The following is a 56,563-nucleotide window of genomic DNA, read 5'->3' on the forward strand; positions in this document are numbered from 1 at the left end:
CCAGCGTGAGTTCAGCGCCCGGTTTGAGCGTGACGAAGAGGCAGAGTTTTTCGCCCAGCAGGGGATCAGGCATGCTGACAGCTGCGGCGAGCGTCACAGCGTCGAGCCTGTACACAAGGCTTTCAATTTCCTCGGCGGAGATCTTCTCCCCGCCGCGGTTGATCATGTCCTTGTCCCTGCCCTGGACAATAAGGTTGCCGTCCGGGCGGCGTTCCACAATGTCGCCGCTGCCGTACCAGCCGTCGGGGGTGAAGGCCCGGAGGTTGTGCTCTGCTGCCTTGTAGTAACCGCGGGGAGTGTAGGGACCGCGGGTGAGGATGGCCCCGGGGACGCCATCCGGCAGGTCATTTCCTGCCTCGTCAACAATTCGGATTTCGTCCGCCTCCGAGACCGGGCGGCCCTGCGTCATGCAGATCACGTCGTCGGGATCGTCCAGCCGCGTCATGTTGATCAGCCCTTCGGCCATGCCGAACACCTGCTGCAAGGTGGCGCCAAGCACCGGCTTGACCTTTCGGGCGATCTCGTCTGCCAGCCGTGAACCGCCAACCTGCAGGACTTCCAGCGTTTCCAGCTGGTCGCCGTCGTGCTCCTGCTGGTATTCAATCCACCGCTGAGCCACTGCAGGCACGGCGGCGGACAGTGTCACGCCTTCTTTTTTGATCGTGGCGAATGCCTTGCCCGGTTCGGGGCTCGGGAGCATCACCAGCCGGCCGCCTGCGAACAGGACGCCGAGGATGCCCGGGCAAGCCAGCGGGAAGTTGTGGCTGACCGGCAGGGTGCCCAGATAAACAGTTTCGGACGTCACGTTGGAGACAAGGGAGGTGGCTTTGATGTTGTAGGCGTAGTCATTGTGAGTGCGCGTAATCAGCTTGGGCAGGCCGGTGGTCCCGCCGGAGAGCAGGAAGCAGGCCGGGTCCTCGCCTGCCGGGGCAATGGAGTCCAGCTGGATCCGAGCTGCGGCTGGGTCCGTGGCAGGGGCGAGCAGCGCGTCAAGATCGACGTTCCCTGCGTTGACCTGTCCTGAGACCAGTACGTGCGTCAGGCTCGGTGTCACGTGGGCGATGTGGTTGGCAAGGTCCTGGTGGCTGAAGTCCTTGATGGAGTCGCGCACGGCGATGGCACGGGACTCGGACAGCTCAGCAAGGTAGCTGAGCTCAAACTGCCTGTGCGCCGGGAGCGCCATTACCGGCACAATTCCGCTCCTGAAGCAGGCCAGCGTCAGTACGGTGAACTGCCAGCAGTTGGGAAGCTGGACAAGGATCCGGTCGTCCTTGCGCAGGCCAAGGTCCAGCAGCCGCCCTGCAGCAGCGTCCATCCGGTCGACGAGTTCCCGGTAGGTCATGCGGACATCTCCATCGACCAAGGCAACTTGATCCGGGAAGCTGTCAGCGGTGTCCAGAACGTAAGCGCCGAGGGGCCTGTCTTCCCAGTAACCTCTCGCGCGATACATGGCTGCGTCTTCCGGGGGCCAGGGGACCGCTCCTTCACGGGTATGGCTGGTCATTTTGCTTTCTCCTCAGTAATGACGACGGCGTCAAGGGCAACGAGACCATCAGCGGTCAGGCGCAGGGGATTGATTTCAATTTCGGCGATGGCGTCGTTGGCCAGCAGCGCATTGCCGAGCCTGACCACAATGCCTGCCAGCTCTGACCGATCGAGCACCGGGCCGTTTCGGAAGCCATTCAGCAGTTCCCGGGCCTGGAGTTCATCAGCCATTGCAGCGGCGGTTCGTTCATTTAGCGGCACTGTCCGGATGGCGACGTCGGCCAGCACCTCTGCAGCAGTTCCCCCCAGACCCAGGACCATGATGGGACCGAACACAGGGTCGCGGCGGGCACCTAGTACAAGGTCTACGCCCGGGGAGGCCATGGTTTCAACAAGGAATTCCTTGGCGCCCACGAACTGGAGCGAGTCGAGTGCAGCGTCGAGGGAAGCCGGCGAAGTGATGCCCAGGTGGACACCGCCCATATCCGTTTTATGCAGGATCTCGGCGTCCACCAGCTTGACTGCCACCGGTGAGCCAAGGTCGGCCAGTGCCTCATGGGCGGCTGTCCTGTCAGGGCAGCGCTTTCTCGGCGGGGTGCTGATCCCCAGGGCGTCAAGAAGCTCCTTCGAGCGGATTTCATCCCAAGGACCGGTGATGTCCAGTCCCTGCACATCCAGCCCCTCGACGCCGGCGTTGCGGGTCCCAGTGTGAGCGGCAGGCTGGTCCCGCTCGAATTGGGCCGTCCTCTCGAACTGGGCCCGGGCGTCGTCCACCAGCGCTACAAGACCGCGAGCCAACGACGTCGGACCCGAAAGCAGCGGCAGCCCCAGATCCTGGGCGGACTTTCGTGACCGCTCCACATCGCTGTCCGGTCCGTCCACGCCGACGAGGATGGGCAGCGAACCGGCCGCCCCTGATTCCGCGATCGACGCCGGAAGGTCGGCGATAGGTTCGGTCAGTCCGTAGACGGCCAGCAGATCCACTGACGGATCCGAGGCCACGGCGGCAACAATCCTGTCATAGCTGGGGCCCGGCCTGCCCGTATCCACGGGGTTCGCCTGGAACGTCAGCGGAGGAAGCAACCCCGCAATGGTTTCCTGGCTTGAGGCCGACAGCCGTGGCACGGAAACGCCGGCACTGTGAAGGGCGTCGGCGATCAGGAGGCCGGGTCCTGCCTGTCCGGTGATCAGGCCAACGCCCGGATTGGCAGAGGGTTTGAGCCTCTGCCCGGTCAACGCTGCGACAGCCTCAACCAGTTGCACTTCATCATCTACCAGGACCGCGCCGGCCTGCTTCAGCGCGGATCTGGTGGTCCGCCAGGAGGTTGCCAGGGCACCGGTATGGGACTGTGCAAACTCCGAAACATCGTTGCGGCCCACCACCAAGGCGACCAATGGTTTGGACGCGGTCAGTTTTCGGACGGCGTCCAGCAGGGCAGGTCCATCCGCAACATTTTCGAGGTGCAGGGCCACTACCTTGGTTTGTTCGTGGGTCACCAGATAATCAAGGACTTCGGGGGCGCTGATGTCGATGCCGGCCCCGATCCCAATGCCAAGGCTCACGCCTACCCCCGCCTTTTCCAGCTGGAAGGCCAGGACGTGGTTCACTCCGCCGCTGGCGGCAACCACCGCCACGGAGCCCTGGCTGAGTTCGGCCACACCGGGGACAAAGCTGGCCCGGAGGGAACGGTGCGGTACGAAAAAACCGGACGTGTTGGGGCCCAGCAGCCGAATGCCTGTGTCCTTGACTGCCTCGACCACCTGACGCTCAAAGACGGCGCCGGATTCCCCTGCTTCGGAGAATCCGCCGGCACAGACCAGCGCTGCCTTCACTCCGCTGGCGGCACAGTCCCGGAGGGCCTGACCGGTCACCGAAGCGGGAACACACAGGACGGCCAGGTCCAAGGGGGCCAGTGATGCGGCAACGGCCGCTTCAACCGAGGAGTGCATGGCGCCATCGGGGTTGCGGCTGTTGACCAGCTCGACGGGCGAGGAAAAGGAGGCCAAGGACTCTGCCATTGCTGCCCCCAGTTTTCCGGGGCTTGCGGAGGCGCCGACGACGACGATTCCGTCGGGTTCGAAAAGCGCAGAAAGATTATGCATGGGAAGCCTTCTCTTCATTGATGGTGGAAGCTTCGTTGATCGCTACGGCGTCGGCGCGGCCTGAGAGAACCAGCGTGGTGGCGGCTGCGAGGTCGGCCTGATTGTTCAACACGATGCTTGGAATGCCCCGGGCGAGCCTTGCCTCCTCTGAAAGCAGGGCGCGCGTAAGGGGGCTGCCTCCGGCGATGACGACGTAGGAAGGCTTGGACGCCAATTTTTCGAACGCTTCGTTGAGCCCGTCTTCGGTGTCAGGAGCCGTAAGGAGCAGACCTGTTGATCCCGTTGCTTCTTCGGGCACCTCCGTCAGGGGGAGCTCCTGTGCGCCGGAGTGGAGGCGGACTTCGTCGCCGTTCTTCGTCAGGCGCAGCAGGCGGCCCTCGAACGCTACCGGGCCTGCCTGCAAGGGCGTGTCCAGCGGATCGGCGCCGTGAATGCCGCGCCATTCCTCCTCTGTGGCGTTTACCAGCTCCGGGTCACGCTGCCGGATCTTGTCGATGTCGATGCTTCGCGAGAAGAAGTGGAAGGTGAACTGCAGGGGTTCGAAGGCCTGGTGGTAGCGCCCAAAGTGTTCCCACCAGCTCAGGCTGGGCCGTGCGGAATTCTGGATCTTGGCGACGTCGGGCTGGCGTTCTGCCTCGTAGTTCGTCAGGGCAAGCTCGATGTTGTCGGCGTGGGCGGCCACTTCGCGGGCCAGAACCACCGCGTCCTCCATGGCCATCTTGGTTCCGGAACCGACAGAAAAGTGGGCCGTGTGGACCGCGTCGCCGAGGAGGACGACGTTGCCCTTATGCCAGGTCTTCGTTTTCCGGGTGCGGAAGTTGGCCCAGCGGGAGTTGTTGGACACCAGCGGCTGCCCTTCGATGTCTTCGGCGAAGAGCTTCTCCAGGTAGCGTTGTGTTTTTTCGTCGGATGGCCCGGGAGGCTGGCTGACGTCGAACTCGTCCAGGCCGGCCTTCCGCCACGTTTCCTGATCGGTTTCGACGATGAAGGTGCTCAGCTCGTCGCTGATCGGGTAGGCGTGGGCGGCAAAATTTCCGTGCTCGCTGCGCCGGTGGATGAACGTCAATCCGTTGAACAGATTGGTGGTTCCGAACCAGATGAACTTGGCGGTTGCGGTCTCGGCAGTGTGGCCCAGTGCTTCCCCCAGCTGTTCGCGGGTCTGGGAGTTTGCACCGTCTGCTCCAACGATCAGATCGAAGTCGCCAAGATCCTCAAGGCATGGTGCCACCTGCCCGAAACGCATATCCACGCCCACCAGGGCGGCGCGCTCCTGAAGGAGCCTCAGAATGGTCTTGCGGTGGATGGCCGCCATTCCATTGCCGCCAAAGGATGTCCGCTCGCCTTTGAGCCACACCTCGATGCTGTCCCAGTGCTTTCCGAAGTTCTTCAGCCCGTCCCTGAGCACAGAGTCGGCCTCATTGATCCGCCGAAGGGTGGCGTCCGAGAAAACCACGCCGAAGCCGAAGGCGTCCGAAGCCTGGTTGCGTTCGAAAAGCACAACCTCCGCCTTAGGCATTCTCTGTTTCAGGAGTGCCGTAAAGAACAGGCCGCCGGGACCACCGCCGATGCAAGCCACGCGAATCGCCATTGATTTCACCTCAAGATATTGAAAAGAGCTGTCCCGATCATTATGTAACGAAAATCAGGGCAACGTCAATGCGGTGTTACATCAGGATCTCCCGACCCTGCTCAACAGGCTGTCCTATAACGCCCGAGACAAAGTCCGTGGCTGCGGGTCCAAGCTGCCGATGGATGGCGCCGAAGAGGGCATAAGCTTCACTGCTCGGCCAGTCCTCCGGCTGCAGTTCGCGGGGCAGGACGGGGTCGCGGAAGGGGAATCTCCGGAAGTCGCCGATTACCTGCATGCGCTCAATCAGGGCCGTCTGCCCGTCCTTCTGCGCATTCAGTGGCTCGTTGTCGAGATGGTTGTATGTGCGGATGAACTCGCGGTAGTCGGAACCAAGGTGCTCCAGATCCCAGCAGCGCCCTGCAATATCCCGGTCCTGCTCCAGATCGCCGGTTCCACACCACAGCACGTCGATCTTTGCCAAGGGGTACTCAGCGGCGAGCCCGCGGACGTCGTCGAAAAGGTCGTGCGGTGCCAGCCAGGTGGACGGAGACAATTGCCCGAATCCGTGCCAGGCCAGCCGCTTTCGCAGTTGTTCGCGGACGGCGCGCTCGGACTCGGGAACCTGGTAAATCACCATGGTCCAACGGCCCTGCCAGCTCTCCTCCCGGTGGCGGAAAATTCTTTCCCGGCCTTCATTCAGGATTTCCAGCATGTGCGGGGTGAGGGAGTAGACGGTTTCCCGCCCTACCCGGCGGGTGGTGAACCAGCCTTCCTTGCGGAGCCGGGAGAGGTTGACGCGAACCGTTGCGGGCTCGACATCGAACACCGCCAGGAGCTCCGTTATGTCAGCAAGCCGCACCTCGCTCCCGGCGTAGCGGAGGTAGTCCCCGAAGAGATCCAGGATCAGGGCTCTGGGCTTCCACTGCATAAGACTCCTCAAATTGTGTGCCGTCCGGGTGAAGGATGTGTAACAACTCTGTTGACGAACAACATCTTTATGTTACATTCAGTTGTGGGTCAGGTCACAAGTAGACCGCCCCTATCTCTGGAACACCCACAACGTCGTGTATATCACCTGGAGTCCCCATGGCTTTCCCTTCGCCGGCATCCCCCTCGGTCCGTCCACGTAAATCGGCCGCCCTCGTCATCTTCCTCTGCTTCCTCGCCATCGTCTTCGACGGCTATGACCTCGTGGTCTACGGGGCAATCGTTCCCAAGCTCCTGGCCTACGAGCCGTGGGGCCTCACGCCCGTACAGACCGGCGCAATCGGCAGCTACGCCCTCGCCGGGATGTTCATCGGCGCGATCCTCATTGGATACCTGACGGATGTGATCGGCCGCCGAAAGATCATGATGGTGTCCATTGCATCCTTCTCACTGCTGATGCTTCTGACGGCATGGGCACCAACCCCCGAGCTGTTCGGCCTGTTCCGCTTCCTGGCAGGCCTCGGCCTGGGCGGTGTTATTCCCACGGCCATCGCGTTGACCGTCGAGTTCTCCAAGCTGAACCGCCGCAACTTCAACAACGCGCTGATGTTCTCCGGGTATGCAGTGGGCGGCATCCTCGCCGCGCTGCTCTCCCTCGCCTTCCTTCCCACGCTGGGATTCCAAGGCATGCTGGCGCTCGGCGGCATTCCGCTCATCACCGTCGTTCCCTTGCTCTTCAAATTCCTCCCGGAGTCTCCCGCGTACCTCGCGGCCAAGGGAGAGCGCGTGCGCGCTGAACAACTCGTGGCCGACTACGGGCTGGAGCCGCTTCCGCCAGTCCGGGTGAAATCTGATGCCCCTGAAACCGGTAGGTTCCGCACCCTTCTGTCCGGGCGCCTGCTCGGTGCCATGGTCCTCTTCTGCCTCGCCGGGATCTGCGGCCAAACGCTGGTCTACGGGCTGAATACCTGGCTGCCGCAGCTCATGGTTATTGCCAAGTATTCGCTTGCCTCGTCCCTTACCTTCCTTCTGACGGTCAACATCGGCGCCGTGGTTGGCGTGTTGGTGTCCTCCCGGCTCGCGGACCGCTTCGGCCCCCGGCCTGTCACGGCGACGTCGTTCGCCAGCTCCGGAATTGCCCTGGTGCTCATGGGAACCGGGATCATGCCGCTTCCTGCCATGTACCTTCTGGTTGCCGTGGTGGGCTTCGGTTCAGTGGGCGCCCAGATCCTGGTCAACGGCTTCGTGGCAACCTACTTCTCAGGAGCAACCCGCGCCACTGCCCTTGGAATCACGCTCGGCATTGGGCGGATCGGCGCCGTGCTGGCCATTTCGGGCGGCGGCATCCTGGTGGCGGCTTCCCTGGGCAACTTCATCAACTTCTCCGTCTGGGCTATCGCAGCAGCCATTGGCGTTGTCGCAGTTTTGTCCGTACCCCGGCTCGCGCCCGAAGCCACAAGTTCCACAGAGGGGACCGGCACGACGACGGCGGCCACTGCGACTTCCAACGACCTCTTCATCCACTGACCCCGGTCCGTCAAACTCATCAGCAGACAAGCTAAGGAGCCACCTTGCAAGCCCAGCTCATCTCCACCCACACCGTAGAGTCCGCAGACGGCACCTCAATCGGGTACCGGAAGCTCGGATCGGGAAGCCCCATCGTTCTGGTCCACGGCAGCATCTCCACCGGCGAGCAATGGCTGGGTGTGGCCGAGCATCTGGCCCAGGCGCACACGGTCTACATCATGGACCGCCGTGGCCGAGGGCTCAGCGCCGACGCCGAGGACTACTCACTGACCACTGAATCAGATGACATCAAAGCCATGCTCGGCGTCGCCGGTGAGGGTGCCGCACTGCTGGGGCATTCCTACGGGGCGATCTGCACCCTGGAGGCGGTTCGGACGGGAGCGGCAGTCTCCTCGCTGGTGCTCTACGAGCCGCCGCTGCCCATCGATGCCCCGACGGCCGGCGCTGCTTTGCCCGACTATGCAGCTGCGGTGGAATCCGGAGACGGGGACAAGGCGATGCGCATCGCTGCCGAGCACTTCCTGAGGATCTCATCCGAAGAAACCGAAGGCCTGGCGGCATCCCCACTATGGGCGGGCATGGTCGAGCTCAGCCCCACCTGGACACGCGAACTGAGCGAGATCGATCTGACTGCGGCTCTCATCGAGCAGTACGGCGCGCTCAGCGTCCAGACGCTGCTGCTCGTTGGCGAGGTGAGCCCGTCCCACCTGGTGGGCGCTTCACGGCACCTCGGGCAAAAGCTGCCGAACGTAACGGAGACCGTATTTCCCGGGCAGAACCACTTTGTCCACGTGATGGATCCGGCGGGAACTGCTGAAGCGATCGCAGTCTTCCTGCGTAGGTAATACTGCACGCGGACGACGGCGGGAGATCCCGCCGTCGTCCGCGTGCTCCTATTAATACCCTGTCGACTTAATACCCTGTCGACGGAACTGGCAAAGGCGGATAACGTTTTCCCTGGTGAAGACTTTGAGGCAGAGCTCAAGGGGAGAGTTTCAGGGAGGATAGAGAGTGCTGTCGTATCGCTTGACCTTGCCGGAGGCGGCGCCCACGGCCGTCGTCGTTGCCATCCATGGCTTAGTGGAGTCGGTGGCGTGCCTGGAGGCCTCCTTTCCGGACTGGGTTTCCTCTGGTTGGGCGGTCCTTGCCTTCGACCTCCGCGGACACGGAAGCTCCCCCCGCTGGTCAGATGACCATCTGCAGAGGCATCCGGGAGACGTCATGGTGCAGGACGTGCTCGAAACCTTCAGCACCCCGGAGCTTCAACTGCTGGAGAGCCTCCCCACACTGTATTATGGGCATTCCGCCGGAGGGGCTGTGGCAGCAGCTGTCGCAGCGGCCGCTCTACAGCAAGGCACATTTGTTCCGGCGAGCGTGCTGCTTGAGGATCCCTTCTGGCGGCTTCCCGTCACGCCCTTCCAGGAGCGCAGTGTGGCCGAAAGCGCTCACGCCCACCTCGTTGACGTCCAGTCAAGAACCGCTACCGAGCGCAGGGGCATCAGGAAGCGCGAATGGCCAAATTGGAGCGCGGCTGAGATTCTCCGGAGTTCCCAGGCGCAGGAGGATTGCGATCCCCGCCTCGTCCTTAACGGCAACGTCATTCCCACAACGCCATGGCCGGACCTGGTCGCTGCCCTGACCGACTCCGGCGTCCCGGTTCTGATCGTCACGGGAACAGTTCGAACCGGGATCACCGACGAACACCAGCGGATTGCGCAGGCAGCCGGCGCCAGCGTCAAGGTCTTCGAGGGCGCATCCCACTTCGTCCGCCGGGACATGGAGGACAGGTTCATGCGCACCGCAGGATCCTTCTTTACCGCGAGTCTGGCAGCGACTGTTCCGGTTGCTAAATCGCAGCTGCCCCTGCCGTCAGGAAGGTAAAAAGCTCGGCGGCGGGGCCACCCTCTGCTGATGCAGGGCCCAACGCGCTAGCGTCCATGGCGATGGAGAAATGGGTGTGGTGTTGAACCGGGTCCGGAAGCGGTCCGGCAATCCTGACTCCCGGAACGGCCTGAAGCTCGCTCAATTGCTGCACGGCCAGGTCCGATCGCCCGTCCAGCAGCGCCAAGGCGGTAAACCCCTGATCCACTACGGCCGCCGTTTGGTTCACCCGTTCCGAGATGCCCAGCTCCCTCAATAACCGGGCAAAGTAGACGCCGCTGGGCCCGTACCGTGAGTAGGCTACGGAACGCGCCGCCATCAGGGCAGCGGTGAGCGACTTCACGGTGGAAACGTCCGGAGGATCGGTCCCGGGAGGAACCGCGACTCCGATGCCCGACTTTGCGAACGGCGCCAGCGTCGTGGCATCCAGGAGCCCCATTGCTCCCAACCGCTCCACGGCTGAGGTGACGCCGATGATGACATCCGGGCGGGCGCCGTCGTCGATTTCCTGCATGAGGACGTTCGTCGGAGCATAGTGGGCTTCCACCGACTGCCCTGACACTTGCCTGAATTCAAGGAGGCGCTCTTCAACGGCTTTTCGCAAGGCGATGGCGCAGAACAGGGACAATCCGCGGCTTAGCTGCATGGCACTTGCTCAGACCTCAGCCGGGGCCAGGACGATGTCGAACCGTGTGCGGGCCCAGTCGCGGCCAGGCAGGTCCCTGCTGTCGGGAGTGGGGGTGCCCGGTGCCTGGAGCTCGAACCTCTTGATCAGGGATTCCTTGACGCCGAAGACGCTGTCGCCGATGTCGATCTGCGGATCTCCCTCCACAAAGATGTGCGTCACCAGGGTCCGCAGCCCCTTTGCTGTGACCATGAAATGCAGATGGGAGGCGCGGACAGGGGAACGGCCGGTTGCTTCAAGCATCTTGCCGACGGGTCCATCATGGGGAATCGGATAAGGAGTCGGAGTGAGGCCCCAGAAGGCGTACTTGCCCTCATCGTCCGAATACAGGTGGGCGCGTCCGGCAACCCGGTGGTCGGTGTACTGGACGTCGTAAAAACCGTCTTCGTCGGCTTCCCAGACCTCGATCCGTGCTCCACGTACGGCGCGCCCCTCGGTGTCGGTGACTGTTCCTTCAACCCAGCAGGGCTGCCCCGCCGCTTCTCCGGCGATGTCCCCGCCGATGGGGATCTCAGGGGCATCAGTGACGAAAAAGGGTCCGAAAACCGTGGCCTCGGTGGCGCTCTTGTGGGTCTGGTTGTTGATGGCGATGGTCTGCATGGAGGCGCCGAGGACATCCGAGAGCAGGATGAACTCCTGCCGCGTGTCGTCGGTGATGTGGCCTGCGGCTGTCAGGAAGGCGATCCCGGCATTCCATTCCTCCTCGGTCAGGCGCACGTCGCGGATGAAGGCATGCAGATGCCGGGTCAGGGACTGCATCAGCTGCTTGAGCCGCGGGTCTTCCGTTTTGTCGAAAGATGCGGCCACGGTGTCCACAAGGGACTGCTCGACGGCGGCCTGCTCCGCAGTGACTTCCTGCGGACGAAGATACTGGCTGCTTTGAGTTGTCTCAGACATGGCTGGCTTCCTTGTTTCTGATTGGACCAGAGGCCGGGGTGGTTCCGAAGTAGGCGGCGCGGAGGAGTTCCTCGAGATTAGCTGCGGTAACAGGGCGGGGGTTTCCGGCAGGGATCGCGGGCAGGATCAGCCCTACGGCTTGAGGGATGTTCGCCTCCAGGAGGCCATGTTCCTTCAGCGCAGTGGGCGCGTCCAGAGTGGAACGGAGAGCGTTGAGTCCGGTGACGGCGTCGTCAGCTCCCAACGCTGCGGCGATCCGGCGCTCCGCATCTGGCGCGAACGGTGCGTTGAACGCGAGGACATACGGCAGGACCGTGGCGTGGGTCTCCGCATGCGGCATGTTGTAGGCCCCTCCGAGGACGTGGCAGATCTTATGGTGCATTCCCGAACCGGCCGAGGCGAAGGCCACCGCTGACAGATAGGCGCCATAAAGAGCCTGCTCCCGGCCGGGAAGGTCCTGGGGATTGTCCTTGATCCGGGGCAGCCCGCTGGCAAGCGCACGAATGCCTTCAGCCCCCAGTGCCTGATTAATAGGATCGGCCCGGGGAGCCCACATGGAATCGATGCAGTGCGCCAAGGCGTTCAGGCCAGAGGCGATCGAGAGCCGGGGCGGCAGCGAAAAAGTCAGTTCGGCGTCGTAAATCACCGTTCCGGGAAGGACATTGTTGTCCACCCCCGTCGCCTTCCGGGACGCTTCCGTCAGACCCCAGACGTTGGTCGCTTCCGAGCCGGCGTACGTCGTCGGCACAGCGATGATCGGAAGCTTCGTGGTCATGGCGACCGCCTTGGCCAGCCCGGTGGTGGAACCGCCGCCAACACACACGAGCAGATCGATTCCGTGCTCGAGTGCGGCGGCGCGGGCCTTCTCTGCCTTATCGATGGGCACATGCGGTGCTACATCGCTGTAATAAAGGGCGACGTCGACGCCTGCGCTCACTCTCTCCGCGATGGGGGCTTCGAATTCGCTGGCAATCACCATGACACGGGTTGCCCCGAGTCGATCCACTTCGGCGCTGAGGTTTTGCGCAGCCTTCCCCGTGCCGAAGCGGACGCGCTGTCCCAGGGTCACATGCTCAAAAGTCAGTGTCATTACCTGGTTCCCAGAGTCACGGCTCCGGCTGAAACCAGGGCAGCTGCCGTATCAGCACTGCTGCCCAGCCGCAAAAGCTTCTCAGCATTCCGGAAACTGATCTTCTCGCGATCCGATTCACTGATGGGTGCGTTGTCCAGGAACTTCGCCGCGTCCTCGATGGTCTCGAAGGGGTAGTCGGTTCCGAAGAGAATGTGGTCCGCGCCCACAGCAAGCATCGCGCACAGCAGTGGAGCGGGAGAACACACGCCGCTGGTAGTGATGTAGAGGTTGTCCCGAAGATATTCGGAGGGCTTGCCCTTGGCGAGCTCAATGCCGTGGTGGTTGTGGAAGTCCCACCTGGAGTCCAGCCGCCACAGGACATACGGCAGGCCTTCGCCCATGTGTCCCAGCAGCAGCTTGGCGTTGGGGAAGTCGTCAAATACCCCGCCGAAAATGAGCCTGAGGGCGTGGGTTGAAGTGTCGATCCCCCAGCTCCACATGGGGCCAACCAGTTCCGGATGCCCGCTCAGCACGTCGGCGGTGTCCACGCCGTTGGCCGGGTGCAGATACAGCGGCACATCAAGTCCTTCGGCCATTTCCCACACGACGCGGAGCTTGGAGTCGTCGAGGTACATGCCGTTGGTGTGGGCGTTGACCAGCGCGCCTTTCATGCCAAGTTCAGTGACAGCACGCTCTAGTTCCCTGGCTGCTGCCTGGGGGTCCTGCAGGGGAAGAGCGGCGAAGCCCGAGAAGCGCGTGGGCCGCTCGGCCATCACCCCGGCGAGGAAGTCATTGACCGTTTTCGTCTTGGCAACAGCGGTTGCGGGGTCCTTCTCCGCCTGGATGCCGGGGGAGTTCAGGGAAAGGACTTCCATGTCGATTCCGTGGAGGTCCATTTCAGGAAGGCGCTCTTCCGTGAAGTCGAGAAGGCGCCTCGAGGCATCGGCCCACGCCTGGGGCTGGGCAATGGAACTGGTGCTGGTTCCGTACCCGACAAGGTCCGGAGTGACGAAGTGTTCTTCGAGGGCAATCTTCTTCATAACGAGCTCCTTTGGCCGCAAATCAATTCACTAATATGCATTGACTTCACTAATAATGAATCCTACTCTGGCACTGTGTCAAGGATCACAGGAGTGGTCCGCTCCAGGGAATTTGAGGATGACGATGGAAAAATTTGATGTTGCCGTCGTGGGGTACGGCCCGGTTGGAATGGCCACGGCAGCGCTGCTGGGCCAGGCCGGACACAAGGTGGTGGTGCTGGAAAGATACTCAGGGCTCTACAACCTGCCCCGTGCCGCAATATTCGATGACGAAACCATGCGGACCTTCGCCCGCTTGGGAATCGCGCAGGAACTGCTCCCCAAGGTCAACGCCCAGCGCAACTATGAGTGGCGCAATGCCTCCGGGGAACTGCTCATTGAACACGAGTTCGCAGTAAAGGGGGCCTCCGGGTGGGCGGAGTGGTACATGATGTACCAGCCTGAGCTCGAGGACGCCCTGGACCGTCTTTGCCGGTCACTGCCCAACGTCACGGTGCGGTTCAACTCACCGGTTGACGGCTACGTCGAAACCGCAGACGGTGTGGAGGTGAACTGCCCTGACGGCGTTGTTGCTGCCAGCTATGTGGTGGCGTGCGACGGCGGGAACGGCTTCACGCGCGGATGGCTCGGTTCAGAGCTGGAAGACTTCGGCTTTTCCGAACCGTGGCTGGTGTGCGATTTCCGGCTCACCGGTGAGGTGGAGCTGCCGCACGCACGCCAGGTCTGCGACCCGCGGCAGCCCCAGTCCGTCATTTCGCTGGGCCCCTCCCACCACCGCTTCAGCTTCATGCTCGATTCTGAAGAGGCCTTCCTGGTGGAGCGGGATCCGGAGAAGGTGTGGGACCGGGTGGCGAACTACCTGTCACCGGATCAGGCAGAACTCATCCGCGTGGCCACCTACACCTTCCGGTCCCTCATTGCCGGGTCGTGGCGGCAGGGGCGGATTCTCCTAGCAGGAGATGCTGCGCACCAGATGCCGCCGTTCCTCGGACAAGGGATGTGCTCCGGAATCCGGGACGCCCAGAACCTCGCGTTTAAACTCGATCTTGTACTTACGGGCAGGGCCGAGGACACTGTTCTTGACAGCTACCAGACCGAGCGCGAGCCCCATGTTGCGGCAGTTGTCCACAAGGGTATCGAGCTCGGCAAGGTCCAGACCATGCGTGATCCTGAAAAGGCCCGGCAGCGTGACAACCAGCTCCTGGAAAACCGCCGGAACAATATGAAGCCGGAGAAACTGAGATTTCCGGGGCTGGGGCCGGGGTTCATTGCAACCACCGACCATCCCGCCAACGGACGGCTTTTCATGCAGGACGAGGTCCGGACTGACAGCGCCTCCGCCCTGTTCGACGAAGTCTTCGGCTACGGATTCCGTCTCCTGTGCGACGCACGCTGGTATGCGGAGGCAGCCCTGTCCACGGCAACCCCGTCTGGGGACGTCGTCGTTATTGATCCGGCCAGCGGCGACGTCAGTGGTTCCTTTGCCGACGTCAACGGCACTTACCTGAGCTGGTTCCGGGACAACGATTGCGGCGCTGTCCTGGTCCGTCCTGATTTTTATGTGTTTGGCGCCGCACGCACAGCCAGCGAATACGAATCCCTCATCCATGAATACCAAAAAGCCTGCTCAACGGTGAGCAGCACGGCAGCATCAGTAGGAGTGTAAGCCATGTCCACAATCCATAAGAATGCCGGGCCCGGGGACGTCCGCACCATTACCGAGCGCGTCCTGCTGGCCGTCGCCTTTGTTATCGCCATGCTCGAGGGCTACGACCTTGCCGTTTATGGCGTCTCCGTTCCCGCCCTGCTCGCTGACAAGTCGCTGGCGATCGATAAGGGATCAGCCGGTGTCCTGGGCTCAGTCGTGGGAGCCGGAATGCTGATCGGCGCCGCCCTCGCGGGTGCCTTGATGCGCAGGATCGGAGCCCTTCGGCTGATCCTGACAAGCTGCGTTGTTTTCTCTGCAGGCATGGTGATCTCGGCCGCGGCTCAGAATGTGGCACTTTTCGGCATCGGCCGGGCGTTCGTTGGCCTCGGGCTTGGCATCGTCCTCCCCACGCTGTTGGCTTATGTGGCAGACCTTTCCGTCCCGGAACACCGTAACCGCAACACCGGAATCGTTATGGCCGGCTATGCAGCCGGCGGTCTGGCCGCTCCCCTGCTTGGCGCGGCACTGCTCCCTGCCACCTCATTCCGTTGGCTGTACATCATCGGTGTTATTCCGGCCCTGGTTATCCTGCCGTTCGCGTGGAAACTGCTGCCGGTTCCTCCTGTCCACTTGCTCCGGACCGGCAAGGTTGCCGAGGCACACCATCTCAGCGAGTCCATGGGCCTGCCAACACCGGTACTCACAGTGGCAGGAAGACGCCACCTTGCCGGAATCGGCCCGCTGTTTGCTCCGGGGATCGCTGGTGCCACGCTGCTCTTCTGGGTGATGACGTTCTGTGGCTTGCTGCTGGTCTTCGGCATCACGGCTTGGCTTCCGACCATGATGCAGGCCAACGGCTATTCCCTGGGTTCGGCACTGCTGCAAACCGCCGCCATGTGGATAGGCGTCGCTGTAGGAGTCATCATCGGCGGCCGGATTGCCGACCGCATTGGCGCCAAGCCGGTGGTGGTCGTCGCCTTCCTGACCGGAGCTGTCAGCCTGCTCGTCATGAGTCTGAACCCCAACGTCGTCGTGCTGTTTATCTTTATGTTCCTCAGTGGTGTGGGCTTTATCGGCTCGCAGATTCTGGCGAACGGATTCATCCTGACCCGCTACCCGGACGACATCCGGGGCAGCGGATTGGCCTGGGCACTGTCCTTCGGCCGCGTTGGTGCCATCGTGGGACCATCATTGGGCGCCTGGGTCATGACTTCCGGACTCTCCGTGGAATGGAACTTCTACGCCTTCGCCATCCCGGCAGTGGTCGGAGCCTTTGCATCGATCCTGGTGCCGAAGGTCAAAGTGAAGGCGATTTCCGTTCCTGAGCCCGCACCGGTGTCACTCAAAATACCAGCCGCCGAGGTTTAGGCAGGGAACAGAGCCCGCAGAGACCAAGTACACTGGCCGCACCCCGAACCTGCCGCAAGCAGGCCGGGGTGCGGCAGGTGTTTTTGGCTGTTCCGGGAACCAACAGTTTTTGGGAACAAACAGTTTTGGGAAAGACAGGGGAGTGAGCTGATTTGAGCGAGTCGGAGCAGGAATCGGCCGCGGAGCGCCAAGGCATCCAATCCGTTGAATTGGCGATGCGCATACTGCTCGCCCTCGAGGACGGCGGGGGACCGATGCCGCTCTCCGAAATTGCCGAGCGCAGCGGCTTCCAGCCCAACAAGGCCCACCGCTACCTGGTCAGCCTGGTCCGCTCCGGACTTGCCTCCCAATCACCGAAGACAGGCAGGTATGACTTCGGCCCTGCCATGCGGCGGTTAGGCGCAGAGTCGCTGCGCCGGACCAATGAAGTCTCCGTGGCCTCGGACTACGCCATGAGGCTTCGCGACGCCTGCGGGCACTCCGTCAACCTTTCAGTCTGGGGCGAAGACGGACCGGTCGTGGTCCGCTGGGACTACGGATCGCACGCACTGCCCTTCAACGTTCGGGTGGGCGCCAAGCTTCCGATGTTGACCTCCTCGGGCGGACTGATCTTCCTCGCCTACTTGCCGGAATCCATGTCCGCCGCTGTGTTGGCCGCCGACCGGGCTCGTCTGAGCGCCGAGGCGTACTCGGAAGCAGACATCAACCGGAAGCGCCAGGATGTTCTCCAGGCAGGCTACGCGGTGACCTCGGGCGGGATTATCCCGGGTGTTTCCTCGGTAGCCGCTCCCGTCTTTTCTTCAGTCGACTCCTTGCCTTTGGCCATCACAGTGGTCTTCCCGGCCGAAGACGTGGACAAAGCTGAATTGGAAAAGGTGACGGCAGCGCTGCTGGAAACCACGCGGACCGTCTCCAACGAGCTGGGCGTCTCCTCCGACAAGGCCTCCTAACGCGTGCGCCCGCTGACGGTCTAGCTGACGCCCCCGCCGCCTGCGCCCGCCGTCTGCCCCCGCCGTCGGAGTCGCCGGAGACGTGCCGGAGTAGCCGGAAGCTTCCGGCGACTACGTAGGTTTCCCGCGATTTGGCCGTATTCGGTGGCAGGAGACCGGATTCCCAGTAGGGCTTCAAACGGCATCAGCACGCCCCGGATTACCAGCGCCCATTGACTTCCGGCGGCGGAGGTCTACCTTTGAAATACGTCAGCAAGGATCTGTTGAGCGCAGGTGCGCTGCGGGGGACAGCGCCACACATTACCCGGCCGTTTTGACCCTCGAAAATGGGGGCGTCGGCCGGTATCCCATCAGCTTGGTGCCGCCCCTAAGCGCCCATAACCTTCGTCTCCAGGTGGTCTCCAATGTCCGTGACTGTTGTTACAGCCCTCGCAGTTAAATCCTTCGATGCCCCTGACAAGAAACGGTGTCCCGATAAGGCCGAGTTTGATCTGGTCACGGTGGATGACTTCTCGGTGGTTCGGCTGATTCTCGAGCCAGGCTGGCGCTGGTCTGAGAGCATGAAACCCTTGGAAGAAACCGACTTCTGCCAGCACAATCATCTGGGCTTCTGCGTGTCCGGAGTATTGGAGGTTGAAACGGCGGACGGCGTTCGGTCCACGATACGTGCTAACGACACCTACACTTTGCCGCCGGGACATGATGAGTGGGTGGTGGGCTCAGAGCCGTTTGTCGCCGTCGAATTCCTGGGGGCAGCATCGTTCGGCCGGCCGACCAGCCATGGAGTTCACGCCAGGATCTGATACGGCAAAGCACGGAACGCACCAGGCGCTCGACCGGAAACCCGGCCGAGCGCCCTGCATACTGCCTGAAATACACTTCTCTGCTAACTGCCTAAGCCCGGCATGATTTTTCTTATCACCCCCTGGAAACCGTCGTCGCTGCGCCGACAACGACCGGCGCGATGGTCACCGAGTCCGCCCCGCCTTGGTGATCCGGGAAAGTGCTGCAGCACCGAGTGCGGAGCGCGGCAGAAGCGACCTGACGGCATAGGGCTGAAGAGACCGGCTTCAGCTCAGCTGAACTCCTTTAAAGCCGCTGTAAGAAGTTGTCCAGGATCGCCCAGGTGTTGGTGGATTCCCCCAGAGGCCACCAGTTCCCCGTTAATAACGACGTCCGTCACGTCACTTGCAGTGGCGCTGAACGCCAATTGCAGCGGCATGGATCCGGCGGTGCGTACGGAATCCGGATCAACGGCCATCAAATCGCAAACGGCTCCGACGGTCAGTGCAGCCGGAGCTATCGGCGTAGCCATCGAAGCTGCTGCCCCTTGCGTGGCGGCGTACCGGAGTTCGTTGGGCGAGAAACGTCCGCGCTCGCCGGAGTCCAGGCGTTCCCCGCTTTCCAGCAGGCGCATCTCGACCCAAGGGTCGATGACGGCGTGCTGGTCGGTACCCAGCGCTACGACGGCCCCGGCGTCGGACAAGGCGCGGGCCGGGCCGATTCCGTCGGCCAGGTCGGCTTCAGTACTCGGACACATTACGACCGTCGCATGGGCCGCACCGAGCAGTCCAACGTCTTCCTGTGTCAGATGGGTGGCATGGACAACCGAGAGCCGCCGGGAGAGTAACCCATGGCGTGCCAGCAGCCCGGTAGGGGTCACACCGTACTCCTGCAGGCAGGCCCGGTTTTCAGCCTCCTGTTCACTCAAGTGAATATGCAGCGGGAGATCGGCGGGCAGTTGTTCGGCCACGGTCTTGAGGGCGTCCTGGGGAACTCCACGGACCGAATGCAGCGCAGCTCCTACCGCCGCCATTACCGGGTCAAACTCCTGCGCAATTGCTGTCCTCAGTGAGGCGAGTCTGTCCAGCCAGGCTTGGGCATTGGCATCCCCGAACCTGGCCTGGTCTGAGCTAAGGGGTGTGTTGATTCCTCCCGCCAAGTACAGAGTGTCCAACAACGTCAGCCGGATCCCCGCTGCGCCGGCTGCCCTGGCTAATGCCAGTTCCATGGCGTGGGCCTGCTGATAGGGCCTTCCGTCGGGCTGGTGGTGCACGTAGTGGAATTCAGCAACACTGCTAAAACCGGCCACCACCATTTCCGTAAAAACTGCGGTGGCCAGTTGTCCGTAGGACTGAGGCGTGAGCTCACCGGCGCTCTTGTACATGTGCTCGCGCCAAACCCAAAAATCCCCGCGCCCATCATGGGTGCGGCCACGAAGGATCCTGTGAAACGCGTGGGAGTGGGCATTGGCGGCGGCAGGGAAAACTACTCCACTGAGAACTCGGTCGCCCTCCTCGGGACTGGTGCCGGCCGCCATCCTTGAAATGACACCGCCCTGTATCTCCAACCGCACGCTTTCTCTGATTGTCGGGGAACCGTCCCTGCCAGCCACGAGGGCTGACTCGCACCAGTAGCCGCTCACAGCAGCCCCTCCAGAACGTCAGCAAGGGCTGTCGCGCCATCATTGGCGTCCTCGTCCGAAACGTGCTCCTCAGGCGAATGCGATATTCCGCTCGGGTTGCGCACGAACAACATTGCTGAGGGCACATGGCCTGCCAACACTCCGGCGTCGTGCCCTGCTCCCGTCGCCAATACTGGAGCCGCCGGAAGGATGCGGCTTATCCGTTCCGTCAGGCCGGCGTCGAAATGCACGGTGTTGCTGTATGACTCCTCGGTTAGAGTCACTGAACAGCCCTCGCCTGCGGCCATCTCCCGAGCCGAGCCGTAGATGGCTTCGATCAGTCCTGCGGTTACGGCGTCGTCGGGATGCCTGGCGTCCAGCCACATGTCGACCCTGGAGGCGATCACATTTGTGCCGCCTGGAACGGGTATGAGACGGCCCACTGTGGCACGCGCATCGGGTCGCGATGCGGCAATCTTCCGGACGGAGAGGATGATCTGCGCTGCAGCAATCATCGGATCAGCCCGGTCGGCCATCAGAGTGGTCCCGGCGTGGTTCCCCTGGCCGCTGACGGTCAGCCTCCAGCGGCCGTGGCCAAGCACTGAACTGCCGATTGCCATCGCCGGACCCGTTGATCCCAGCCCGATGCCCTGTTCCACGTGGAGTTCGACGAAATCTCCTATCTGTTCCAAGGCTTTCGGATCAGAGCCCAGGTGGCGGGGATCCAGGCCGTTTGCCCGCGTAATGTCGGCAAACGTATTGCCGTCGCCGTCGCGCAGGTTCAGGGCTTTATTCACATCGATGGCCCCGGTGAGGAGCCGCGATCCAAGGCATGCCACGCCGAATCGGGATCCTTCCTCTTCGGGAAAGACCGTAACGGCAAGCGAACGTCGGAGGAGTGTTCCCCGCGACTTGAGAATATCGACGGCAGCCAGGGCGGAGGCGACTCCGAGCGGACCGTCGAACGCTCCGCCGCCAGGGACGGAATCAAGATGGCTTCCTGTCACCAGCGCACCCTTTTGCGGTTCTCCCCACCAGGCCCAGATGATTCCGTTGCGATCCGTTTCAACGTCCAGGCCCCGCTCTTGTGCCTGTTCGATAAACCAGGACCGTAAGTCGAGCTCAGCGGTCGAGTAAACAGGACGGGAGTAGCCTCCCCTGACGGGGTCTCGGCCCACGTCCCCTATGGACTCAAGAAGCTGACTGACTGTTTTCACATTGAACCTCCGGCTTGAAAGCGATCAGGAGAGGAGTCCCGAGCACAGTACTTGCCACCAAGTAAAAACCAGATTCCATTAGGTAGCAAGGGCTGGTGGGAGTTTCCGGAAGTTTTTACAGCTCGGAAACATGCTGTTTTCCTTGAGCGGGGCTTTCGTTCCGGATTGAAGGAAAACGTCGTAACTTTAGAACTTCCTATTGCCATTGAGTGAAAGTTGGTTTTTACTAAATGGCATACAAGGTGATTCAGGCCACTTGAGAGCAGGCATGCAGTGGGAGCAGATTCCTCCACCCGGACGGTTGAAAGGGCACTTGCCCTGCTAAGCGCAGTATGCACAGACGGTGCCCTCAGCCTCAGTGACGCAGCGCGCGTCGCAGACCTGTCAGCCAGCACGGCACTTCGCCTTCTGCGCACCCTCGAAGCCAGTGGGTTCGTATCCAGGGACGAAAGCGGAAACTTCCGCCCCGGCGCCAGCGTGATCCAGCTCGGGGCTTTGGCCCTGGGCCACGAATCCCTGGTGTCACTGTGTACCCCCGCGATGAAAGGGCTTGTAGCCAAGACCGGCGAATCCTGTTACCTCAGCATTCCCGGACCTGGCGATACCGGCATCTACATAGCCATCGTTGAAGGCACGCACTCCGTCCGACACGCCAGCTGGGTCGGAAGAAGCATCCCGCTTGAAGGCTCGGCTGCGGGGCAGATCCTCACGGGTCGCCAGCCTGACCGGGGCTTCGCAGTTGTTCGAAGCGGCGTTGAAGACGATGTAACGGCCGTGGCCGCACCCGTCGTAATGGGTGGCCGGACGGTGGCCGCGATGAGCATCGTGGTGCCCAGTTACCGGCTGAACGAAAAGAAGGCTTTGCACATCGGAGAGGAACTGGTGGAGGTCGCGAGCAACATCCTCACACCGCCCTCCGGAGACCATGAAATGCCCCAGGAAAGCATGGAAGCAAAATGATCAAATTTGAAAATGTCACCAAGGCGTATCCGGACGGTACGCTCGCCGTCGACGGGTTGAATCTCGAAGCCCCTACAGGCAAGCTGACCATTCTGGTTGGTCCCTCAGGCTGTGGCAAGACCACTTCCCTGCGGATGATTAATCGCCTTATTGAGCCGACCAGCGGCACCATCTATCTCGATGACCAGCCCACCTCCGGCATGGACCCGGCCCTGCTCCGCCGAAGGATCGGCTACGTTATCCAGCACGCGGGCTTGTTCCCGCACCGCACCATTGTGGATAACGTCGCCACCATGCCGCTGCTGCTTGGGGAGAGCCCGAAGAAGGCCAAGGTCCGTGCGCTTGAGCTTATGGAGCGGGTCGGCTTGCCAGCCAGTTTTGCAAAGCGTTATCCTTGGCAGCTGTCCGGCGGGCAGCAGCAGAGGGTCGGCGTTGCCCGTGCCCTGGCTGCGGATCCTGCGTTCATGTTGATGGATGAACCGTTCAGCGCCGTGGACCCCGTAGTCAGGGCGCAGCTGCAGGACGAATTCCTGAGGCTGCAACGGGAGATCGGCAAGACGATCATTATGGTCACCCACGACATCGACGAAGCCCTCAAGCTCGGCGACCAGGTGGCGGTGATGCGTGTCGGTGGGCACCTGGCCCAGATGGCCGCCCCCGCTGAACTGCTGACGGCGCCAGCGGATGACTTTGTTGCCGACTTTGTTGGCCGCGACCGGGGTTATCGCTCCCTGGGATTCACCGATTCTGCGGGCGCCGTGGACATTCGCGATGAGCCTGTCGTCCAGCTCGGTGCCCCCGTCGAGGAGGCACGAATCAAAGCCTCCGGGGCCTGGGTCCTGGTCGTCGACGACGGCCGGAAACCACTTGGGTGGGCACAGGTCGAACGGATCACCGCTGAAGTACGGCACGAGCACCTCAACCTGAGCGGGACGTCAGCCTCTTCGTCAGGGAATATGCGTCAGTTGCTGGATGCGGCGCTGTCCTCGCCCAGCCGTCGCGGCGTCGTCGTCGGCCCTGCCGGCGAACTGCTGGGAACCGTGACGGCCACTGACGTCATCAAGGCGATCGAGGCGGAACCGCATCTGGAGACGGCGCGATGAACTTTGAATGGCTTGGCCGCCAATCGGACAACATTGTGTTCCTTTTCGGCTGGCACGTCCTGCTGGCAGTAACGCCGCTGATTCTGGGACTGCTCATAGCGCTCCCGCTTGGATGGTGGGCACGCCGCCAGCGTTCGGTCTATCCGTTCCTGGTGGGACTGGCCGGGCTCCTGTATACCGTGCCGTCGCTGGCATTGTTCGTCCTGCTGCCGCTCGTCCTGGGAAGCAAGATCCTGGATCCCATCAACATCATTGCTGCGCTGACCATCTACACCGTGGCACTCCTGGTCCGTGTAGTGGCCGATGCCCTCGACTCCGTCCCGGAAGACACGGTCCAAGCGGCGAAAGCCATGGGCTATCGCGGTTACCAGAGCTTCCTGAAAGTGGAGCTTCCGGTCAGCGTTCCTGTCATCTGCGCGGGCCTTCGAGTGGCGGCTGTCTCCAACGTCAGCCTCGTGTCCGTTGCTGCGCTGCTGGGGATTCCGCAGCTCGGATCCCTCTTCACCCAGGGATTCCAGCTGCGGTTTTTCACTCCTATCGTTGCCGGCATCGTTCTGTGCGTCGTCCTCGCAATGATTCTTGACGGGCTCATTATCCTGCTCAACCGGTGGCTGACACCGTGGACTCCCAAGGTGGCGGCATCATGATGAACTACCTGTTTGACCCTGCACACTGGACCGGCGCCGACGGAATTCCAACCCTGATCGGCGAACACCTCCTTTACTCCCTCATCGCGCTGGCCATTGCCGCCGCGCTGGCCATTCCCCTCGGCATCTACATCGGAGTCACTGGCAAAGGCGTCTTCATGATCGCCGGCCTCGCGAATGCACTGCGTGCGCTTCCCAGCGTGGGCCTGCTGATTCTGTTGGTTCTGCTGATCTCGCCGGCCTTTCCGTCCAAGATGGGCTACGTTGTGCCCAGCCTGATCGTGCTGGTCCTGCTGGCTGTCCCTCCCATCCTGACCAACACTTACGCCGGTGTGCGGGCTGTTGACTCCGCCGCCGTTGACGCTGCCAGGGGCATGGGGTTCCGCAGGATGAAGATCCTGACCGATGTCCAGCTTCCCTGTTCCCTTCCGCTGATGTTGTCCGGGGTGCGCAGCGCGCTGCTCCAGATCATTTCCACCGCCACCATCGCCGCCTACATTTCGCTCGGAGGACTTGGACGGCTGCTGATCGACGGCAAAGCCCAGAACGACTTCAGCCAAATGGTGGCCGGTGCCGTTCTGGTGGCCTTGCTTGCCCTGTTCTTCGACCAACTGCTTGCTTTCATCACGCGGCGCGTTGTCTCACCCGGACTGACCCGCCGCACTCTCAAGACTGTAACCAGCGTGTCCGACGCCCCGGTGATCCCGGCCGCCGCCTGACAAGTCCGGCCTTCAAGGGGCCTCTCTCTTCCTCTTCCTCGTTTCGCTGACGTATTTTCCTGGCCACAGCCTGCCCTAAATTAGGAGATTTCCATGAAAAAGTACCTGACCGGATTGACATTGGCTGCCGCAGCAGCCCTCACTCTGAGCGCCTGCGGCGGCGGCGAACCACTCAGCAGCTCCACCAACCAGGCTCCGGCAGATGCCGGATCCAGCATCATCGTCGGGTCCGCTGACTTCCCCGAGAGCCAGCTGATCGCCAAGATCTATGCCGAAGCACTGAAGGCGCAGAACGTCCAGGTCCAGGAAAAGTCCAGCATCGGCAGCCGTGAAGTCACCATCCCGGCTCTGAAGGACGGTTCGATCGACCTGATGCCGGAATACGGTGGGGCACTGCTGCAGTACCTCGATGCAGAAACCAAGGCATCCTCCTCTGAGGACGTCGCCAAGGAACTCGTCACCAAGGTCCCCGCCGGATTGATAATGCTTGAGGCCTCCGAGGCGGAGGACAAGGACGTCTTGTCGGTGAAGAAGGAAACTGCGGACAAGTACTCGCTCAAGACCATTGGGGATCTCCAGCCGGTTGCCAAGGAGCTCGTGCTCGGCGGTCCGCCGGAATGGAAGACGCGTATTAACGGTGTTGCCGGCCTGAAGTCCGTCTATGGCCTGGAATTCAAGGAATTTTCAGCGCTCGACGCCGGTGGTCCACTGACGCTCAACGCCCTGATTTCAGGCCAGATCCAGGTTGCCGACCTCTTCAGCACCGATCCCGCCCTGACAGCCAACAACCTCGTAGCCCTGGAAGACGATAAGAACCTCTTCCTTTCGGAGAACATCGTTCCGATTGTCAATGAAAAGAAGGCCACGGACACCGTTAAGGACGTGCTGAACAAGGTCTCCGCCGCCCTCACCACCGAAGACCTCATTGAGATGAACGGGCGGGTGGCAAAGTTCGAGGACATGGGTGAGATCGCCAAAGAGTGGCTGAAATCGAAGAACCTGGTCTAGGCAAGAAGTTACTGAAGGAGACATCTATGACCGCCGATTTCACTACCGGTGCCCGCCCGGTCAAAGCTGCCCGCGGCACTGAGCTCACTGCTAAGTCCTGGCAGACGGAAGCTCCGTTGCGGATGCTGATGAACAATCTGGATCCTGAGGTCGCTGAGCGTCCTGATGATCTGGTGGTTTATGGCGGTACGGGCCGGGCCGTCCGGTCCTGGGCAGCGTTTGATGCGATCACCCGGACGTTGGAGACGATGGAGGCGGATGAGACGCTGCTGGTCCAGTCGGGTAAGCCTGTTGGTGTGTTCCGTACGAATGAGTGGGCGCCGCGGGTGCTGCTGGCGAATTCGAACCTGGTGGGGGATTGGGCGAACTGGCCCGAGTTCCGCCGGCTGGAGGCCGAGGGTCTGATGATGTACGGGCAGATGACGGCGGGTTCGTGGATTTATATTGGCACGCAGGGCATTCTGCAGGGCACGTTTGAGACGTTCGCTGCGATCGCCCGGAAGCTGACCGGGGACGAGGACGGCACGCTCGCGGGCACGTTGACGTTGACCGGGGGGTGCGGCGGAATGGGCGGGGCCCAGCCTCTGGCGGTGACGCTGAATGAGGGCGCGTGCCTGATAGTGGACGTCGACGAGACCCGCCTCCGCCGCCGTGCCGGCAAACGGTACCTGGACGAGGTGGAAACGGACCTGGACGCCGCGATCGCCAAAGTCCTGGCGGCCAAGGAGGAGCGGCGGGGCTGGTCGGTGGGGTATGTGGGGAACGCCGCGGAGGTGTTCCCGGAGATCCTGCGCCGGCACAAGGCGGGCGAACTGACGGTGGACATTGTCACGGACCAGACTTCCGCGCATGATCCGCTGTCCTACCTCCCGGAGGGCATCTCCGTGGCGGAGTGGCACCGTGAGGCCGGGGCGGACCCGGAGGGGTTCACGAAGAAGGCCCAGGCCTCGATGGCCAGGCATGTGCAGGCGATGGTGGAGTTCCAGGACGCCGGGGCGGAGGTCTTTGATTACGGCAACTCGATCCGCGATGAGGCCCGCAAGGGCGGCTACGCCAGGGCGTTCGAGTTCCCCGGCTTCGTTCCGGCGTATATCCGGCCGCTGTTCTGCGAGGGCCTGGGCCCGTTCCGCTGGGTGGCGCTCTCCGGCGATCCCGAGGACATCCAGGTCACCGATGAGGCCATCAAGGAACTCTTTCCGGAGAACAAGCACCTGCACCGCTGGATCGACGCCGCGCAGGAACGGGTCGAGTTCGAAGGCCTCCCGGCGCGGATCTGCTGGCTCGGTTACGGGGACCGGGCCAAGGCAGGCCTGCTGTTCAACCAGCTCGTCAGGGACGGCAAGGTCAAGGCCCCCATCGTGATCGGCCGTGACCACCTGGATTCGGGTTCGGTGGCTTCCCCGTACCGGGAGACCGAGGCGATGGCTGACGGTTCGGACGCGATTGCTGACTGGCCCATGCTCAACGCGCTGCTCAACACCGCCTCCGGGGCGACCTGGGTCTCGCTGCACCATGGTGGGGGTGTGGGGATCGGCCGCTCCATCCACGCCGGGCAGGTCTCCGTGGCGGACGGCACCGACCTCGCAGCCCAAAAGCTCGAACGGCTCCTCACCAACGACCCCGGCATGGGCGTCATCCGCCACGCCGACGCCGGCTACGACCGCGCCCTCGACGTCGCCAAAGAACGCGGCGTCCGCCTCCCAATGGCAGAGGCCCCAGAAACCCGCTAACCAGGGCCCACACCCCACATCGATTGCTCGGTAACCGCCGTTTAGACCCACCAAAAGGCTCCTACGCAGCAATCGATCCCAAAAAGAAGGAATCATGTCCCTCCTGGAAATCGACGGTGCCACTCTTGCCCTGGCTGATATAGCCTCAGTCGCTGCGGGGGGAGTGGAAGTCCATCTGACCCCAGATGCAATACAGCGGATGGAATTTTCTCGGCGGGCGGCCAGGGAAACTGCGGCCAGACGGCCAGTGTATGGGAGGTCGACGGGCGTAGGTGCGAACCGTTCAATAGCTTTGGAACCGGAGAACCTGGCGGGAGGGCAGCAGACTCGGCACGGGCTCAACCTACTGCGAAGCCACGCCGCGGACGCAGGTGAAGCCTTGGGTCCGGAGATTGTCCGGGCCATGCTGGTGGTCAGGTTGTCACAGCTGGCCGCGGGGGCCTCGGGAATCGATCCGGCGATAGCCCAGGCTCTCGTGCGACTCCTGAATGACGACACGCTCCCAGAGGTTCGCGAGTTCGGCGGCATCGGCACGGCGGACCTGCCCGCCCTGGCCGGAACGGCCTTGACCTTGTTGGGGGAGCGACCCCCAATGGGAGACGGCCGGCTCCGCACCAGGCTGGACGTTTGGGATTCGGGTGACGCGCTTCCCTTCATCAGTTCCAACGCACTCACTATTGCGCGCGCTGCCTTGTCGCATCAGAGGCTGGAGCGTCTGCTGCACAACGCTGTCACCATCAGCGCGTTGTCCTTTATTGCGCTATCCGGAAACGCCGAGGCTTTCAGCCCAGCCGTCGCGGCAGCGGCAGACACCAAATCAGTCGCAGTCGCCGCCAACACCCTGCGATTACTCGTTGAGGGGCGCGGTGCTCCTGCACGGATTCAGGATCCTTACTGTCTTAGAACCCTGCCCCAGGTGTTCGGGTCGCAATTGGAAGAGCTCTCGTCGCTCAGAGAGCTTCTCGCCCGTCTGGTCGTGGCCGGACATGAAAATCCCATGGTCCACGGATGGCAGACCGATGGAGCCAGTAACGTGTCCCACCATGGCCTGTTTCAAATGACCAATTTGGCCCGGCGGATCGATACTCTTCAGATCGCGGTGGGATCCGCCTGCGCCACGAACCTGCGCCGGATCAACCTTCTCTGCGATCCCGCCCACACTGGCCTGAACCGGTTTTTGGCTGCCGACGACGCAGGACAATCCGGCGTCATGGCCCTCGAGTATGTTGCCGCGGCAGCGGTTGGCCGCATCCGAGCCAATTCGCATCCGGCAAGTCTGCAGACAGTGGTTCTTTCCCTTGGCTCCGAGGAGGATGCCAGCTTCGCCAGCGTCGCCGCTGAACAACTTGAATCTACCGTGCAGGCCCTTCCGACAGTGCTCGGGACTGAACTGCTCTGCGCCATTCGAGCCATCCGGCTCCAAGGGCATCGGATAGACAATTTCAGTAGCCCGCGACTCAAAGAGATGATGGCCGCAGGTCTGGATTTGGATAGCAACATTGTCGATCGGGATCTCCGGAAAGACCTCGATGCGGCCACCAATATCGTCCTCCGTGATCTCGGCGCGTAAGGACAGCGTGGTGCCGCCAGGCTATTCCCCGGTCAGCCCGTCTATTGATTCGCGGAGTAAATCGGCGTGGCCGTTGTGCCGGGAGTACTCCTCGATCATGTGAACCAGGATCCACCGCAGGCTCGGTCTTGTGCCGTCCCGCCTGGCGCGGCTGGCCAACCGGTTCAGCCCGCCGTCGGCCAGCGCCTCGGTAGTCAGGGAGCGGGAGCAGTCGACGGCGTCCTGCCACAGAATGCGGAGATGCTCGGGAGAGTCCGCGCCGGCCGAATGCCATTCCCAGTCCCGGTCCGCCTTCCAGTCCACAGTGTCCCAGGGCGGCTGCGGGTCCCGCCCGAACAGCGATTCGGAGAACCAGCTGTCCTCGACATAGGCCAGGTGCTTCAAAAGACCGCCGAGTGTCAGTGAGGATGGCGCCACAGTAGCGCTAAGGCCGGCGGAGTCCAGCCCGGAGCACTTCCAAGCCAGGGTGGCGCGCTGGAAGTCGAGGAACCCCAGGAGGGTACCGGCCTCGTCGCCTGCAAGAGGAGGTTCGGGGCGGCCTTGTTCGTCAATGTCAGTCATGGTTGGTGAGCCTATCGGCAATGAGGGTGGAAGCCGACCCGCCGTCGTGACCTTGTTTGCCTCAAAACATGGCCACGACACAGCGAGTCTCCGCTCCAGGGGCCAGTTCAGCTTGAAAGAAGGTCACGACCGCGCCCGTGCTGACTTTCTCATCCCAACTGCTCCAGGGGATCAACTGCACGGAATCCAGCGCGGCGAGATCTCCCGGGACAGAATCCCGTCGTCGTTCTGCTTCCCGGGGCAGCCCCACCCTGGCCGCCTTCGAGAGCGGAAGGATTTGGAGGGTGACGTCGGACGCGGGCGTGATCCCGGCGTCGTGAATTTCCAGGACCCAGGGCGAGCCATCCCAGTACCTGTCCGCGACCGGGACGCCGTCAACGCGCAACTGCGCGATGTCTCCGGCCCAGGCGATCTCCAGCTCGGCATGCTCCCCACCCGAAAAGATCTCAGCAGGCACTCCAACCTTGTAGGACATAGAGAGGGCATCGATGGTTTCCTGGGACGGGGCAGAGGCACGCCCGGCCGAAGAGCCGAACGTGTCCGGTACCGGTTGGGAAGGACGGAGGAGTTCGACGGCGGGACGCAGTACCGGGGGAGCGGACAAAGCACCTTCCACCGGGACGGCTTCAAAGGAGGCCGACGCCGGGTTGTAGCGCCGGACGTCAGGAACACCGGCGGACCGGCCGGCAAGCTGTCCGCTGGCCGCGACCCACACAGGTTCTTCCGAGAGGAGCAGTTCCCTTCCAGCAGCGGTATCCACAATCCAAGCCTGATTGGCGGATTCAGGGGACAGGACCAGGATGTTGAGCGCAGCGTCCGCCGAGCTGGCCTCGAGCACAACCGATCCGCTGGCAAGGACGTTGCCGTCGATAACAGACGTATTGCTGGCCGAGCCATCGACAGGGCCGCCGAGCGACGTACCCTCCGGCAGACGAAGTTCCACTGGAATTCCTGCTTCGGCAGCGAGTACCAGGGTCGGCGAGGTGTCCGGGCCGAGGATTGTAAGCGGCGAGGCCGTGGCCCATTCGAGGGTCACCCCGCCGACTTCCAGGTTCAGGGGCCAGTGCGCAATCGTGCCGGGAGGAACGGTGACAGGCCGGCTCGGGAAAGTCACTGAGCCGGCCTCCAAGGCGACCTCGAAGCGCGCGCCGGCACGGGGACTCAGCGGGATGTGGGGCTGATGCCAGGTAATGAACACGAAACCGGAGTGGCCGTCGCTGCGCAGGGCCCAGCGCAATGTGGAAGTATCCTCGATCCCCTCCGGCAGCGTATCCGGCAAGGTGGAAGGCATCCGGGCAAGGCGGTCCCCGAAGGCTGAGAGAAAGGCGTGCTGCTTCCTGAGTTCGGCAAAGCTTGCGCTGAGCCTGCCGGAGGCGCCGATCGGGGCGTGGAAATCGTAGTCGAAGCGCGGCAGATCGTTGGGATAGCCGGTGGCATGGGACTCCTGGAGGTTGTCGGCCGGGTTGGCCCCGCCGGCAAACATGTAGTAGCCCTGCCAGGCCGAGCCGTTGCCGATCTTGTTGTGGGCAACGGCGGCAACGTCCAGTGCCTGTGGCCATGGTCTGCGTTGGTAGGCCGTGGCCATCCCCCCGGCAAGCTCGCAGGTGGCGGCCGGGTACAAGGGAGAGGGGATCCGGGGCTTGGCAGGGTCCGCACCTGTATCACTTGAGCCAAGGTGTACACGCAGGTCGGCCCCGATCCCGGGATCGTCCCAGACATGGCTGAAGAAGAAGTGTTCCCGGAACGTGGGGTCCCAGGGGGAGTCCGCCTCCACCCAGAAGCCGTCGCCGTATCCGCCGAACAGCGGCAGGACCTCGTCATGGGGGAGGTCGGCCCCGCCCCACGCTGTCGCTGTCCAGATCGGCGCGTTCAGGCCTGCCATCCGGGCCAGCTTCTTGAGCTCGGTGATGTGTTGCGGTTCGGTATACAGTTCGTTCTCAATCTGGATGCCGATGACGTTGCCCGACGGTCCCATGACGCCATTGAGGTGGGTGCCGAGCTGGCTGAACCAGCGTGCCACGAGCTGAAGGTAGGCAGGATCATTGGTGCGATGCCTGACCTTGGCGGCCTGCAGCCAATCCGGGAACCCGCCGTTCCGGACTTCGCCGTGGCACCAGGGGCCGATGCGCAGGACGACGTCCAGCCCGATCAATTTACACAGTCGCACGAAGGCGGCGACATCCAGGTTTCCCTCGAAACCCACCTCGCCCTCGTGCTGTTCGTGGTGGATCCAAAAGACGTAACAGGCGACGACGGTGACGCCGCCGGCCTTCACTAGCCTGAGACGCTCCTCCCAGCGCGACCGGGGGAGCCGGCTGAAGTGGGTTTCCCCCGAGACGGGGATGCAGGGCCGTTGCAGGACTTCAATGAAGCGGTTGGTCAGCCGGTACCGTTCATGCTGGTCCACCGTGTTGCTCATTGCCGGTGACATGAGCGGCGAATCCCAAGGTTTGTGCGAGACGTGAAGGGACCTGTCTGCACTTGGCGACATCAAAGCGGCCATAGATCAATCTCCTTTGAGGTTCGTCCCCGGCTTGCCAACTCGGGGTGTTCGGCGATCAGGCGGAGACGCCCCCGCGTCACCGAGAGGTCCGGGAGGACAGCCGCCGCAGCAATGATCGCGTTCCGCAGCCCGGCGAGAACAGCTGCAGGGCAATCCATGCGACGGCGTCGGGATCGATGGTCACTGGCCGTCCGGTAGTGCGGGGAGCAGCGGTCAGGAGGTCGTCGTCGTTCATCCCACCAGTATTCACGCTTGCCGGAATCATGGATAACTTCGCCCCCATCCACGAGGTGGACGACGCGATGCGGGAAAGAGTCTTCAACATCAACGTAACGTCCGTCCTGCGCCTGACCCGCGCCGTCGTGCCGCTGATGCTTGAAGCGGGAACAGGTTCAGTGGTTAACGTTGCCTCCGAGGCCGGACTCAGGGGCTCCGCGGCCGGGGCGACCTACACGGCCTCAAAGCACGCCGTGGTGGGGCTCACCAAGAACTCCGCCGTGATGTACGGGCGCAAGGGCCTGCGCTTCAATGCTGTTGCGCCCGGACCGACCATCACCAACATCCAGGCGTCCTTCGGGTCCCAGCTGGCTTTGCCGGGAAGGGAACCGGACTCAGCCGTGCAGCCGCCGGTAGCTCGCAGCGGCAGCAGGATGAAGCGGCACCCCTGCAGTATTGATCAGTGTTTCCGTGCTGAGGAACTGCACACCAAGACTGGATCTGGGAATCAGTTCCTGAGCATGACCAACCAGCAGCTCCACAGTCTTCGTCACCGTCTGGTCATCCAGATCACGATTGCAGAGGAGCAGGTTCGCCACGCCGAGGGTCCCTACCGCAGGAGTCCCTTCATAACTGCCTTCCGGGATGAGGACCCGGTCGTAAAAGGCACCGAATTCGGCGCGCATGGCCGGGATGAGGTCTGAGAGGTCAAGGAACCGGAGGCCGAGTTCTCCGTTTGCCGCGGTAATGGCTGCAGTGGGTACTCCACCTGACCACAGCATGGCGTCGACCGAACCGTCCCGGAGGGCGGCCAGCCCTGCGTTGAGGCCCAAGGTCAGCTCCTTCACGGGCTCGTGGGGTCGAAGGTTGTTTGAGGAAGAGCCACCGGACGGTCCGCCCAGCCCCGCTGCCTGGATAATCCGGTGGGCGGTGAAGGACGTTCCGGATCCCCTCGCACCGATGGCTGCCGTCTTGCCTGCGAGATCCATCAGGCTGAGGATGCCGCTGTCCCGCCGCACCACGCAGTGGACGTAGTTCTCGTAGACCTTTCCGAGGGCCACTATCAGCCCTGGATTCCCGTTACCTGTGTTCGTGTTCCCTGCTTCTGAGGACGCTTGCTCTACTGCCGCATCGGCTAGCGCGACGGCAAAGTGCGCCTCTCCGGCAATCAGCCGGGCGATGTTTTCGAGACTGCCTCCAGTGGTCATAGGGACGGCATTATGGGCAACACCGTGGCGCTGCAGCGATTCCGCAAGCAAGGTGGAAAATTCGAGGTAGAAGCCGCCGGGCTCACCGCCGGCCACCGTCAGATTTTCCGGTATCTCCTCAGGGCTGCAGGCGCCCAGAGGCGGAAGGATCAGCCCCGCAAGCCCGAAGGCCACCGCGGTCCGGAGCACTTTACGCCGCGGTAGTTGCACATTGGCCTGCCGGAGGTGGCTGCCCGCGAGGTTACGCATGGGCTGACCCGTCCGTTGGAGTCGTGTGGGGAAATTCCAGGCGGGCGACCAAACCACGTGGATCCCCTTGCGTCAGTCTCAGGCTCCCGCCGTTGGCGCCGGCAAGCCGGGACACGATAGCCATGCCCAGTCCGTTACCGCGCAAATGCCGGTGTTGGGGGGAGCGCCAGAACCGGCCGAGCGAAGCGGTCCTTTCATCTTGCGAAAGGCCTGGGCCGTCGTCGGCGATCTCGATGACCAGCTTCCGGGGGAGCAGGCGGATGCCTGCCATGATCTTTGCGCCGGGGGCATACTTGATCGCGTTGTTCAGAAGCTCGCCCACCATTTCCGCCAATTCCGTGGCGTTGCACGTAAGCTCAACCGATCTCTCCGGAGTCTCGAGAATTAACGGGCATCCGGCCCGCCGAGCCGCAGGGCCTGCCCGTTCGACTTCCTCCTGCAGCACCACCCACGGATCAATGACAGTTTCGGGCTGGGGGACGGCCTGCCCGATGGTGCTCCTGGCTACCCCCACGGAAGCCCGGTGTTCGGCTGCTGCGAGCTTCAGGACGCCGTCGAGGATTTCTTCCACGCGTTCCAGCTCGTCGACGACTCCCGTCACCGCTGACTTTTCGGTGCTGTTCCGCAATTCGAGCTCGAGCAGATCGATCCGCAGCCTCAGGGCTCCCACCGGGTTGCGCAACTGATGCGAGGTGTCGGCAATGAGCTTGCGCTGGGACTCGATGCTTTCCGTGACCGTCTCCGCCATAGTGGTGAAGGAGTGGCTCAGTTCCCGCAGCTCCGGGGGGCCGTCTTCCGGGAGCTGGCTGGTCCTCCCCGTGGCCGCAAGTTCTCCCACCGCGGTGTTCAGGCGATGAATCGGGCGCAGTACCCAGCCGGTTACCCTGCTGGCCAGGAGGAGAAGGATAGCCTCCAAGCCTGCTGCTCCGAGTCCGATGCCAAGCCAGCGCTCGCGCAGCTTCTGCCTTGCGGCGTCCTGATTCACTTCGAGGACAGCTTCACCGAGGACCTGGTTCGCGCTGCCGAACGATCTTGAGATCACCTCGGAGCCGCTTTCAAGGGGAAGCAGGGGTGGCAGGGTTGTGTCGGTCAGGTTCAGGCTTGCGCGGGATATCGCGTTGCGGACATCCAGGCGGTCCTCATCCAAGTCTCCGGACCGCAGCGTCCTGTCCTGGAGCCGGATGATGATGCCCTCATCGTAGAGCTCGGAATACCGGTCCATCTCCCTCTGGAGCTTAGTGAAGTCGCCGTCCAGGGCTGTATCGGAGGCAAGCTGGGCGAAGCGGTTGAGCGACGATACCCTGTTGATCTGGAGTTCTTGCGTCAGCTCCCTGCTGGCAGACGTCACCAGGGCGTAGGACACGACGATCACCATAACCAAGGACAGTAGGCTCAGGACACTGAGCACCCGCAACCTCATGCCCGTTCCGCTTCGATCCGGTACCCCACACCGCGAACATTGATGATGAAACCGGGCAGGTCCAGCTTCGCCCGCAAGCCCGTCAGATGGACGTCAAGGCTACGGGAGGACGCCATAAAAGCATCGCCCCAAAGGACGTCAAGGATCTGCTCCCGGGTGACTACCGATCCCGCATGCTGGACCAGCAGTGCCAGGAGGTCGAACTCGGTTGCGGTCAAGGCCAGTACACGAGGTCCGACGGCGGCGACGCGGCGGTCGAGGTCGACGTCGAGCTCTCCTACCACAAGAGTGCGGCTCGGCGTGTCTTTCGTCCACGCCGCCCGTCTGGTGACAGCTTCGATTCTGGCCAGCAGCTCCACGAGCTTCACCGGTTTGACCAGGTAGTCATCGGCGCCGAGCCGAAGGCCCAAAACCACGCTCCGCTCATCGTCCCGGGCGGTAAGGATCAGAATGGGGCACCGGGTCACCTGGCGGAGCTTCCGAAGGACGTCGAGTCCGTCAAGGTCCGGCAGTCCCAGGTCCAAGAGGATGACGTCGAAGTTCCGGTGGGCCAGCAGAGCATCTGTTCCACGGGAAACCCTGGTTGCCTTGTGCCCGGCTGAGACCACGGCTGCTTCGAGCGCAGACGCCATGGCGTCGTCGTCCTCGACGATGAGCAGTTCCATTGCCTGGGTCTCTTTCAGCTGGGTGAGCACCTGCAGACCACATCGTAGGTGGAACCTGCCCCCATTACCTAAGTCCGGAGCCGGCATTACCTAAGGAAGTGTTAGGAAAGTGGAATTTACCTTGGAAGTGCTCCCCGTCACGCATAGCTTGGCTGGTGTCCTCATCTTTCCGGGGACATTCAACGTCGAGGAGGAACCATGAGCAACGATGCCATGGACAGCACCAACCCATCGGGAAAGCCGCTGATTACTGCTGACTACCAGCGCCCATCCGGCCTTGTCAGCCACGCGGACCGCATTGATGACGACGGCGGACGCCCTGCCAAATGGCGCATCATCGGCCCTGGGCTGGTTGTGGCCGCCACCGGCGTGGGTGCGGCTGACATGGTGGCCACTCTCGTGGCCGGTTCCCGCTTCGGATACGGGCTGTTCTGGGCAGTCATCGTTGGCGTGGTCCTGAAAATCATCCTTGTAGAAGGAGCAGGCCGCTACACTCTGGCAACCGGAAAAACGATTTTCGAGGGATGGCGCTCCCTCGGCAAATGGACTACATGGTACTTCGGTCCCTACATCATGATCTGGGGCTTCGTATACGGAGCAACAGCCATGTCCTCCGCTGCCCTGCCTCTGGCAGCAGTGTTCCCCATCCTGCCGCTATGGGCGTGGGCCATCCTGATGGGCCTGGCCGGTTTTGCCATGGTGTGGTGGGGTAAGTACGCCACCTTCGAGAAGATCACCGCCGCTTTGGTGGGCCTCATGTTCATCAGTGTCGTGGGCCTGGCCATCATTGCGGCGCCGAACATTCCCGAGATGCTCACCGGCCTGATTCCCATGATCCCGGAGGCAAAGGATGCCGTTTTCTACACGCTGGCGTTGGCCGGTGGCGTCGGCGGCACTATCACCCTTGCCGCGTACGGATACTGGCTGCGGGAGAAGGGCTGGTACACCCCCAAGTGGATGAAAGTCATGCGAATCGACAACTCGATGGCCTACGTCATGACCGGTATCTTCGTGATTGCGATGCTCATTGTGGGTGCCGAGGTTGTCCGCTCTGCTGGTGTTTCGCTCAGCGCGAGCGACGAAGGCCTGCTGGACCTCTACGATGTTCTGAAGGCAGAATACGGCGATACCGTGGGGGCAGGGTTCCTGATCGGTTTCTGGGCAGCTTCCTTCTCCTCAATCATTGGCGTCTGGAACGGTGTCTCCCTGATGTTTGCTGACTTCTGGGGCAACATGCGGGGTAAGGAATCAGGCCATCCGGATACCCGGGTGGGTGGAAAGTACTTCAAGTTCTATATCCTGTGGCTGACGTTCCCACCCATGATTCTCTTCGCGCTGGGCCAGCCCATCGGCCTGATCCTTGCGTACGGCGCACTGGGTGCACTGTTCATGCCGTTCCTCGCGCTGACCCTGCTGGGCCTACTCAACGGCAAGAGGATCCCAAAGGTTTGGGCCAACAAGCTGCACACGAATATCGCGCTGGGGATCTGTGCCCTGCTGTTCGTCATCCTGGGGATCCGCCAGCTTTGGACCTCCCTTTCGCCGATCTTCGGCGGTTAGCGGGGTAGCTGCCCATATTAAACGCAGAGTACGACGGCAGAAGCGCCCGCCGTCGTACTCTTGCGTTTCAAAGGCTAGTGATGGCCCACTTTCGTGGTGCCAAACATGAGGGTCTGGCGGCTGACGTCGTAGAAAACAGTATGGGCAGTGGACAGGAGATCCTGAAGGTTGTCGGCGTCGTCGGCTTCGATCGCCAGGAATTCCTCCCAGGCCCCGGCGTCCAGCACCAGCTGGAGCGTCCACGTGCCACGTTTTCCGGCGTCTCCGGCGATCCACGTGAACTGGTAATGGCTGACCTGGCGCACCTTGATGCTGTCATCGGTCACAGGCTGTTTTGGAGTGGGGCTCATGGTTGTTCCTTACCGGCTGCACCCCAGCCGCACAGCCTAGTAGCTGGTTTCTTGCAGGTCCCGATCACCGCAGGGCAGACTCGACTCTGGCCTGCGGCCGGAGCATTAATGTAGCTCCGCTCCCGTTGTCCTGTAAATGCCTCGCGGATGCCAACAGCCATCAAGGCCTCGGCGGGTAGGAGTGAGTCCGTCTCCTGTCCGCTCGAAGTCCTTGTCAGCCGGCAGATGTTCCGGGGCGGTGTAAGCGCCCGCTGGCACTGATGACCTCAGCCCAGAGGGCGTGCATAGGGGATGAACCTGAGGGCCAGATCGTCACCCCCACTGCCCCGCCAGAAGCGCAGACCCGCGTGAGATCAGCGACAGCTGAGCGTGGATCCTCTACATGGTTCACCACGAAACCCGGGTCAGGGTTCGATGGCAGTGACTCGTGCGCCCAGGACGGAAGCGCGGGCCGCAAGGGTTCCCGTAGCGCAGCCCACATCCAGCAAGCCCCTGCCGCCGAGACCGCCGATGGCTTCCCCTACCGCATCGAGCAGTGGCGTGACGGTTCCGGCGCACAGACGTGCGAAGCTCCTCGAATACGGAGCGGCTGTTCCTTGCCCAGTTTTTTACGCGCTCCCCTTCTGGACGATCAGCCATGAGTCCTCCCTGTTCGATCCGTCCAGCGTTATCCGGCCCGGTCTGATTGCGTCCTGTCTCATCAATGGCACTCGGGATAAGGATTTCACACCGCCTAAGCTGCCTCCGGCTCTTTTTGGCGGGCACGCTTCCGCGTCTTGGCGCGGTGGAGGAGATCGCGTCGTTGCCGGTGGGCCGCGCGTTGGGGAGCAGCGCGTTGGGGAGCACCGGGTAACGCTGTGCCCGGGAGTGGTGTGCCGGGGAGGGGTGGGGCGGTGGAGTGGTAGGTGTGGCCGGTGGGGGTGTGGAGTTCGGTGGTGTGTCGTGGGCTGGGGTGGGTGTGGGTGGTCCAGCCGGGGGTTTCTTTGGTGTGGTTGCAGGCTTCGCAGAGGCCTTGGCCGTTGGTTGTGGTGGTGGTGCCGTTTTGGTGCCAGGGGATGATGTGGTCCACGTGGCGGATGGGTGCGTCGCAGTAGGGGGTGCGGCAGGTGTGGTCGCGGGTCTGGATGAAGCGGCGGAGCCTGGGTGGGAAGAGCCGGGCGCGGGAGTCCATGGCGATGAGGTCGCCGGTGTCGGGGGCGGTGTAGAGCCGGCGGAGCCAGACGTTCAGGGGCTTGTTTGTGTTGGGGCCGGTGTCGGGAGTGGCCTCCGGAGCTTGCCCGGGGTCCGTGGGGTTGAGCGCGTTGTTCGTGGAGTTGAGAGCGTTTTGGCTGGGCCCCGTGTGCCCGGGGTCCGTGGGCTGTAGGTGTGTGGGGTGGATGGTGGTGCGGGCCCAGTGGGCGGGGACGATGCCGTAGCCGGGCAGGCGTGCGGGTTCGCTGTGGCCTTGGAGGAGGGTGCGGTCGGTCATGACGAGTTGGATTTCGATGCCGGTGATCCCGCCGGGGGTTCCGGTGATCCGTTCGACGAGGGTGTCGGCCATGATCTGCCCGCGGGACCGGGTATCCGGGCCGGTCTCCCCGCCGGTGCAGGTGTTGGTGGTGGTGAGGGTGTCGGCGTGGCGGGTGAGGGCGGCGTGGACGGCGACGCCTGCGGTGACGGGGAGCAGGGCGGTGAGGTAGGTCATGGTGTCCGGGGCCGGGCGGAGGCTGACGTGCCGGTCGGTGTGGGCGTTCGCGGCGCGGGTGACCAGGGAGCGGGGATCGATCCGGTAGGCGGCGGTGCGGGCCGCGGCGATGAGGGCCCGGTCCCCGAGCCCGGAGAGCGCTCCGGTGTCTGCGGCGAGTTCTTCATCGACCGCGCACCTGTCCTGGGCGGTGAGGCAGGCTGTTTCCCTGGCCAGGAGGGTGGCGCGCCATTCGTTGAGCTGTCCGGTCTGCAGGGCGGTGAGGGTGTGGGGCATTTCGGTGGCGAGGGCTTTGGCCAGGCCGAGGAGCCGGCCGCCGCGGGCGGGGGACTCGCGCCGGGCCAGGGCGATCTGCGCGGCCACGCCGTTGCCCAGTTCGGCAGCAGGCACCCCGGCCGCCCGCTGGGTGCGGCGCTGGTCGGCGTCGAACGCCACGGCGATGCGGGCCTGCAGCGCTGCCGCGGCGGACTTCAGGTCCTCCAGGTCCCGCAACTGTTCAATGAGCCCGGCACCGTCACCGCAGGGACGAAGCCCCGCCAAGGCCGACAGCACATCGCCCAGAGAGACAGCGCCCACAGACATGTCGCCCGCTGGCACAGCGCCCACAGACGTGCCGCGGCCGCCCGCCAAAGCGAGTACCGCCGTCGACCCCTGCATCTCCCCCATGGAAAGAGTCTTTCAGCGACCACCGACAATTTAGCCGGGGCGTCAACACCTACGTTCCAGGCACCTCGACGCCGGGCACTTCAACCCCCGGGGCAAGCTCGGACGACGGCGTAAGCCTCCAACGACCGCTGGCAGGTTCGTGGCTGATGACCGTGGAGTAGCCGCCGTTGCCTGCTGCGTCCATGGCCTTGAGTAAGGCGTCGAGCATCTGGCGTGCGTGCTCCATTCTCTCGGCCATGGTTCCCTCAAGGTCGCTGTCATCGATGAGGGGGTGGGCCTTGCCACCCGCGACTACTTTCACTGAATATCCAATTTCCTCGTGGAGGGACCCACGGGAACAACCAATTTCAGTGACCTTATCTGCCCGAACCAAGCCATTGCTGATGGTGCGGAGCCACACATCACCCATTGCTCATCCTTTGGTCTAGCTACCAAACGGAATTCATCCCCAAGCACACCGTAGCCCCGAAAGTCGTGCCACCGCATCCCCGCCCGAGAAGCGCTTTTGCCTCCGGGCGCATGGGCTCCTGTCCAACAAACCCAAGCGGACGACGTCGGAACTTTCCGAGGTCAATATCTTGCGTATAAATTGCGTAAATTTAGCTCAATTAGTTTGGTAGAAGATGATCTCATTTTGCCAATTTGCTTCATAAGATTTGAGTTTTCGCTGTAAGAATCAGGCGAAATGTGTGGCCAAAAAGACCTATAGGGATGGATTCATGCGTGCTGGGGCAAATTGTCATGTTGAATTATGCGTGAAGGCCGCGATCCCTGCATTTGATGCTTAGGGGCGGGCGCTATCGGCCAGCCGGTAATTCGATTATTACCGTGCTGGTTCCGGCGCACAACGAGGCCGCGGGAATCGGGGAGACCATTAAATCCCTAACAGGCCAGACCTGCGTCCCTCACCGGGTAATTGTTATAGCAGACAACTGCACTGACGACACAGAGGCGATTGCCTTGGCTCATGGAGCAGAAGTGATCAGGACTGTGGGCAACACAGACAAGAAAGCCGGTGCCCTCAACTTCGCGCTTGCAGGCGTCCTTCCTGGCTTGGCATCGGATGATCTTATCCTGGTGCAGGACGCGGACTCACAGCTCTCCCCTGACTTCATTGAAAGGGCCGTCGGCCACCTGTTCGCCGACCCGTTTCTCGGCGCTGTGGGTGGGGTGTTCAGCGGAGCAACCGGCGGTGGGTTTGTAGGTCACCTGCAGCGCAACGAGTACGCCAGGTATGCGAGGGATGTTAAGCGGCTCAATGGGAAATGCCTCGTTGTCACCGGCACAGCGGCGCTGTTCCGGGTGCTGACCCTTGAACACGTTGTGGAGGCGCGGCTGGAAGGAACCCTCCCTCCGGGGAATGGCTGGGGTGGGGTGTACGACACCACCGTGCTGACCGAGGACAATGAGCTCTCCTTCGCGTTGCTGACACTTGGTTACAGGATCAAGTCACCGGCGGACTGCACCCTGGTCACGGAGATCATGCCTTCCTGGCGGCAACTGTGGGGACAACGGCTTCGGTGGAAGCGTGGAGCTGTGGAGAACTGTGTCCAGTACGGCTGGACCAGAGTCACGCGGCCGTATTGGGGACGGCAGCTCTTAGCAATGACCGGTGTCCTGGTGACCCTTATTTACTTTGGCACGATCGCGTTTGCACTGGGCACGGGATCCGGGTTGCACCTGCACCCCTTCTGGCTCGCCGTGACCGGTGTCTTCGTGATCGAACGTGTAGTAACAGTGCGGCTCAGGGGATGGAAATACATGCTTGCGGCCGCAACGATGTACGAACTGGTGATCGACCTGTTTTTGCAGGTGGTCCACTCGAAGGCCTATTTAGATGCAGCCCTGAACAACAAGAAAGCTTGGTAGAGAGATCTATGTATAACAACGTAGCGGCCCCCGCGGCAGCAGGAGTAGGGGCCGGAACACTGGCATTGACTGGCGCCGGGGATATCCTCTGGCTTGGTCTGGCAGCCTTTGCCTTGGTCGCCCTGGGTGCGGCAATCAAGCGGATTGTTCCTGTGAAAGCCAAGTCTGAGGTCTAATCAGCAAAGTACCTCAGGAACTGCCCGGGGTGGCCCCAAAGCGCTTAGCCCCGGGCAGTTGCTTGTATACCAATTCCTCATGCGTTCGGATGCTCACGGTATTTGAGCATCCGGCCGAATCGCAAAGCTGATAACTGATAGTGGCGCTTCCCTTGAACTTGTTGACGTAGCTGCCGGTGTTGGGCACGCTATTCCGGACTCCGTTCACGAGCAGCGTGACGGTGGTTCCTGCGGCCCCTGTCCAACGGACGGTGGTGTTGTTGACGCCTTTGACCTTTGCGTTGACTGCACTCAGCTTGATGGCCGAGACCGGAGCAGGTGCCACCGCTGCAGGTGTGAACGAGAAGTCCCGAATGACCACCGACTCCGGTTTGATGCGGGCAGGATCGCCTCCACCGCCGCCAGTTACCCACAGGTTGAAGTGGATTTGTTCCTTGGCGGGCTTGGGAACCGTGGTTCCCTGCAGAATGGTCCGTTTCAACAACGGCCCTGTATACCCTTGACCGGCATAGGTCTCGAAGGTCAGCTTGCCAGGCTCCCAAACCATTTTGTGGGTGAGGATGGGATCGCTGGTGGTATTAAAAACTACGGTGTTGTTCCCCTGACCGGGGGGCTTGCTCGCGTCGAACCAGTAGCCATGGGCTTGGGTTACGGGCCAGGATTCGCCATAGCTTGCTCCGCCTCCCCAGGCAGAAGCCTCACAAAGGTCAATCTCGTTGTAGCCCGGCGCAGCAAGAGGATCGTAAGTAAACAGGCACCCCCACACGACTTCCTTTTGGAGAAGGCTCACGTTCTTTTCCACGGTGGTGCTGTACGTTCCGTAGCCGAAGCCCTGGCGTGTGGATTGGAATTCTGCGCCCACGGGGCCCCCACCAGTGGGATTCGTCAGGCTCATGGTGATGTGGCCGTTAGCGTCGGGATTGCTGACATTATTTGCACTGAACAGCTTGTTGTACTGCGGGGCGCCACCCCAGAATCTCTTCTCCCAGTTGAAGCCCTTCCAGGCGAAGCTTCCTGCCGGCCCAGGATCTGATGACATCGGAGTTGTATCTGCCGCTTGGGAAGAACTCACAACGGTAAGCATAGTGAGGCCGGAAACCAGAACCACTGCCAAGGGTCTGACCACCCGCGAAGACCTGAGACCGGACAAACGGGACCTAAAAAAAGACGACATGCACGCCCCCTATTGCGTTGGCGCTCCCCTCGAGCAGCCTCGTGCCCCCAGCGAGCACAAGATGATCATCAATCAACGCAGTCGCTAAACGCAATAGCAGATGGATAAATTGAGACCGGTAATTTCGCTCAAGAGTTTGCACAAGATTCAGCCTTAACTCAAGAACTACTCAAGATTAAACTAGAACGGACAAGAAACCAATTATCGTGTGTAGGCTCATTTCTGCACCCCAGCGATCCCGATAATGGAATGCCAATCCCGTAGCGATCTTTGCAGCGACAAAGGATGAAGCGCCCGACGGCGCAGCACGGTGCAGCACACAGGCTTATTTATCTGGGTCACATTCTCGTGCGTTCATTCATGCGCCCTGGACTCTGAGACCAGACATTATTCGGGATTGTTGGATCAAAGGCTGGGAGCAAAGTGGTGAATCGCGGCGTTGCTGTGGTTGTAGAGGACGACGACGACATTCGGGAGTCGCTGAGGGACATCCTCCGGCAATCCGGATTTACCGTCCATACAACTTCATCGGGAACGGAAGGCGTGGAAGCGGTCCGGAAGCACAACCCGGTTCTGGTCACCATGGACCTGAGCCTTCCCGACTTCGACGGGATCGAGGCGTCACGGCGCATCCGGACATTCAGCTACGCCTACCTCATTATGGTGACGGGAAGAGTGGACGAAGCCGATGCACTGATGGGGTTTGGCGCCGGCGCTGACGACTACCTCACCAAGCCATTCCGTCCCCGCGAGCTTCGGGCACGGATTGCGGCGATGCTCCGGCGGCCACGGTGGTCAATCATGGAACCGGCCGTCATGGAACCCGCTTCGATGGAGCGCCAATCAACGGAACCTGCGATGCCCGAACCTGCCCTGTTGCAACCGGTGTTGCAACACGCAGGGGCACTGCCCGCCGTCATGCAGTCCGAAGTGAGGCTCCCCGCCGTCGGACATTCCTTTGGGACGGGGGAGGCGGATGAGTTCCGCGACCTAGAGCACCGCGGGCTGACTGTTAACGAGGGCACGCGGACGGCAACGATTGATGGCAACAAGGTGGACCTGACTCGCACTCAGTTCAATCTGCTCCTGGTGCTTATGGAAAACGGGCGCCGTGTCCAGAGCAAAGAGGAACTGGTCCGGAGGCTCCGCAACGATCCCTACGGCTCGGGTTCCTACGTCAGCACGGCCGAGGAGCGCGTCGTCGAGGTGCACATGGGGAATCTGCGGAATCGCCTCGGTGATGACCCCAAGGCGCCCAAATGGGTGGAAACAGTCCGCGGAGTGGGTTACCGGCTGGCTCCCTAGGTGAGTACACCTAGGGCTGGGCGTGCAGGGCCGGTGAAAGGAAAGTGCTGATCCGGTCCAGCACGGCGTCATCCCGCAGCGGCCTGTTGTGCCCCAGCCCATGTGTGACCACCAGGGTTGTGGATGCGTGGGCAGCGAGCAGGGCGTGCGCCTGGTCCAGCCCGATCATAGTATCGGCGTCGTCATGGAGCACGAGCCACGGAACTTCGACGGGGAGCGGCGCCGTGGCCGAGAGACTCGTCCAAATATCGGTACTGCCAGGGAACAGCCGGCGTTCCGTACGGCGTCGAACCGCGAGCACACTTGAGCGGCTAAGCCCGAGCTTGTGTGCGAAGCTCTGCAAAAGATACTCGAAGTCGGCCGCACCGTTCACCGTTACGAGCCGTCCTACGCGCACACCTCCCCGAATGGCGAGGGCGGCGCTCGGCGTCCCGAACGAGTGCGCAACGATCGCCTCGAACCCGTCGTGCTGGCGGCCAAGCTCGGCAATGATGCCCGCGTAGTCGCGGACATCGGTTCGCAGGCCGCTGGATTCGCCGTGCGCAGGGGCATCAAAGGCCACGATCGTCCGTCCCGCCGCGCGTAGCTCCCGCACGAGGGGAGCAAAGGCAGCGGCACGGCTTTGCCAGCCGTGGACCAGCAGCACTGCTCGGGACCCGGTTCCCCAGCGATAGACAGCCACGCGCCGGCCCCGCATACGGATGGTGGATCTTCTGGCGTGCTCCATAACGTATCGCTCCGTTTCATGCACGGGCTTACGCTTTCCTGGCCGTACCCAAAGGCTGTAGGCAGTCTCAGCCGCGAGCGGCGGGGCGACAGACTCGAGCAGGCGAAGTGCATGCATCGCTGGCGGAAGAGAGGGCGTCTGCGTCGTCATAGTGCTAATATATACACACGACCGTTCGTACTGTCTAGAGGATTCGAATGTCAAACACAGGCGTAGCACCCGATGGCCGCCGTCAGCGCGGCGATGAGTCCCGGCGCGCCATTCTGCGGCTAGCCGTCGACCGGGCATCGTTGAGCGGACTTGATGGGCTCACAATCGGCGGACTGGCAAGCGAGCTTGGCGTCAGCAAAAGCAACGTCGCAACGCTGTTTGGATCGAAGCTGGATCTGCAGCTCGCGACGATTGAAGCCGCGCGCAGGGTATTCATCGAGAAGGTCATCTCTCCGGCGCTCGCCCGTCCACGCGGACTCCGGAGGCTCATCGGCCTTGTTGAGCTGTGGCTGGACTACTCAGAGGGCCGCGTTTTCGCGGGTGGATGTTTTTTCCGTGCCGTCGCGGCCGACGCTTCGGCAAAGGACGACGCCGCCCGGGAACTTCTCGCGCGGATCGATGAGGAATGGCTGGCGTTCCTGAGGCGTGCCGTGCGGGAAGCTGAGCCGGAATTGCCCGGCTTAGCAGGCCGGAGCAACGCCGCCGAGGTGCTCGCGTTCGAGATCGGGGCGATGCTCGATGCCGCGAACATGACTTCCCTGCTGCACCGGACACCGCGCGGATACTTACTTGCGCGGAGCGGGATCCGGGAACGGCTCATCGCGCTGGGCGCCCCAGCGGACATCGGCCTGTCACCCGATTCAGCTGCGACGTAACTACAGCCACCAAACTACTGAACCATGACGTTGTCATAGGTGGCGGTGGTAGTCAGCGTTGCGCTGTGCGACAACGTCGCCAGACCCACCAGGATGGTGTCCGGCATGGGGATGGATTGCGTGCCGCGCTGCGTCCAGGTACCCGGGGTCCCGGACGCGTCCGGCGCCGTGAAACCGGTAAAGGTGTCCCCGGAGCGCACCAGCTTGATCCAGTACGTGGGCTTTATGCCCGCCGTCGACGTGTAGTTTGTCTGCGTGCCGCTGCTCCGGTAAGCCCATTCAGCGCCACCGCCTGTAGGGGGTTGCAGAGCCATCATGGCGTGCTTGCTGTCGGTGTTGACGCTTTCGCGGAACATCACGGCGGCCTTGGCGCCCTTGTGGGAGGTGCTCAACGAGGTGACCCTGGCGATGATCGTCCCGTCGCCGGTCCAGAATTTGTAGAGGTAATGGAACTGATCCTGCTGCCAGATGTCAGCCCCGTTGCCCACCTCTGTGTACGTCCCCGCTGAATACGTCGACGACGTCGGGCCGGCCGTTCCCGCGCCCACGTTGATGATGTCCGTGAAGATGCCGGGAGTGACCATGATGTTGAAGGTGTCGTTGTCCGTAAGGACTCCTCCGCTGCCGGTGCTTCCGAGGTCGCTGGTCAGCATCTGCAGCGTGGCGGTGCCTGTGAAGTTGGACTGAGGAGCAAAGCGCAGCCCTGCGAGTGCGGTGTTGATGGCGGTGATTGTGCCGGTGAAGCTCATGGTGGCATCGGCAGTTCCGTCGCCGGTTGTGAAGGTCAGGCCAGCAGTGCCTGAGAGCGTGCTGGTGCCGTTGGTACTTATCAGCTGCACCTGAGCCGAGGAGGCATCGGGATCGGCTGTGGAGATGGCATTGCCGTTGCTGATAGTGAACACTGCCGGGGTGTTCTGGAACGTCGTTTGGCTTGCCGGCACCGTATTGCCGGGTGCGTCGTTGACCGAAGTAACCGAGACTGTTCTGGTGGCGGGGATGCTGGTGAAGATCCCGTCGCTGGCAGTGAATGAGACTGTGCGCGGTGCGGTTGATGGGTTGTTGCTGCTGTTCGAATACGTGATGGAGCGAAGTGCCGCCTGATAATCTGCAACGTTCGCAGTTCCGGAGAGGGCAAGGGCGCCTGAGGCAGCGGTCCACGTGCCGGTGATTCCAGCCTGGTTGGTGAAGGCGAGCGCGTCCTGGCCATTGACGTAGTTGGTGGTTAAGGTGACGTCCGCCGACGTGAGGGTGGGGCTGTCGGCGTCGCTGATGGTGATTGCGGAATCGAGGAAACTGCTCCCGTTTTCCGTGTAGGCAAGGCCCGTGCCGGTGGTAGCGAGAAGCGGGGCTGCCCCGACGCTGATGGTGAACGTCTGCACGGGGCTGGTGTCCAATCCGCCGAATGCAGTACCTCCGTTGTCTTGAAGGCTCAAAATCACGGTCGCGACTCCTGCAGCCTGGGGCGCCGGCGTATAGCTGAGGGTGCCAGTGCCACTGACCGAGGGCTGGACAGTGAACAGCGCGGGGTTGTTGTTGGTTGCCGTGAAGCTGGCCGTTTGCCCGGATTCGCCGGCGCCGGTTGAGATCGAAGTGGCCCAGGAGGGAAGCAGTTGGCTGCCGGAGTTGCTGGGAACGGTCTGATCCGCGCCCTTGATGAAGCTGGGCACCTCGTTGGACGGGTTCACGATGATGTTCACCGTCACCGTATTGGAGTCGAAGACGCCGTCGTTCGCCTTGTACGTGAACGAGGCCACGCCGCTGAAGTTTGCCGGCGGTAGGTAGTTGAACGAACCGTCGCTGTTGAGCGTCAGGCCTGGCGTTCCCGAGACGAGGACTGCGGTCAGGGAATTGCTTTCAGGATCTGAATCGTCGGCCAAAACGCCAGGAGCGCTGGCGGAAATGGCGGTGTCCTCATTGGTGGTGTAGCTGCCACCAACCGCTAATGGTGGCGTTGTCAGGGACACGTTGTCGAAGACAGCCGTATTGACACTCACGTTGCTGACGGCAGACACGGCGAGTCCGGCCTGAATGGCCGAGCCCATGGTGACCGTCTGGGACGCGCCCTGTTGAACCCAGGTAACGCCGTTGGCCGACCTCTCACCGATGACCAGGTTGCCGATCCTGGTGATCCGTACCCAATACGGAGCGGCGATTCCGGCCGTTACGGTGGTGGCTCCTGACGCTCCGTCAGTGGCCAGCCGCCAGTGGAATTCGGAACCGTTGGACTTCATGACGTCCATCATTGCGTGGATGCTGCCGGCGGCCGTTGTCTGCCTGAACATCACTCCTGCCTTGGCCGGGCCAACGGTTACAGGGGACTGGTTCTGCGAGACGACCTTGGCTGTGAGTCTGCCGTCGCCGGTCATCGGCCGGGAGAGGAACTGGAACTGGTCCGAGCTGTTCCAGATGCCGGAGCCGCTCCCGGCAACCGTGTACGTGCCGCCCGAGTAAGAACTGGAGCCGGCAAGAAGGGGTGCTCCCACATCCTGGTTGACGGCGAAAATCCCCAGTGCACTGACGTTGATGGTTACGCTGCCGGTGGCGGAGAGGGCTCCGCCGGTGCCGGTGTTGCCAAGGTCGCTGGTGACGATCTGCAGGCTGGCTGCGCCGGTGAAGTTGCTTGTGGGAACAAAAGTGAGCCCGGACAGCCTGCTGTTGATGGTGGCAATCGGGCCAGTGAACGTCATGGTGCCGTCCGAGGTACCGTCGCCGGCTGAGAACGTCAGACCGGTCAGAACAGGCAGTGTCACGGCGCCGGAGCCCGCTGTCAGTATCACTTGCACGGTGGAGCCCGCAGCATCGGCGTCGCTGACTGACACGGGGTTGTTGTTGGCGGAGGAGAACACCCGGCTCGTGTTCTTCGGGGTCTGCTGGGCGGCCGGGATGATGTTCGCGGGAGCGTCGTTAACCGCACCGACCGTCAGGGTGACGCTGGCAACGTTGGAATCCGAGCCGCCGTCGTTGGCCTTATAGCGGAAGGTGTCAGTGCCGTTGAAGTTAGCCTCCGGCGTGTAAGTGAACGTCCCGTCGGCCCTGAGCGCAATCGTGCCGTGGGCAGGCCCGGTGACCAATACAGCAGAGAGTGCATCAGCTTCCGGATCGGCGTCGTTGGCCAGCACAGCTCCGGAAGTGACGCTCAATGGTGAATCTTCGGTGAGGGCATAGTTGTCGGCAGCGGCGGTGGGAGCGCCGTTCTGGACTGTGACCGCAGCGCTGCGGTCACTCTCCGCACCCGCCCAGTTCGCCGCGAACAAGGCGGTGACCGAGTAGGTCCAGATCCCCGCGGGGACACCGGTTTCCGTACAGGTCAAGACCGTGATGGTGCCGGCGCAGCCTGCCAGGACAGTCTGTTCGCTGGTTCCCGAATAGCGCTTCACGAGATAACCACTCACCGGCGTTCCCGTGGTCAGGGTTGTTGCGCCCCAATTGAGGGTGACGAAATGGCCGACGACGACGGCAGTCGGCACCGTGCCTCGGTTGACGGACGCTGCTGTTGCCCCTCCACCCCCTCCCGGGAGGGACTCTGCGCTCCAGTATGCCCAGGCGGCCCCCGCTGCCAGGCTGGTAGCCAGCAGCAAACAGATGACCCAGTGCAGCCGCCTCCAGCGGTTAAACCTCACGGCTGCGCCTCCAGGAACACTGTGAACCTGGCGCCTTGGCAAGCACTATTGGCGTCGGCGGACATCGTCAACCCGTTCGCCAGGGTCACAGTGAGGGTTCCGTTGAACGCCCCTGCTGCGCCTGGCACCGTCCAACCGGCACCGCCGTTTGACTGGCTGGAAAAAGCCAGGGCTGTCAGGGCGCATCCGGAGTGGCCGGGATCTACGGCATAGCCGCCCGCTCCCTGGTCAGGATCCACGGTGAGGGCGGCAAGATGCACAGCCGCGGTGTTGGGATTGCTGATGGTCAGGAGCACGTCGGCGTTCCCACCCGGATACAGGACGCCCGACGCCGACGCTCCCGGAGTGAGGGCCAGAGCGGAGGCTGTGACCGCCGTCGTCCCCGTTCCGGACCCCGACCCGGAGGCGAGCCATAAGGCACCTGCTGCACCCGCGACCGACAACACCGTGGTCAGGACCAGGACGAGGACTGTCGCCGGAGCAAGAAACAGGCGGCTGCGGAAGGCGCAGTTCCTCCTCATGGTGACAGTCATCGGAACTCCTGGGATTAGCGGAACGATAAAGGGTGTTAGCTGATGGCGTAGGCGAGATTCACCGTGGCGCCTTTGCATGCATCCTGGTTGGTGGCCTTGTTGTTGAAGGCGATGGTGGCTCCGGTCCAAGCGCCCTTAGCCGTGCCGGCCGGAACCTCGGTGCCCACAGTCATGGCGGCATTGGCGATGGTGTAGTCGGAGGCGTCGCAGCCAACGGCTGCCACCCCGTTGACGGTGACGCTGGAGATGCTGGCGGTGACGCTCGAAACATACCCAGGGCTGGTGTTGCCGTTCGTGAAATTTCCGCTCAGCGTTTGTGCAGCGCCGCCGGGCTGCAAGCCCGAAATGAAGCTGGTCTGCACGGCCGTGATAGGGACGTTGGTGGACGTGGCGGCGGTACCTGTTCCAGAGCCACCCGTGGACCAGAAGGCATAGGCCGCGCCGGCTCCGGAAAGGAGGACGATGGCGGTGGCTGCAACGGCCGCAGTTTTTTTCGAGTTTTTTCGCATGAGGGAACTCCAAGGGTGATGAGAGCTGAATGTTGGGAAGGCTCGCGAGAATTGCAGCTCCCGGAGGACGGGATCACTGAAAAGTTCGTGAGTGAGGCCTGGCAGGTGATGTGTTCAACCGGTCATGGTTCCGCGGGTTTGGGACGTGAAAGCGCCCTCACCTGCTGCGGCGCCCCCAGCGCCTCATGTCCATCTTGTCGATCGGGTGCCTCGACAAGAGACACGCTAACAGCGGAGAAATGCGAAACTTGAGAATCTGTGAAGGCGCGGAGAATCTTGAGGAAAGTTTGACTGAGCTTGCTTTAGGCCGTGGAAATCCTGCGCAAACCCTTACGTCAACCTCCGTCACGGTCCTCCAGGACCATGGCATGGGACTGGAGCCTGGACAAAAAAAGCGCCGCCAAAAGCGCTGCTGCCACATGGGTGCCCACCATCAGGTCCCCGGAATGTGAGGATGCAGGTCCGGCGGGAACCGCAGGCAACTGCCGGTCCAGGCGCTCATGTCCGTGCTGCGACGAACCCGCGCCAGGCATGGCCGCCGCGAAAAAAGTCAGAGCAAGGTGCAGCAGCTGTTGGATCAGCCCGCAAAACACCAGCAGGGACCAGCCGGAGGCCAGAAGCCGTCCCAACAAGGTAGCGGCCAAACTAATCAGGGCCGTCAGTGCCAGGAGAATCAACGGTCCAGGGTTCTGACCCCCGGAGATCACGTGCGCAAGCGACCCCAGACTGACTGCCGCGGGCCCGGCCAACCACCCATAACGTTGGCTCCGACGCCGGAAGTCTTCTGCCACGGGAATCCCCTACTGTGGTCGATCCACTCACTCATCTGCGCTTGAATCTACTGTGTGCCCATACGATTGTCAGCATGATCAGCCGCGCAGACGTTGAGGAAGCCGCCACCAGAATAGCCGGAAGGGTCCGCCGCACGCCGCTGATCCAACTTGACTCCGGAACGTTCGCGGGCGAGGTGTGGCTCAAGTGCGAGTTCATGCAGCACACAGGAACATTCAAGGTCAGGGGTGCCTTCAACCGCATCCTCGCCTCCCATGAACGGGGAGAGCTGAATCCTGACGTGGGCATCGTCGTCGCCTCCGGTGGGAATGCCGGCCTTGCCAACGCATATGCTGCCCAGCAGCTCGGAGTCCCCGCGTCTGTATATGTCCCGGAGAGCGCACCGGCGGTAAAGGTCAGAAAGCTCGTGGCCAGCGGAGCAAGCGTGATCCAGGGCGGAACCGAATACGCGGAAGCCTACGAGGCCGCCATAAAATATGTGGAAGAGACCGGGGCCGTTTATTGCCACGCCTACGACCAGCCGGAGATCGCCGCAGGGGCCGGCACTGTCGGTTCTGAACTGCTGGAACAACTCGAGGGTGTGGACACTGTTGTGATCGCGGTGGGCGGTGGAGGCCTCATGGCGGGGGTGGCGGCAGCCGTGGAAGGCCGGGCAAAGGTGCTCGCCGTCGAGCCGTACACAGCCCCCACTCTTTCCGCGGCACTCAGGGCAGGAGAGCCTGTTGATGTTGCTGTCTCGGGGATAGCAGCTGACTCCCTGGGAGCACGCCGGATCGGAGAGATCGCCTTCGCCGTGGCGTCCCGTACCGGCGTAGCAAGCCTTCTGGTTTCCGACGACGACATCGTTACCGCTCGCTCTTGGTTGTGGGACCAGTACCGCGTCGTCGTAGAGCATGGCGCCGCGGCTGCCTTCGCCGCCCTCCAGTCCGGTGCCTATGTCCCTTCCGAAGGTGAGCGGGTCGCCGTAGTTCTCTGTGGCTCCAATACAGACCCCGCCACCGTTTAGCACGCATATATAACGCGCCGAAAAGTTTTGTTACCGAAACGTGACTTCTGGCAGAAGTAGAAGTTACTCTCTTGTGGTGCCCCCGGCTCCAGCCGGGGCATTCCCGCGTCAGTATGCCGAACCCTGCCGCTGACGGGGATTCGTCCGCATTTTTCAGCGGCAGGGACGGGGGAACCACGATTCCACTCGGACCTCTTGTCAGGTCCTAGGGGTTAAGTCGCTTCGCCCCGCCCCACGGCGGTGTGGACCGGCCGGGTGAACTCCCATCCGAACCCGACAGCTCACCCCGCAGGCATGGGAGAGGCAAAAACACCATGTCACAAAAGTCCATTTTGGCGCGCCATCGTGCCACCCCTACCGGCTCAACCGTCATGAGCGGGTTGTCGACTTCGGCTAAGTCCCACGCTATAGGGCTGGGCAGGCCGGCCCTCATCATCGCCGCCGTATCAGGCCTTCTTTTCGGTGTCGGGGCTCCCGCCCATGCTGGAGCCCAGGCACCGGATGGCTCCACCGGGGCCACTGCCGCAACCGCTGCCCAGGCAACGGCACCGGTGCAGGCAGCAGCTGTTGCCCCGGCCGCAGGAAAGGTTCACACGGTTGTCTCCGGCGACACTCTCGGAGCCATTTCGGCAAGCTACGGCGTAACCCTGAACTCGGTCCTCGCCGCCAACAACCTGGCGGTGACGTCCATCATCTATCCCGGCAACCAGATCCAGATTCCGGGAGCAGGGTCGGCGGCTGCGCCCACCCTGTCCCTGGCATCTACCTCCATCAAGCCCGTCGCGGCTCCAGCGCCCGCGCCCGCACCGGCTCCTGCGCCTGCGCCTGCTCCCGCGGCCGCCAGCGGCACGGGGGCAGCTTTGCTGGCTGCCGCCTATGGCCAGATTGGCGCCACCCAGGACTGCACCATTCTGGTGGAACGTGCCCTCCGCTCCATCGGCAAGAGCGTAGGTGACCTCGCCCCGACGCAGTTCTTCCAGTACGGAACGGTGGTTGGAACTCCCGCTCCCGGCGACTTGGTGATCAGCTCCGGGCACATCGGGATCTACGCCGGCAACGGACAAGTCGTCAGCAGCGGCATGAACTATGTCAACGCAACACTTGTTCATCCGTTGTCCTGGCTCTCGGGCTACTCATTTGTGCGGGTTGCCTAGTCCGGCCTTCCAGAAGCGCAGGGCAAAGGAAAGCGGCAGGTGCCGGGACAACCGGTATCTGCCGCTTTCTGAGCTTTAGCTGCCTCGCCGTCAGTCACACTTTCAGCGGCAACTCATGAACTTCGTCCGCGCGGTGACCTGTGCGTTCGTGGATCCGCTGGACTGCTTCGGCTGACGGGGCCTCTGAGAGGCAGTAGATGACTCCGTCTTTCGGGTCCGCCCATGCGTTCTTGAAATTGACGTTTTCCTCGGCCTGGATGGCCAGATCAGCTGCATGAGCTGCCTGGAGGTCCTCCCTGGTCAGCCCTTTCATGTTGTGGTGAACATCCATATATTCCGGCATAGTTCCTCTCCTTAGCTACGGTCTGCATGGTTTGCAGTGTGGAGTTAAGGGAGACGCTAGGCCTCTGGCCTCACACGGTCAATAGGCTTGTCGTGGGGAATAATGGGCCAATGCAACCCGATTGGAGTACCCGCATCAGCTGGCCCGATCTGCCGGAACACGTGAGGGCCGGCATCGAAGAGATCCTGGAAACTCCCGTACAGGAATGGAGCAGCCAGCGGGGTGGATTCTCCCCGGGTACTGCCGACAGGGTACGAACCGCTTCGGGTCAGAGGGCCTTTGTTAAGGCAGTTGGCGCGGCCCTGAACGAGCATTCCCCATCGATTCATCGGAAAGAAGCGGCAAATACCGCCGGCTTGCCTCCAGAGGTACCGTCACCCGCGTTGATCGGGACGTTCGACGACGGTGAGTGGGTTGCCCTCATCCTGGCTGATATCGAAGGACGTGCTCCGCGTGTTCCGTGGTCCTCGGCCGAACTGACCGTTGTTTTGAATGCGCTGCTGGAACTGGCCAGCACTCCCGTCCCGCAATCCTTGGCGCATCTGCCGTTCCTTGAACATGAGCTTCGTGAGGCGTTCGGAGGATGGGCACGTGTGGCGGGCGAGGAGCCCGAAGGCTGCGACCCCTGGATCCTGGAGCACCTGGATGCCCTCGAAACACTGGCCACACAGGGCCTCAAGGATCTCCGTGGCAACAGCCTGGTGCATGGGGACGTCCGGGCCGACAACATCCTGATCACGGACAACAACACGGCTGTCCTGGTCGATTGGCCGTGGGCTTGCATCGGTGCCGGTTGGATCGACGCGCTGTCACTTTTGATCAATGCGCGGGTGTTTGATGCAGACTTCGATGTTGAGTCGGTGCTGTATTCCCATCCGGTCTTTTCCCAGGTTCAGCCAGGCAGCGTTGACCGGGTCCTGTCCGGACTTGGAGCGTATTTTATTGATGCTGCCCGTCAGCCGCCGCCCGCCGGACTTCCCACTATCCGTGCATTCCAGCAGCAGCAAGGCGACGCTGTGATCGCCTGGCTCCAACAGCGTGCCTGCGTCAGGTAAGCCTGTGCTGGAAAGACCCGCCCCTGCTGCTGGAGGATCTGGACAATACGCAATCAAAAGCCGCTTGAGGTATCCCGCGGGAGAAACATGGCAAAGCAAATCTGGCGCGTCAACTCTTGAATGACATCGATTCTGCCTTGCCTGCCGAACGGGTTCGCTGTGTAGATCGCCAATGAATAGGCGGTACCGCCCGAGCTGAGGACAGCGACGTCGTGCATGTACTCGCCCAGGATGCCGTACTTGTGATGGACGGTCACACCGGCAGGAACTGCCGGCGGTATGAGTTCTTCATTGTTGGTCTCCTGCATATAGGCCAGCAGTTGGGCAGTGTGTCCTGCATTGATGAGGTCTCCTGAATACAGCCTCATCAACAAGGTGGCCGTCTCCATTGGCGTCAGGAGGTTTTGTGTGGGGTCGTAGCTGATACCGATGGAGGAGGCATATTCGATGAGCCGGGGAAAGCCGATAGCTTTCATGAGAAGCAGCCATGAATCGTTGTTGCTGGAATTGATCATGGCCTCCAGCTGGAACGCGGCCGTGTAATTGCCGAGCGGCTCGTCCAGCTTCAGATCTCCCGTTTCCACGAAGTGATAGTAGGCGACGGCTGTGAGGACCTTGGCCGTGCTGGCTGCGAGATAAGGGGAAACATCCCCGTACAGACGCACTTCCCCACTGCCCACGTTTCCCAACGCGATGCCGATCCTGAAATCCCCGTTTGCAGCGAGGATTCGCAGAATCTCATCATCCAATTCCTCTGTCATACCCGGGGGCGGATGCCCTTGCGGCTTCGGTTCCCGGGGGAGCAGGTAACCGACGTCGGCAAAATCTCGGCCGTCCGTCTGGCTTGCCCGCGGAAGGAGATCAGGACCGTCCGGAGCCGAGCGAAGCGGGGCAAAGATCAGGGTGGCCAGGATGATGACGGCCGTTACCGTCCAGATCGCCACCAAGCGCGTCGCTGCTAAGCGAAGCACCACCCCAGGCCGCTTGCCGCTTGTACTTGCTGGGTCTGATGAAGTCATCCCGGATCCCTCCACGCCAGCCAGCAGGGACCGCCTGGCTGCATCAGCGGATTCGTCGTAGACGTCGGCGCGAGGCGTCTACTGCACCGAATGTAGCCGCGCCTTCAGCCATTGTCCATGGAGAGGCTTCGGCCTTGCCCCGCTCCGACGGCCCTGCCCCGCTTGAGCTGCCCCGCCCCGGGCCGCTTAAGCGGGGCAAGGCCGCCTTTGTGAGATATGGGAGTGCCGCACGCATCCCCCAATGCATCGGATGCGGGCGGCACTCCTGTCTATTGCTGAGACCCTGCTTATTTGTTGAGACCTATTTGTTGAAACGCCCGGGGCGGAACGTCGCCAGCATCGGATGTTTCTGGCCCGACATGATCTCCTCGGCCATCAGCTCTCCGGCAATCAGGCCAAGGGTCGCTCCGGAATGGGTGAAGGCCACGAAGCAGCCGGGGGCCTTCTCGAGTTCACCGAACACCGGCTCGCCGTCGCCCGGAATCGGTTTACGGCCGATCTTCCAGGACGCAGGCTTCAGCTCAGGGTTTCCGGCTACCAGCCTGGAGGCTTCATCGGCCAACTCCTGCACCACTTCATCCGGGATGGTGAAGCTGCCGTCCGGGAACTCAGTGATCTGTTCCTCGTACCAGTCGTGATCGAGGGCCAGCGTGCCGCCAGGGTTGGGACGGACTGCGGCCCGCGGGGTATTCAGCACTGCTGAAAGGGAGTGCTCTACGGGCTTGGTCACAACCAGCATCGCGATCGGCGAAGCGTTGGGGATCTCGACGCCGAGCGGCGCCACGACCGCGGGCGTTGCTGCTCCGCAGGCAACCAGAACGG

The 56,563-nt window shown here is 62.4% G+C and carries 50 protein-coding genes, 1 pseudogene and 1 riboswitch (2 of these 52 running past the window's edge); of the genes and pseudogenes, 23 read left to right on the forward strand and 28 right to left on the reverse strand.

Translation table 11 applies throughout. The features are described 5' to 3' along the window. The 4 genes from M1E05_RS04035 to M1E05_RS04050 all read right to left on the reverse strand — a co-directional run. Window positions 1–1,504, reverse strand: the 5' portion of a protein-coding gene (locus M1E05_RS04035; protein WP_461164508.1) for a (2,3-dihydroxybenzoyl)adenylate synthase. 173 nt of this gene lie to the left of the window's left edge; 1,504 of the gene's 1,677 nt are visible here — the first part of the coding sequence; the start codon lies at window positions 1,502–1,504; its stop codon lies beyond the left edge, outside the window. Further along, entirely contained in the window at window positions 1,501–3,588 is a 2,088-nt protein-coding gene (locus tag M1E05_RS04040; protein ID WP_461164509.1) for an acetate--CoA ligase family protein, read from the reverse strand. Before M1E05_RS04040 ends, M1E05_RS04035 begins: the two co-directional genes overlap by 4 nt. Then, window positions 3,581–5,176, reverse strand: coding sequence for an FAD-dependent monooxygenase (locus tag M1E05_RS04045; RefSeq protein ID WP_461164510.1), 1,596 nt, complete (start codon window positions 5,174–5,176; stop codon window positions 3,581–3,583). Before M1E05_RS04045 ends, M1E05_RS04040 begins: the two co-directional genes overlap by 8 nt. 76 nt (window positions 5,177–5,252) lie before the next feature. After that, complete coding sequence (locus tag M1E05_RS04050) at window positions 5,253–6,086, reverse strand: PaaX family transcriptional regulator (RefSeq protein WP_461164511.1); 834 nt, start codon at window positions 6,084–6,086, stop codon at window positions 5,253–5,255. Between the two features lie 158 nt (window positions 6,087–6,244). Between M1E05_RS04050 and M1E05_RS04055 the strand changes: the two genes are divergently transcribed. From M1E05_RS04055 to M1E05_RS04065, 3 genes are all read left to right on the forward strand, one after another. Next, window positions 6,245–7,612: an MFS transporter gene (locus M1E05_RS04055; RefSeq protein ID WP_461164512.1), complete on the forward strand. Its 1,368-nt coding sequence runs from the start codon at window positions 6,245–6,247 to the stop codon at window positions 7,610–7,612. A 44-nt stretch (window positions 7,613–7,656) separates the two neighbouring features. After that, the gene (locus M1E05_RS04060; RefSeq protein WP_461164513.1) at window positions 7,657–8,457 is read left to right on the forward strand and encodes an alpha/beta fold hydrolase; all 801 of its coding nucleotides are present in this window, start codon (window positions 7,657–7,659) and stop codon (window positions 8,455–8,457) included. Window positions 8,458–8,623: 166 nt separating this feature from the next. Further along, window positions 8,624–9,493, forward strand: coding sequence for an alpha/beta fold hydrolase (locus M1E05_RS04065; RefSeq protein WP_461164514.1), 870 nt, complete (start codon window positions 8,624–8,626; stop codon window positions 9,491–9,493). On the opposite strand, the gene M1E05_RS04070 is transcribed toward M1E05_RS04065, so the two are convergent. From M1E05_RS04070 to M1E05_RS04085, 4 genes are read right to left on the reverse strand one after another with little or no spacing between them, the layout of a single operon-like run. Next, window positions 9,459–10,139 carry a substrate-binding domain-containing protein gene (locus M1E05_RS04070; RefSeq protein WP_461164515.1) on the reverse strand — a complete coding sequence of 227 codons (681 nt, stop codon included), beginning with the start codon at window positions 10,137–10,139 and terminating at the stop codon, window positions 9,459–9,461. The two genes, M1E05_RS04065 and M1E05_RS04070, sit on opposite strands and share 35 nt — an antisense overlap. Window positions 10,140–10,148: 9 nt before the next feature. After that, window positions 10,149–11,075 (reverse strand): dioxygenase family protein, encoded by a 927-nt coding sequence (locus tag M1E05_RS04075; RefSeq protein WP_461164516.1) that lies wholly within the window; start codon window positions 11,073–11,075, stop codon window positions 10,149–10,151. Next, window positions 11,068–12,165 (reverse strand): maleylacetate reductase, encoded by a 1,098-nt coding sequence (locus M1E05_RS04080; RefSeq protein WP_461164517.1) that lies wholly within the window; start codon window positions 12,163–12,165, stop codon window positions 11,068–11,070. Before M1E05_RS04080 ends, M1E05_RS04075 begins: the two co-directional genes overlap by 8 nt. Continuing rightward, complete coding sequence (locus M1E05_RS04085; RefSeq protein ID WP_461164518.1) at window positions 12,165–13,187, reverse strand: amidohydrolase family protein; 1,023 nt, start codon at window positions 13,185–13,187, stop codon at window positions 12,165–12,167. Before M1E05_RS04085 ends, M1E05_RS04080 begins: the two co-directional genes overlap by 1 nt. Window positions 13,188–13,311: 124 nt before the next feature. Here M1E05_RS04085 and mhpA point away from each other — a divergent pair, with 124 nt between their 5' ends. The 4 genes from mhpA to M1E05_RS04105 all read left to right on the forward strand — a co-directional run bounded on the left by mhpA (window position 13,312) and on the right by M1E05_RS04105 (window position 17,956). Continuing rightward, entirely contained in the window at window positions 13,312–14,853 is a 1,542-nt protein-coding gene (gene mhpA / locus M1E05_RS04090) for a bifunctional 3-(3-hydroxy-phenyl)propionate/3-hydroxycinnamic acid hydroxylase MhpA (protein WP_461164519.1), read from the forward strand. Window positions 14,854–14,856: 3 nt separating this feature from the next. Next, window positions 14,857–16,203, forward strand: a complete 1,347-nt coding sequence (locus M1E05_RS04095; protein ID WP_461164520.1) for an MFS transporter — start codon at window positions 14,857–14,859, stop codon at window positions 16,201–16,203. 152 nt (window positions 16,204–16,355) lie between these two features. Beyond that, window positions 16,356–17,153 carry an IclR family transcriptional regulator gene (locus M1E05_RS04100; RefSeq protein WP_461164521.1) on the forward strand — a complete coding sequence of 266 codons (798 nt, stop codon included), beginning with the start codon at window positions 16,356–16,358 and terminating at the stop codon, window positions 17,151–17,153. A 404-nt stretch (window positions 17,154–17,557) separates the two neighbouring features. Further along, entirely contained in the window at window positions 17,558–17,956 is a 399-nt protein-coding gene (locus M1E05_RS04105) for a cupin domain-containing protein (protein ID WP_458112036.1), read from the forward strand. Between the two features lie 272 nt (window positions 17,957–18,228). Here M1E05_RS04105 and M1E05_RS04110 read toward each other — a convergent pair whose 3' ends face one another. Together M1E05_RS04110 and M1E05_RS04115 are read right to left on the reverse strand one after the other, a co-directional pair. Continuing rightward, window positions 18,229–19,578 (reverse strand): formimidoylglutamate deiminase, encoded by a 1,350-nt coding sequence (locus tag M1E05_RS04110; RefSeq protein ID WP_461164522.1) that lies wholly within the window; start codon window positions 19,576–19,578, stop codon window positions 18,229–18,231. Continuing rightward, window positions 19,575–20,774 (reverse strand): allantoate amidohydrolase, encoded by a 1,200-nt coding sequence (locus tag M1E05_RS04115; RefSeq protein ID WP_461164523.1) that lies wholly within the window; start codon window positions 20,772–20,774, stop codon window positions 19,575–19,577. The genes M1E05_RS04110 and M1E05_RS04115 overlap by 4 nt, the downstream gene beginning before the upstream one ends. A gap of 273 nt (window positions 20,775–21,047) precedes the next feature. Here M1E05_RS04115 and M1E05_RS04120 point away from each other — a divergent pair, with 273 nt between their 5' ends. From M1E05_RS04120 to M1E05_RS04150, 7 genes are all read left to right on the forward strand, one after another. Next, window positions 21,048–21,734, forward strand: coding sequence for an IclR family transcriptional regulator (locus tag M1E05_RS04120; protein ID WP_458112033.1), 687 nt, complete (start codon window positions 21,048–21,050; stop codon window positions 21,732–21,734). Then, window positions 21,731–22,837 carry an ABC transporter ATP-binding protein gene (locus tag M1E05_RS04125; protein ID WP_461164524.1) on the forward strand — a complete coding sequence of 369 codons (1,107 nt, stop codon included), beginning with the start codon at window positions 21,731–21,733 and terminating at the stop codon, window positions 22,835–22,837. Before M1E05_RS04120 ends, M1E05_RS04125 begins: the two co-directional genes overlap by 4 nt. Next, window positions 22,834–23,484 carry an ABC transporter permease gene (locus M1E05_RS04130; RefSeq protein ID WP_461164525.1) on the forward strand — a complete coding sequence of 217 codons (651 nt, stop codon included), beginning with the start codon at window positions 22,834–22,836 and terminating at the stop codon, window positions 23,482–23,484. Before M1E05_RS04125 ends, M1E05_RS04130 begins: the two co-directional genes overlap by 4 nt. Next, complete coding sequence (locus M1E05_RS04135; RefSeq protein WP_461164526.1) at window positions 23,445–24,203, forward strand: ABC transporter permease; 759 nt, start codon at window positions 23,445–23,447, stop codon at window positions 24,201–24,203. The genes M1E05_RS04130 and M1E05_RS04135 overlap by 40 nt, the downstream gene beginning before the upstream one ends. Window positions 24,204–24,296: 93 nt before the next feature. Continuing rightward, window positions 24,297–25,211, forward strand: coding sequence for an ABC transporter substrate-binding protein (locus M1E05_RS04140; protein WP_461164527.1), 915 nt, complete (start codon window positions 24,297–24,299; stop codon window positions 25,209–25,211). Window positions 25,212–25,237: 26 nt separating this feature from the next. Then, window positions 25,238–26,941: a urocanate hydratase gene (gene hutU, locus M1E05_RS04145; protein WP_461164528.1), complete on the forward strand. Its 1,704-nt coding sequence runs from the start codon at window positions 25,238–25,240 to the stop codon at window positions 26,939–26,941. A gap of 94 nt (window positions 26,942–27,035) precedes the next feature. Beyond that, on the forward strand, window positions 27,036–28,511 hold the full coding sequence (locus tag M1E05_RS04150) for an aromatic amino acid lyase (protein ID WP_461164529.1): 1,476 nt from the start codon (window positions 27,036–27,038) through the stop codon (window positions 28,509–28,511). Window positions 28,512–28,532: 21 nt separating this feature from the next. On the opposite strand, the gene M1E05_RS04155 is transcribed toward M1E05_RS04150, so the two are convergent. The 3 genes from M1E05_RS04155 to M1E05_RS04165 form a co-directional block, all read right to left on the reverse strand. Next, window positions 28,533–29,072, reverse strand: coding sequence for a DinB family protein (locus tag M1E05_RS04155; protein WP_461164530.1), 540 nt, complete (start codon window positions 29,070–29,072; stop codon window positions 28,533–28,535). 61 nt (window positions 29,073–29,133) lie between these two features. Continuing rightward, window positions 29,134–31,575 (reverse strand): beta-galactosidase, encoded by a 2,442-nt coding sequence (locus M1E05_RS04160; RefSeq protein WP_461164531.1) that lies wholly within the window; start codon window positions 31,573–31,575, stop codon window positions 29,134–29,136. Between the two features lie 76 nt (window positions 31,576–31,651). Beyond that, entirely contained in the window at window positions 31,652–31,810 is a 159-nt protein-coding gene (locus M1E05_RS04165) for a hypothetical protein (protein WP_458114621.1), read from the reverse strand. Between the two features lie 16 nt (window positions 31,811–31,826). Here M1E05_RS04165 and M1E05_RS04170 point away from each other — a divergent pair. Beyond that, window positions 31,827–32,165, forward strand: a pseudogene (locus tag M1E05_RS04170) (SDR family NAD(P)-dependent oxidoreductase); the annotation flags it as partial. 21 nt (window positions 32,166–32,186) lie between these two features. On the opposite strand, the gene M1E05_RS04175 reads toward M1E05_RS04170, so the two are convergent. From M1E05_RS04175 to M1E05_RS04185, 3 genes are read right to left on the reverse strand one after another with little or no spacing between them, the layout of a single operon-like run. Beyond that, a complete protein-coding gene (locus tag M1E05_RS04175) occupies window positions 32,187–33,248 on the reverse strand; it encodes a TAXI family TRAP transporter solute-binding subunit (RefSeq protein ID WP_461164532.1) in 1,062 nt (353 codons plus the stop codon). Continuing rightward, entirely contained in the window at window positions 33,241–34,668 is a 1,428-nt protein-coding gene (locus M1E05_RS04180; RefSeq protein ID WP_461164533.1) for a HAMP domain-containing sensor histidine kinase, read from the reverse strand. The genes M1E05_RS04175 and M1E05_RS04180 overlap by 8 nt, the downstream gene beginning before the upstream one ends. Next, window positions 34,665–35,333: a response regulator transcription factor gene (locus M1E05_RS04185; RefSeq protein ID WP_458112022.1), complete on the reverse strand. Its 669-nt coding sequence runs from the start codon at window positions 35,331–35,333 to the stop codon at window positions 34,665–34,667. The genes M1E05_RS04180 and M1E05_RS04185 overlap by 4 nt, the downstream gene beginning before the upstream one ends. Before the next feature lie 198 nt (window positions 35,334–35,531). Between M1E05_RS04185 and M1E05_RS04190 the strand changes: the two genes are divergently transcribed. After that, window positions 35,532–36,893: an Nramp family divalent metal transporter gene (locus M1E05_RS04190; RefSeq protein ID WP_461164534.1), complete on the forward strand. Its 1,362-nt coding sequence runs from the start codon at window positions 35,532–35,534 to the stop codon at window positions 36,891–36,893. 74 nt (window positions 36,894–36,967) lie between these two features. Here the strand turns inward: M1E05_RS04190 and M1E05_RS04195 are convergent, their stop codons facing one another. The 3 genes from M1E05_RS04195 to M1E05_RS04205 all read right to left on the reverse strand — a co-directional run bounded on the left by M1E05_RS04195 (window position 36,968) and on the right by M1E05_RS04205 (window position 40,002). Continuing rightward, window positions 36,968–37,243 (reverse strand): hypothetical protein, encoded by a 276-nt coding sequence (locus tag M1E05_RS04195; RefSeq protein WP_461164535.1) that lies wholly within the window; start codon window positions 37,241–37,243, stop codon window positions 36,968–36,970. A gap of 733 nt (window positions 37,244–37,976) precedes the next feature. Then, window positions 37,977–39,593, reverse strand: coding sequence for an HNH endonuclease (locus M1E05_RS04200; RefSeq protein WP_461164536.1), 1,617 nt, complete (start codon window positions 39,591–39,593; stop codon window positions 37,977–37,979). Between the two features lie 49 nt (window positions 39,594–39,642). Continuing rightward, window positions 39,643–40,002, reverse strand: a complete 360-nt coding sequence (locus M1E05_RS04205) for a hypothetical protein (protein WP_458112018.1) — start codon at window positions 40,000–40,002, stop codon at window positions 39,643–39,645. A 419-nt stretch (window positions 40,003–40,421) separates the two neighbouring features. Between M1E05_RS04205 and M1E05_RS04210 the strand changes: the two genes are divergently transcribed. Both M1E05_RS04210 and M1E05_RS04215 read left to right on the forward strand, forming a co-directional pair. Continuing rightward, window positions 40,422–41,462 (forward strand): glycosyltransferase family 2 protein, encoded by a 1,041-nt coding sequence (locus M1E05_RS04210; RefSeq protein ID WP_458112017.1) that lies wholly within the window; start codon window positions 40,422–40,424, stop codon window positions 41,460–41,462. An 8-nt stretch (window positions 41,463–41,470) separates the two neighbouring features. Then, complete coding sequence (locus M1E05_RS04215) at window positions 41,471–41,638, forward strand: hypothetical protein (RefSeq protein WP_458112016.1); 168 nt, start codon at window positions 41,471–41,473, stop codon at window positions 41,636–41,638. A gap of 13 nt (window positions 41,639–41,651) precedes the next feature. Here the strand turns inward: M1E05_RS04215 and M1E05_RS04220 are convergent, their stop codons facing one another. Next, window positions 41,652–42,677 carry a LamG domain-containing protein gene (locus M1E05_RS04220; RefSeq protein ID WP_461164537.1) on the reverse strand — a complete coding sequence of 342 codons (1,026 nt, stop codon included), beginning with the start codon at window positions 42,675–42,677 and terminating at the stop codon, window positions 41,652–41,654. A gap of 558 nt (window positions 42,678–43,235) precedes the next feature. Here M1E05_RS04220 and M1E05_RS04225 point away from each other — a divergent pair. Beyond that, on the forward strand, window positions 43,236–44,117 hold the full coding sequence (locus M1E05_RS04225; protein WP_461164538.1) for a response regulator transcription factor: 882 nt from the start codon (window positions 43,236–43,238) through the stop codon (window positions 44,115–44,117). A 10-nt stretch (window positions 44,118–44,127) separates the two neighbouring features. Here M1E05_RS04225 and M1E05_RS04230 read toward each other — a convergent pair whose 3' ends face one another. Beyond that, on the reverse strand, window positions 44,128–44,994 hold the full coding sequence (locus M1E05_RS04230; protein WP_461164539.1) for an alpha/beta fold hydrolase: 867 nt from the start codon (window positions 44,992–44,994) through the stop codon (window positions 44,128–44,130). 47 nt (window positions 44,995–45,041) lie between these two features. Here M1E05_RS04230 and M1E05_RS04235 point away from each other — a divergent pair, with 47 nt between their 5' ends. Further along, a complete protein-coding gene (locus M1E05_RS04235) occupies window positions 45,042–45,710 on the forward strand; it encodes a TetR/AcrR family transcriptional regulator (RefSeq protein ID WP_461164540.1) in 669 nt (222 codons plus the stop codon). Window positions 45,711–45,724: 14 nt separating this feature from the next. On the opposite strand, the gene M1E05_RS04240 is transcribed toward M1E05_RS04235, so the two are convergent. The 4 genes from M1E05_RS04240 to M1E05_RS04255 all read right to left on the reverse strand — a co-directional run bounded on the left by M1E05_RS04240 (window position 45,725) and on the right by M1E05_RS04255 (window position 51,163). Then, on the reverse strand, window positions 45,725–49,330 hold the full coding sequence (locus M1E05_RS04240; protein ID WP_461164541.1) for a tandem-95 repeat protein: 3,606 nt from the start codon (window positions 49,328–49,330) through the stop codon (window positions 45,725–45,727). After that, window positions 49,327–49,863, reverse strand: a complete 537-nt coding sequence (locus M1E05_RS04245) for a hypothetical protein (RefSeq protein WP_461164542.1) — start codon at window positions 49,861–49,863, stop codon at window positions 49,327–49,329. The genes M1E05_RS04240 and M1E05_RS04245 overlap by 4 nt, the downstream gene beginning before the upstream one ends. A 35-nt stretch (window positions 49,864–49,898) precedes the next feature. Then, on the reverse strand, window positions 49,899–50,372 hold the full coding sequence (locus M1E05_RS04250) for a hypothetical protein (protein ID WP_461164543.1): 474 nt from the start codon (window positions 50,370–50,372) through the stop codon (window positions 49,899–49,901). A 335-nt stretch (window positions 50,373–50,707) separates the two neighbouring features. Continuing rightward, on the reverse strand, window positions 50,708–51,163 hold the full coding sequence (locus M1E05_RS04255) for a hypothetical protein (protein WP_461164544.1): 456 nt from the start codon (window positions 51,161–51,163) through the stop codon (window positions 50,708–50,710). A gap of 74 nt (window positions 51,164–51,237) precedes the next feature. Between M1E05_RS04255 and M1E05_RS04260 the strand changes: the two genes are divergently transcribed. Continuing rightward, entirely contained in the window at window positions 51,238–52,170 is a 933-nt protein-coding gene (locus M1E05_RS04260) for a threonine/serine dehydratase (protein ID WP_461164545.1), read from the forward strand. 108 nt (window positions 52,171–52,278) lie between these two features. Then, window positions 52,279–52,480, forward strand: a riboswitch (cyclic di-AMP (ydaO/yuaA leader). A 4-nt stretch (window positions 52,481–52,484) separates the two neighbouring features. Further along, window positions 52,485–53,324, forward strand: coding sequence for a LysM peptidoglycan-binding domain-containing protein (locus M1E05_RS04265; protein WP_458112007.1), 840 nt, complete (start codon window positions 52,485–52,487; stop codon window positions 53,322–53,324). A 94-nt stretch (window positions 53,325–53,418) separates the two neighbouring features. Here the strand turns inward: M1E05_RS04265 and M1E05_RS04270 are convergent, their stop codons facing one another. Then, complete coding sequence (locus M1E05_RS04270; protein WP_309107770.1) at window positions 53,419–53,667, reverse strand: SCO4226 family nickel-binding protein; 249 nt, start codon at window positions 53,665–53,667, stop codon at window positions 53,419–53,421. Between the two features lie 110 nt (window positions 53,668–53,777). On the opposite strand from M1E05_RS04270, the gene M1E05_RS04275 reads away from it, so the two are divergent. After that, window positions 53,778–54,722 carry a phosphotransferase gene (locus M1E05_RS04275; protein ID WP_458112006.1) on the forward strand — a complete coding sequence of 315 codons (945 nt, stop codon included), beginning with the start codon at window positions 53,778–53,780 and terminating at the stop codon, window positions 54,720–54,722. A gap of 53 nt (window positions 54,723–54,775) precedes the next feature. On the opposite strand, the gene M1E05_RS04280 is transcribed toward M1E05_RS04275, so the two are convergent. Beyond that, window positions 54,776–55,741, reverse strand: a complete 966-nt coding sequence (locus M1E05_RS04280) for a serine hydrolase (protein ID WP_461164546.1) — start codon at window positions 55,739–55,741, stop codon at window positions 54,776–54,778. A 301-nt stretch (window positions 55,742–56,042) separates the two neighbouring features. Further along, window positions 56,043–56,563, reverse strand: the 3' portion of a protein-coding gene (locus M1E05_RS04285; RefSeq protein ID WP_461164547.1) for an NAD(P)/FAD-dependent oxidoreductase. It continues 604 nt past the right edge of the window; only the last 521 of its 1,125 coding nucleotides appear in the window; its start codon lies beyond the right edge, outside the window; it ends in the stop codon at window positions 56,043–56,045.

This window comes from Arthrobacter sp. R4-81, assembly GCF_054792365.1.

What these genes read in the sequence shown, in the direction of transcription:
- M1E05_RS04040 (WP_461164509.1), bottom strand. Translation starts at nt 3,588, where the DNA reads ATGCATAATCTTTCTGCGCTTTTCGAACCCGACGGAATCGTCGTCGTC.
- M1E05_RS04045 (WP_461164510.1), bottom strand. Translation starts at nt 5,176, where the DNA reads ATGGCGATTCGCGTGGCTTGCATCGGCGGTGGTCCCGGCGGCCTGTTC.
- M1E05_RS04050 (WP_461164511.1), bottom strand. Translation starts at nt 6,086, where the DNA reads ATGCAGTGGAAGCCCAGAGCCCTGATCCTGGATCTCTTCGGGGACTAC.
- M1E05_RS04055 (WP_461164512.1), top strand. Translation starts at nt 6,245, where the DNA reads ATGGCTTTCCCTTCGCCGGCATCCCCCTCGGTCCGTCCACGTAAATCG.
- M1E05_RS04070 (WP_461164515.1), bottom strand. Translation starts at nt 10,139, where the DNA reads ATGCAGCTAAGCCGCGGATTGTCCCTGTTCTGCGCCATCGCCTTGCGA.
- M1E05_RS04075 (WP_461164516.1), bottom strand. Translation starts at nt 11,075, where the DNA reads ATGTCTGAGACAACTCAAAGCAGCCAGTATCTTCGTCCGCAGGAAGTC.
- M1E05_RS04080 (WP_461164517.1), bottom strand. Translation starts at nt 12,165, where the DNA reads ATGACACTGACTTTTGAGCATGTGACCCTGGGACAGCGCGTCCGCTTC.
- M1E05_RS04085 (WP_461164518.1), bottom strand. Translation starts at nt 13,187, where the DNA reads ATGAAGAAGATTGCCCTCGAAGAACACTTCGTCACTCCGGACCTTGTC.
- mhpA (WP_461164519.1), top strand. Translation starts at nt 13,312, where the DNA reads ATGGAAAAATTTGATGTTGCCGTCGTGGGGTACGGCCCGGTTGGAATG.
- M1E05_RS04095 (WP_461164520.1), top strand. Translation starts at nt 14,857, where the DNA reads ATGTCCACAATCCATAAGAATGCCGGGCCCGGGGACGTCCGCACCATT.
- M1E05_RS04105 (WP_458112036.1), top strand. Translation starts at nt 17,558, where the DNA reads ATGTCCGTGACTGTTGTTACAGCCCTCGCAGTTAAATCCTTCGATGCC.
- M1E05_RS04125 (WP_461164524.1), top strand. Translation starts at nt 21,731, where the DNA reads ATGATCAAATTTGAAAATGTCACCAAGGCGTATCCGGACGGTACGCTC.
- M1E05_RS04130 (WP_461164525.1), top strand. Translation starts at nt 22,834, where the DNA reads ATGAACTTTGAATGGCTTGGCCGCCAATCGGACAACATTGTGTTCCTT.
- M1E05_RS04140 (WP_461164527.1), top strand. Translation starts at nt 24,297, where the DNA reads ATGAAAAAGTACCTGACCGGATTGACATTGGCTGCCGCAGCAGCCCTC.
- hutU (WP_461164528.1), top strand. Translation starts at nt 25,238, where the DNA reads ATGACCGCCGATTTCACTACCGGTGCCCGCCCGGTCAAAGCTGCCCGC.
- M1E05_RS04150 (WP_461164529.1), top strand. Translation starts at nt 27,036, where the DNA reads ATGTCCCTCCTGGAAATCGACGGTGCCACTCTTGCCCTGGCTGATATA.
- M1E05_RS04155 (WP_461164530.1), bottom strand. Translation starts at nt 29,072, where the DNA reads ATGACTGACATTGACGAACAAGGCCGCCCCGAACCTCCTCTTGCAGGC.
- M1E05_RS04160 (WP_461164531.1), bottom strand. Translation starts at nt 31,575, where the DNA reads ATGGCCGCTTTGATGTCGCCAAGTGCAGACAGGTCCCTTCACGTCTCG.
- M1E05_RS04165 (WP_458114621.1), bottom strand. Translation starts at nt 31,810, where the DNA reads ATGAACGACGACGACCTCCTGACCGCTGCTCCCCGCACTACCGGACGG.
- M1E05_RS04175 (WP_461164532.1), bottom strand. Translation starts at nt 33,248, where the DNA reads ATGCGTAACCTCGCGGGCAGCCACCTCCGGCAGGCCAATGTGCAACTA.
- M1E05_RS04180 (WP_461164533.1), bottom strand. Translation starts at nt 34,668, where the DNA reads ATGAGGTTGCGGGTGCTCAGTGTCCTGAGCCTACTGTCCTTGGTTATG.
- M1E05_RS04185 (WP_458112022.1), bottom strand. Translation starts at nt 35,333, where the DNA reads ATGGAACTGCTCATCGTCGAGGACGACGACGCCATGGCGTCTGCGCTC.
- M1E05_RS04190 (WP_461164534.1), top strand. Translation starts at nt 35,532, where the DNA reads ATGAGCAACGATGCCATGGACAGCACCAACCCATCGGGAAAGCCGCTG.
- M1E05_RS04195 (WP_461164535.1), bottom strand. Translation starts at nt 37,243, where the DNA reads ATGAGCCCCACTCCAAAACAGCCTGTGACCGATGACAGCATCAAGGTG.
- M1E05_RS04200 (WP_461164536.1), bottom strand. Translation starts at nt 39,593, where the DNA reads ATGGGGGAGATGCAGGGGTCGACGGCGGTACTCGCTTTGGCGGGCGGC.
- M1E05_RS04205 (WP_458112018.1), bottom strand. Translation starts at nt 40,002, where the DNA reads ATGGGTGATGTGTGGCTCCGCACCATCAGCAATGGCTTGGTTCGGGCA.
- M1E05_RS04215 (WP_458112016.1), top strand. Translation starts at nt 41,471, where the DNA reads ATGTATAACAACGTAGCGGCCCCCGCGGCAGCAGGAGTAGGGGCCGGA.
- M1E05_RS04220 (WP_461164537.1), bottom strand. Translation starts at nt 42,677, where the DNA reads ATGTCATCAGATCCTGGGCCGGCAGGAAGCTTCGCCTGGAAGGGCTTC.
- M1E05_RS04230 (WP_461164539.1), bottom strand. Translation starts at nt 44,994, where the DNA reads ATGACGACGCAGACGCCCTCTCTTCCGCCAGCGATGCATGCACTTCGC.
- M1E05_RS04235 (WP_461164540.1), top strand. Translation starts at nt 45,042, where the DNA reads ATGTCAAACACAGGCGTAGCACCCGATGGCCGCCGTCAGCGCGGCGAT.
- M1E05_RS04245 (WP_461164542.1), bottom strand. Translation starts at nt 49,863, where the DNA reads ATGACTGTCACCATGAGGAGGAACTGCGCCTTCCGCAGCCGCCTGTTT.
- M1E05_RS04250 (WP_461164543.1), bottom strand. Translation starts at nt 50,372, where the DNA reads ATGCGAAAAAACTCGAAAAAAACTGCGGCCGTTGCAGCCACCGCCATC.
- M1E05_RS04260 (WP_461164545.1), top strand. Translation starts at nt 51,238, where the DNA reads ATGATCAGCCGCGCAGACGTTGAGGAAGCCGCCACCAGAATAGCCGGA.
- M1E05_RS04265 (WP_458112007.1), top strand. Translation starts at nt 52,485, where the DNA reads ATGTCACAAAAGTCCATTTTGGCGCGCCATCGTGCCACCCCTACCGGC.
- M1E05_RS04270 (WP_309107770.1), bottom strand. Translation starts at nt 53,667, where the DNA reads ATGCCGGAATATATGGATGTTCACCACAACATGAAAGGGCTGACCAGG.
- M1E05_RS04275 (WP_458112006.1), top strand. Translation starts at nt 53,778, where the DNA reads ATGCAACCCGATTGGAGTACCCGCATCAGCTGGCCCGATCTGCCGGAA.
- M1E05_RS04280 (WP_461164546.1), bottom strand. Translation starts at nt 55,741, where the DNA reads ATGACTTCATCAGACCCAGCAAGTACAAGCGGCAAGCGGCCTGGGGTG.